The 56,240-nt window shown below is 53.3% G+C and carries 58 protein-coding genes (1 of these 58 running past the window's edge); 6 read left to right on the top strand and 52 right to left on the bottom strand.

Annotated elements, in window-relative coordinates; all coding sequences use genetic code 11:
* Nucleotides 1-642 precede the first annotated feature (642 nt).
* The 44 genes from RGW60_RS23175 to RGW60_RS23390 all read right to left on the bottom strand — a co-directional run bounded on the left by RGW60_RS23175 (nt 643) and on the right by RGW60_RS23390 (nt 44,842).
* Nucleotides 643-2,622 (bottom strand): acyltransferase family protein, encoded by a 1,980-nt coding sequence (locus tag RGW60_RS23175; protein ID WP_322207009.1) that lies wholly within the window; start codon nt 2,620-2,622, stop codon nt 643-645.
* 262 nt (nt 2,623-2,884) lie between these two features.
* Nucleotides 2,885-3,235 carry a hypothetical protein gene (locus RGW60_RS23180; protein WP_322207010.1) on the bottom strand — a complete coding sequence of 117 codons (351 nt, stop codon included), beginning with the start codon at nt 3,233-3,235 and terminating at the stop codon, nt 2,885-2,887.
* Nucleotides 3,236-3,480: 245 nt separating this feature from the next.
* Nucleotides 3,481-4,803 (bottom strand): replication initiation protein, encoded by a 1,323-nt coding sequence (locus RGW60_RS23185; RefSeq protein ID WP_322207011.1) that lies wholly within the window; start codon nt 4,801-4,803, stop codon nt 3,481-3,483.
* A 230-nt stretch (nt 4,804-5,033) separates the two neighbouring features.
* Nucleotides 5,034-5,255 (bottom strand): ribbon-helix-helix protein, CopG family, encoded by a 222-nt coding sequence (locus tag RGW60_RS23190; RefSeq protein WP_322207012.1) that lies wholly within the window; start codon nt 5,253-5,255, stop codon nt 5,034-5,036.
* Nucleotides 5,256-5,417: 162 nt separating this feature from the next.
* Complete coding sequence (locus RGW60_RS23195; RefSeq protein WP_322207013.1) at nt 5,418-5,717, bottom strand: hypothetical protein; 300 nt, start codon at nt 5,715-5,717, stop codon at nt 5,418-5,420.
* Nucleotides 5,718-5,912: 195 nt separating this feature from the next.
* Nucleotides 5,913-8,234, bottom strand: a complete 2,322-nt coding sequence (gene trbC / locus RGW60_RS23200; protein WP_322207014.1) for an F-type conjugative transfer protein TrbC — start codon at nt 8,232-8,234, stop codon at nt 5,913-5,915.
* Complete coding sequence (locus RGW60_RS23205; protein WP_322207015.1) at nt 8,221-9,312, bottom strand: DsbC family protein; 1,092 nt, start codon at nt 9,310-9,312, stop codon at nt 8,221-8,223. Before RGW60_RS23205 ends, trbC begins: the two co-directional genes overlap by 14 nt.
* A gap of 128 nt (nt 9,313-9,440) precedes the next feature.
* The gene (locus tag RGW60_RS23210) at nt 9,441-10,643 is read right to left on the bottom strand and encodes a conjugal transfer protein (protein WP_322207016.1); all 1,203 of its coding nucleotides are present in this window, start codon (nt 10,641-10,643) and stop codon (nt 9,441-9,443) included.
* Nucleotides 10,644-10,782: 139 nt separating this feature from the next.
* Nucleotides 10,783-11,424: a plasmid IncI1-type surface exclusion protein ExcA gene (gene excA, locus RGW60_RS23215; protein WP_416194851.1), complete on the bottom strand. Its 642-nt coding sequence runs from the start codon at nt 11,422-11,424 to the stop codon at nt 10,783-10,785.
* 24 nt (nt 11,425-11,448) lie between these two features.
* Nucleotides 11,449-11,664: a hypothetical protein gene (locus tag RGW60_RS23220; protein ID WP_322207018.1), complete on the bottom strand. Its 216-nt coding sequence runs from the start codon at nt 11,662-11,664 to the stop codon at nt 11,449-11,451.
* Between the two features lie 110 nt (nt 11,665-11,774).
* Entirely contained in the window at nt 11,775-13,916 is a 2,142-nt protein-coding gene (locus RGW60_RS23225; RefSeq protein WP_322207019.1) for a DotA/TraY family protein, read from the bottom strand.
* Nucleotides 13,917-13,980: 64 nt separating this feature from the next.
* Complete coding sequence (gene traX / locus RGW60_RS23230) at nt 13,981-14,574, bottom strand: conjugal transfer protein TraX (protein WP_322207020.1); 594 nt, start codon at nt 14,572-14,574, stop codon at nt 13,981-13,983.
* A complete protein-coding gene (gene traW, locus RGW60_RS23235) occupies nt 14,564-15,775 on the bottom strand; it encodes a conjugal transfer protein TraW (protein ID WP_322207021.1) in 1,212 nt (403 codons plus the stop codon). Before traW ends, traX begins: the two co-directional genes overlap by 11 nt.
* A gap of 12 nt (nt 15,776-15,787) precedes the next feature.
* Nucleotides 15,788-18,841 carry an ATP-binding protein gene (locus RGW60_RS23240; RefSeq protein ID WP_322207022.1) on the bottom strand — a complete coding sequence of 1,018 codons (3,054 nt, stop codon included), beginning with the start codon at nt 18,839-18,841 and terminating at the stop codon, nt 15,788-15,790.
* A complete protein-coding gene (locus RGW60_RS23245; protein ID WP_322207023.1) occupies nt 18,816-19,475 on the bottom strand; it encodes a conjugal transfer protein TraT in 660 nt (219 codons plus the stop codon). The genes RGW60_RS23240 and RGW60_RS23245 overlap by 26 nt, the downstream gene beginning before the upstream one ends.
* A gap of 51 nt (nt 19,476-19,526) precedes the next feature.
* Nucleotides 19,527-19,913, bottom strand: a complete 387-nt coding sequence (locus RGW60_RS23250; RefSeq protein WP_322207024.1) for a DUF6750 family protein — start codon at nt 19,911-19,913, stop codon at nt 19,527-19,529.
* Nucleotides 19,914-19,986: 73 nt separating this feature from the next.
* On the bottom strand, nt 19,987-20,535 hold the full coding sequence (gene traQ / locus RGW60_RS23255) for a conjugal transfer protein TraQ (RefSeq protein ID WP_322207025.1): 549 nt from the start codon (nt 20,533-20,535) through the stop codon (nt 19,987-19,989).
* A gap of 8 nt (nt 20,536-20,543) precedes the next feature.
* The gene (gene traP, locus RGW60_RS23260; RefSeq protein ID WP_322207026.1) at nt 20,544-21,248 is read right to left on the bottom strand and encodes a conjugal transfer protein TraP; all 705 of its coding nucleotides are present in this window, start codon (nt 21,246-21,248) and stop codon (nt 20,544-20,546) included.
* Entirely contained in the window at nt 21,248-22,606 is a 1,359-nt protein-coding gene (traO, locus tag RGW60_RS23265) for a conjugal transfer protein TraO (RefSeq protein ID WP_322207027.1), read from the bottom strand. Before traO ends, traP begins: the two co-directional genes overlap by 1 nt.
* A gap of 2 nt (nt 22,607-22,608) precedes the next feature.
* Nucleotides 22,609-23,604 (bottom strand): DotH/IcmK family type IV secretion protein, encoded by a 996-nt coding sequence (locus tag RGW60_RS23270; RefSeq protein ID WP_322207028.1) that lies wholly within the window; start codon nt 23,602-23,604, stop codon nt 22,609-22,611.
* A gap of 82 nt (nt 23,605-23,686) precedes the next feature.
* Nucleotides 23,687-24,088, bottom strand: a complete 402-nt coding sequence (locus RGW60_RS23275) for a hypothetical protein (RefSeq protein ID WP_322207029.1) — start codon at nt 24,086-24,088, stop codon at nt 23,687-23,689.
* 14 nt (nt 24,089-24,102) lie between these two features.
* Nucleotides 24,103-24,813 (bottom strand): DotI/IcmL/TraM family protein, encoded by a 711-nt coding sequence (locus RGW60_RS23280; protein WP_322207030.1) that lies wholly within the window; start codon nt 24,811-24,813, stop codon nt 24,103-24,105.
* Between the two features lie 15 nt (nt 24,814-24,828).
* Nucleotides 24,829-25,176 (bottom strand): conjugal transfer protein, encoded by a 348-nt coding sequence (locus tag RGW60_RS23285; protein WP_322207031.1) that lies wholly within the window; start codon nt 25,174-25,176, stop codon nt 24,829-24,831.
* Between the two features lie 25 nt (nt 25,177-25,201).
* Nucleotides 25,202-28,705: an LPD7 domain-containing protein gene (locus tag RGW60_RS23290; RefSeq protein ID WP_322207032.1), complete on the bottom strand. Its 3,504-nt coding sequence runs from the start codon at nt 28,703-28,705 to the stop codon at nt 25,202-25,204.
* 3 nt (nt 28,706-28,708) lie between these two features.
* Nucleotides 28,709-28,996, bottom strand: a complete 288-nt coding sequence (icmT, locus tag RGW60_RS23295; protein ID WP_322207033.1) for an IcmT/TraK family protein — start codon at nt 28,994-28,996, stop codon at nt 28,709-28,711.
* Nucleotides 28,977-29,222: a hypothetical protein gene (locus tag RGW60_RS23300; RefSeq protein ID WP_322207034.1), complete on the bottom strand. Its 246-nt coding sequence runs from the start codon at nt 29,220-29,222 to the stop codon at nt 28,977-28,979. The genes icmT and RGW60_RS23300 overlap by 20 nt, the downstream gene beginning before the upstream one ends.
* 54 nt (nt 29,223-29,276) lie before the next feature.
* Nucleotides 29,277-29,792: a phospholipase D family protein gene (locus RGW60_RS23305; protein ID WP_322207094.1), complete on the bottom strand. Its 516-nt coding sequence runs from the start codon at nt 29,790-29,792 to the stop codon at nt 29,277-29,279.
* Between the two features lie 50 nt (nt 29,793-29,842).
* Nucleotides 29,843-31,015, bottom strand: a complete 1,173-nt coding sequence (gene traJ, locus RGW60_RS23310; protein ID WP_322207035.1) for a plasmid transfer ATPase TraJ — start codon at nt 31,013-31,015, stop codon at nt 29,843-29,845.
* A complete protein-coding gene (locus RGW60_RS23315) occupies nt 31,012-31,815 on the bottom strand; it encodes a type IV secretion system DotC family protein (RefSeq protein ID WP_322207036.1) in 804 nt (267 codons plus the stop codon). The genes traJ and RGW60_RS23315 overlap by 4 nt, the downstream gene beginning before the upstream one ends.
* Complete coding sequence (locus tag RGW60_RS23320; RefSeq protein WP_322207037.1) at nt 31,812-32,270, bottom strand: DotD/TraH family lipoprotein; 459 nt, start codon at nt 32,268-32,270, stop codon at nt 31,812-31,814. Before RGW60_RS23320 ends, RGW60_RS23315 begins: the two co-directional genes overlap by 4 nt.
* Before the next feature lie 36 nt (nt 32,271-32,306).
* A complete protein-coding gene (locus RGW60_RS23325) occupies nt 32,307-32,798 on the bottom strand; it encodes a lytic transglycosylase domain-containing protein (protein WP_322207038.1) in 492 nt (163 codons plus the stop codon).
* A gap of 76 nt (nt 32,799-32,874) precedes the next feature.
* The gene (locus RGW60_RS23330; RefSeq protein WP_322207039.1) at nt 32,875-33,399 is read right to left on the bottom strand and encodes a Soluble lytic murein transglycosylase; all 525 of its coding nucleotides are present in this window, start codon (nt 33,397-33,399) and stop codon (nt 32,875-32,877) included.
* On the bottom strand, nt 33,396-33,833 hold the full coding sequence (gene pilM, locus RGW60_RS23335; RefSeq protein ID WP_322207040.1) for a type IV pilus biogenesis protein PilM: 438 nt from the start codon (nt 33,831-33,833) through the stop codon (nt 33,396-33,398). The genes RGW60_RS23330 and pilM overlap by 4 nt, the downstream gene beginning before the upstream one ends.
* A 13-nt stretch (nt 33,834-33,846) precedes the next feature.
* On the bottom strand, nt 33,847-35,241 hold the full coding sequence (gene pilV / locus RGW60_RS23340) for a shufflon system plasmid conjugative transfer pilus tip adhesin PilV (protein ID WP_322207041.1): 1,395 nt from the start codon (nt 35,239-35,241) through the stop codon (nt 33,847-33,849).
* The gene (locus RGW60_RS23345; RefSeq protein ID WP_322207042.1) at nt 35,228-36,169 is read right to left on the bottom strand and encodes an ATPase, T2SS/T4P/T4SS family; all 942 of its coding nucleotides are present in this window, start codon (nt 36,167-36,169) and stop codon (nt 35,228-35,230) included. Before RGW60_RS23345 ends, pilV begins: the two co-directional genes overlap by 14 nt.
* 10 nt (nt 36,170-36,179) lie before the next feature.
* Entirely contained in the window at nt 36,180-36,704 is a 525-nt protein-coding gene (locus tag RGW60_RS23350; RefSeq protein ID WP_322207043.1) for a type 4 pilus major pilin, read from the bottom strand.
* A 20-nt stretch (nt 36,705-36,724) separates the two neighbouring features.
* Entirely contained in the window at nt 36,725-37,816 is a 1,092-nt protein-coding gene (locus tag RGW60_RS23355) for a type II secretion system F family protein (RefSeq protein WP_322207095.1), read from the bottom strand.
* Between the two features lie 61 nt (nt 37,817-37,877).
* Nucleotides 37,878-39,425 carry a GspE/PulE family protein gene (locus RGW60_RS23360; protein ID WP_322207096.1) on the bottom strand — a complete coding sequence of 516 codons (1,548 nt, stop codon included), beginning with the start codon at nt 39,423-39,425 and terminating at the stop codon, nt 37,878-37,880.
* A gap of 99 nt (nt 39,426-39,524) precedes the next feature.
* Entirely contained in the window at nt 39,525-40,097 is a 573-nt protein-coding gene (pilP, locus tag RGW60_RS23365) for a type IV pilus biogenesis protein PilP (RefSeq protein ID WP_322207044.1), read from the bottom strand.
* Nucleotides 40,087-41,412, bottom strand: coding sequence for a type 4b pilus protein PilO2 (pilO2, locus tag RGW60_RS23370; protein WP_322207045.1), 1,326 nt, complete (start codon nt 41,410-41,412; stop codon nt 40,087-40,089). Before pilO2 ends, pilP begins: the two co-directional genes overlap by 11 nt.
* 2 nt (nt 41,413-41,414) lie before the next feature.
* The gene (locus tag RGW60_RS23375; RefSeq protein ID WP_322207046.1) at nt 41,415-43,157 is read right to left on the bottom strand and encodes a PilN family type IVB pilus formation outer membrane protein; all 1,743 of its coding nucleotides are present in this window, start codon (nt 43,155-43,157) and stop codon (nt 41,415-41,417) included.
* Nucleotides 43,154-43,504: a TcpQ domain-containing protein gene (locus RGW60_RS23380; protein ID WP_322207047.1), complete on the bottom strand. Its 351-nt coding sequence runs from the start codon at nt 43,502-43,504 to the stop codon at nt 43,154-43,156. The genes RGW60_RS23375 and RGW60_RS23380 overlap by 4 nt, the downstream gene beginning before the upstream one ends.
* Nucleotides 43,505-44,004: 500 nt before the next feature.
* Entirely contained in the window at nt 44,005-44,223 is a 219-nt protein-coding gene (locus RGW60_RS23385) for a hypothetical protein (protein WP_322207048.1), read from the bottom strand.
* Between the two features lie 85 nt (nt 44,224-44,308).
* On the bottom strand, nt 44,309-44,842 hold the full coding sequence (locus RGW60_RS23390; RefSeq protein ID WP_322207049.1) for a transcription termination/antitermination NusG family protein: 534 nt from the start codon (nt 44,840-44,842) through the stop codon (nt 44,309-44,311).
* A gap of 259 nt (nt 44,843-45,101) precedes the next feature.
* Here RGW60_RS23390 and RGW60_RS23395 point away from each other — a divergent pair, with 259 nt between their 5' ends.
* Nucleotides 45,102-45,449 (top strand): helix-turn-helix transcriptional regulator, encoded by a 348-nt coding sequence (locus RGW60_RS23395; RefSeq protein ID WP_322207050.1) that lies wholly within the window; start codon nt 45,102-45,104, stop codon nt 45,447-45,449.
* A gap of 111 nt (nt 45,450-45,560) precedes the next feature.
* Nucleotides 45,561-46,034 (top strand): DUF6392 family protein, encoded by a 474-nt coding sequence (locus tag RGW60_RS23400; RefSeq protein ID WP_322207051.1) that lies wholly within the window; start codon nt 45,561-45,563, stop codon nt 46,032-46,034.
* 116 nt (nt 46,035-46,150) lie between these two features.
* Here RGW60_RS23400 and traI read toward each other — a convergent pair whose 3' ends face one another.
* The gene (gene traI / locus RGW60_RS23405) at nt 46,151-48,103 is read right to left on the bottom strand and encodes a TraI/MobA(P) family conjugative relaxase (protein ID WP_322207097.1); all 1,953 of its coding nucleotides are present in this window, start codon (nt 48,101-48,103) and stop codon (nt 46,151-46,153) included.
* 15 nt (nt 48,104-48,118) lie between these two features.
* Nucleotides 48,119-48,451 (bottom strand): plasmid mobilization protein MobA, encoded by a 333-nt coding sequence (mobA, locus tag RGW60_RS23410; protein ID WP_322207052.1) that lies wholly within the window; start codon nt 48,449-48,451, stop codon nt 48,119-48,121.
* A gap of 250 nt (nt 48,452-48,701) precedes the next feature.
* Here mobA and RGW60_RS23415 point away from each other — a divergent pair, with 250 nt between their 5' ends.
* Nucleotides 48,702-48,983 (top strand): mobilization protein, encoded by a 282-nt coding sequence (locus RGW60_RS23415; protein WP_322207053.1) that lies wholly within the window; start codon nt 48,702-48,704, stop codon nt 48,981-48,983.
* Nucleotides 48,984-49,508: 525 nt separating this feature from the next.
* Here RGW60_RS23415 and RGW60_RS23420 read toward each other — a convergent pair.
* From RGW60_RS23420 to RGW60_RS23440, 5 genes are all read right to left on the bottom strand, one after another.
* Nucleotides 49,509-50,345, bottom strand: coding sequence for a DUF932 domain-containing protein (locus tag RGW60_RS23420; protein ID WP_322207054.1), 837 nt, complete (start codon nt 50,343-50,345; stop codon nt 49,509-49,511).
* 53 nt (nt 50,346-50,398) lie between these two features.
* A complete protein-coding gene (locus RGW60_RS23425) occupies nt 50,399-50,566 on the bottom strand; it encodes a hypothetical protein (RefSeq protein ID WP_322207055.1) in 168 nt (55 codons plus the stop codon).
* A 195-nt stretch (nt 50,567-50,761) separates the two neighbouring features.
* A complete protein-coding gene (locus RGW60_RS23430; RefSeq protein WP_322207056.1) occupies nt 50,762-51,286 on the bottom strand; it encodes a hypothetical protein in 525 nt (174 codons plus the stop codon).
* Between the two features lie 541 nt (nt 51,287-51,827).
* Entirely contained in the window at nt 51,828-52,304 is a 477-nt protein-coding gene (locus tag RGW60_RS23435) for a TrfB-related DNA-binding protein (protein WP_322207057.1), read from the bottom strand.
* A 218-nt stretch (nt 52,305-52,522) separates the two neighbouring features.
* Nucleotides 52,523-54,502 (bottom strand): ParB/RepB/Spo0J family partition protein, encoded by a 1,980-nt coding sequence (locus RGW60_RS23440; RefSeq protein WP_416194850.1) that lies wholly within the window; start codon nt 54,500-54,502, stop codon nt 52,523-52,525.
* Nucleotides 54,503-54,734: 232 nt separating this feature from the next.
* Between RGW60_RS23440 and RGW60_RS23445 the strand changes: the two genes are divergently transcribed.
* The 3 genes from RGW60_RS23445 to RGW60_RS23455 all read left to right on the top strand — a co-directional run bounded on the left by RGW60_RS23445 (nt 54,735) and on the right by RGW60_RS23455 (nt 55,551).
* Nucleotides 54,735-54,929, top strand: coding sequence for a hypothetical protein (locus tag RGW60_RS23445; protein ID WP_322207059.1), 195 nt, complete (start codon nt 54,735-54,737; stop codon nt 54,927-54,929).
* 115 nt (nt 54,930-55,044) lie between these two features.
* Nucleotides 55,045-55,206 (top strand): hypothetical protein, encoded by a 162-nt coding sequence (locus tag RGW60_RS23450; RefSeq protein WP_322207060.1) that lies wholly within the window; start codon nt 55,045-55,047, stop codon nt 55,204-55,206.
* Nucleotides 55,207-55,254: 48 nt separating this feature from the next.
* Complete coding sequence (locus RGW60_RS23455; protein WP_322207061.1) at nt 55,255-55,551, top strand: XRE family transcriptional regulator; 297 nt, start codon at nt 55,255-55,257, stop codon at nt 55,549-55,551.
* A gap of 295 nt (nt 55,552-55,846) precedes the next feature.
* Here the strand turns inward: RGW60_RS23455 and RGW60_RS23460 are convergent, their stop codons facing one another.
* Nucleotides 55,847-56,240, bottom strand: the 3' portion of a protein-coding gene (locus RGW60_RS23460) for an SOS response-associated peptidase (RefSeq protein ID WP_322207062.1). Its footprint extends 251 nt past the window's final position; 394 of the gene's 645 nt are visible here — the last part of the coding sequence; its start codon lies off the right edge, out of view; it ends in the stop codon at nt 55,847-55,849.

Raw genomic sequence — 56,240 nt, forward strand, 5'->3', positions numbered from 1 at the left:
GCGACTCTCACCGCGTGTTCAAGCTGCTCATCTTCGATAACAATCGCCTTGGGCATACTTCACTCTAAATGCTGATTCACCATCAATCCTGACATAGTACGTCAACAAAAAGGCCGGAGATAGCCCCGGCCTGTTGGTGGTACTCACGTTCACGGAAAGTAGGTTGCCGCACAATGCTTACACACCGTCTGCATGATGAAACGAAAGGTGAAGAACCACCTGGTGTCCCAGAAGCTTAAGCACCTTGACCACCGCTGCACTAGGAATGGATCCGGGCAGAATCACAGCGTCTTTTTGCCAGAAATCACCACGAATGCGTTAAAATCAGCCCTCTTAAATGGCCTCACTAGTCGGACTGAAAGATATACGCTCGTTGACGATAACCGCATGCAATAAGATTGAAAGGGTGTACGTTCTTCTCAACTGATTCATATAGGCACACCATCGCCAAAACGGGCGTGAAGTGGCGTCATTGGGACTGACCAAGCCCCATTAAGGGGCTTGGTGGGGCAGAGCGCTTTCTAAGGCTTGCCGCGCTGCGCGCTACAGCACCGGCTACCTGATTAATGATTGCCACAGGGCTGTTTGCAATATCTGTAGGGCTTCTAACCCCTAGAAACACCGCCAGTCCTAAATGGTAGGCTAATGATGGTTCAAGATGAGTGGATTTTGGAATTTCTTTAAGTACATTTCGCCAAAATGGAAAGACGCAAAATCGGTTATGTGGCCAACATCACGATAGACTGGAACACCTCCAATATCTGTCATACACGAACCGCTGACGCATTGAACATCTTTTGGATCCACAATTACCAACGACGGGTATTTATCCTTAAGAGTAACAAAAAGACGGCTAAACCAATCAGAACTATCGCCATTCCATTGCTCGGATTGACATTCACCGGGTTTCAGGTCACGACGTAACTTTATATGGCTATAAAAACATTCCATAAACTGAGTGGGCATGACGTATGTTGCTTTAATTATAATGGGGGTGGCGCCGGAATCAATTATAATGTTGAGCGCTTTCTCGAAAGCTTTTTCGATTCTAGCGCGCGACAATTCAACCGAGCGAGTATCACCGACCTCATTAATAACATTATCCGCCTCGTAATTGCTCCACATCTGACCGATGAGAACAAATTTATAGTGATTCTGTTTGATCAGATCGTAATATTTTTTTACATTATCATGGCACTCAGAATACACAGTGTTTTTGAAATTCCACCAGTCGAATAGATAAATTTCAGGTAATGCAAGGCATGACGACGTGCCTTGAGTCAATACAGATATTTCGGCGTCTTTAGCAAGAATATCGACTAAACCCCAATATTGATTGGAAAATGAATCACCTATTAAAATTGAATTAGTTTGAGCGGTGGTATCACCAACAATACATTTTTTATCGGCGCCGTTTGAATTAAACCCTAGACACGACTGCCTTTCTGGAGCTTCTTCACTTTTTAAAGCTCGGGTAATCTTGGCTAATTCACTACCGAATCGTATAGGCATACCATCAAGCTTCAATGCGATTGTGAAAAGCCCTGAAAACAAAACCGCAGGCAGCACAAATAACATAAGCGCTGTCTTTTTAAACGAAAGTCTGACTTTTCTGAAACGCTTTTCAACAGCGTAGTAGGAAAGGAGAGACAGCAAAAAAACAATTGCGAATGAAATGCACATGGAAGATACAGTAGGTTGTATGTCCATATAGTGACCTACAGCGAATACCGGCCAGTGCCACAGATACAATGAGTATGAAATAGTCCCAATAAAGACCAGGGGTTTGAGTGACAGCAGCTGAGTAGCCCAGTTTTGGCGACCACCACCAAGGTACAAAAGGGCCGCCGTAGCCGTACACACAAGCACCGCATGGTAATCGGGGTAACTCAACAAAATATTGCTGAGCATTGCACAATAGAGGATAGCTGCTACAGATAACCCGCCAAGTAGGGAAGACGTATATCTTCCTAGGTTTACCTGCCCGGCGATAGCTGTGGTGGCACAGACGCCCAACAGAAACTCAAAAATACGAACAGAGAAAAAGTAATATCCTTTGCTAGGGTAGTTTTTGGTTAGCCAAACTCCTACTATCAACGCGGAAACGGTTAAGACGAGCACAATTATCTTTATAATGCTACTGGGTATATAACGATGCATGAGCCATAAGCATGGCGGCATCAGTAGATACCATTGCCATTCAATAGACAGGGACCATGTATGAAGTAACAATAATTGGCCAGTGTCAGGCACAGCATAACCAGTCGTCGTGCGTTCAAAAAATTGATTTGAGGTTATTAGAGCTGTGTATTTGGCGCTCTTGACAAAATCAATAAAATCCAGCGGGAGATACAAAACAATGGCAATGCCAAAGGTCGCAAAAAGTAATACCACAATCGCCGGCTGCAGACGCCATAACCTTCTTGCATAAAACTCGGAAAACTTAAAATTGCCAAGTTTTAATGAATGAAAAATTATTGTTGATATTAGATACCCAGATATCACGAAGAAAATATCAACACCGATAAATCCGGATGGAAACCAAGTTATTCCTCCATGGAAAAGTAGAACCATTAACACAGCAATCGCTCGCAATCCATCTATATCAGCACGGTACTTCACTTAATATATCCCCAATATTCGCTAAAAAACCCAACCGGACCAATGTCTGCAACCTGGTTCAAAAAAATAAATTGTGCTTTGGTCTGTTATTCCTGCATATCAATCGTCGATCCGGCCGGGATTGGTAGATCACCAACAACAGCCTTCGCGGCAATTGCTTCTATAGGGCGGTCCCCCTGAGAAATCGGAATGGTAAAAGTGGCTAATGGGCCTCCTGAAAAGGTACAGATAGGCCCACTCCGCAGATAATCGGATCGGACTACTAATCGACCCGATCGTACCGTACCGCACCGTTGTCATAGACCGTCAGATTAAATTGGCGATTGAGCAATACTTCGTCCTCGATCCCCATGCAGCTTTCAACAGATGCTGTGGCCAACGCAAACTCGATAACAGCTTGGTCAATTGCTTTTTCACTGCTGCCGGCCTTGACCGCCTTAACCAGTGCTGCCCCAAAACCGGTGATAGCAGCTTGAGCGAACTCAAGGCCTTTCTCCATGAGTAAGGGCTTCCGATCGGCAACCAATTTGAGGATGTATTCACCGGGCAAATCACGGGACCCTTCAAACCATGGTTTATCAGCACTGTCCAACAGTTGAATCTCGCAACGCATGGGGTATTCCTTAGTAAGTCATATTCAAAGCCTATTCTATGGAAGCTTTAAGATCAGACGCAAACCTTATAAAACTTAGTGTTAAAGCACGCTCCACGTTGAAATCTGGCAGGTTGGCGAAGCCCAACTCCACCACTTTTGGAAGAGAATCATATCTATGACGCTGTCTTTGTTTCTCATGCCTGAATCCCTCGACGATGCCCAACTCCCAAGCCCCCGGCCGCATCACCTATCACAGCCGAGCACTATGAAGAATCTTCACTTTCAGAACCAACACAGCCAAGATCAAGAACGGCCGCGGTGCGGGCTGTTACCTGATGTACACCATTCGTAACATCCATAGCCTTCCTTACAGGGGCAGCAGGATGGTTGCGTTCGCGTCCACGATCGGCGGTGCCGGCGAAGGTCTTGGGTTGAAGTTTGAGGGCCTGTGCTACTCCTGGAGCTGCGCTCAGGATGCCAATAGTCTGTGGCCGGGAGACTTCTTTCAGGACGTGGCTATAGTTGGCTACCGTTTGCCGAGAGACACGCGCAACCTCGGCAATCGCTGCTTGTGTCAGCTTTTCGCCTCGCTCCTGGAGGCCTCTGCACGCGGCGCGGATCTTTGATTCGGTAGCTTTGTGACGAAGCTCATGCGTGCGCTTGGCTGCAAGGCTCTGCCGCTCGGCTAGGGGCAAGGATTTGTCGAGTTCCATTGCCCCTCGGCAGCAATTAGTGCTCCCGTAATAGCGCGTCCACGACCATCGGGCCACGGATTTAACCGTGGCCCTGAGCGATGACTGCATCAGGTCATCGCTAAAGTCGTTTCGCGCAAATTTGTTGTGGTTATGTGCAAATGCTTCCAGACGCCGCATGAAAGAAGCGAACGAGCCCTGTTCGCGTTCTCGGTTGACGATGCTGTATGCAAAGTAGCGCAGTTGCTCAAATAAAATGCAGTGTCTGGAGTGGGGGAGGTCGTCTAACTGAGGGCCTTTGTTCCAGGGTGTAACTTCCAGATCCACGTAGTCGGCTAGTTCACCCAGCTCGTAAACGTGATTGTGTAGCTCTGTAGTCGACCACCACGGATGCCCTGGAGTCTTGGCGACAGGACCGCTGTTGTACTCCGTGTCCGCGTCGAGGCGGATCGCAAAGGCAGCGTAGACCGCCTTCATGTATTGGATGGGTTTGTCTCTAGCGTTTTCAGTCGTACAGACCGATGGAATCGCGTAGTAGAGGTGTGAGTGGCCGTTGTTCCTATTGCGAACAGTTAGATTTGGAGGGGGAAGCCTTGCGTCGTCCCACGCAAGCGAGTTCGTGTGGTCAAGGTCAAATATGAGCCACGACACCATCCCGGGGCGATTGATCTGCATGTAGGGATAGCGGAGCGCATATTCGCGAGGGCGAACAAGCGTAGCGGTCTTGTTATCGCTGCAGCGCGCGAGATAAGGGGCCTCAAGGACAATGCGGTTTAAGGCCGTGCCATCCTCAAAGAATCTTTCTGAAGGCGAATATGTGCTTGCTTTGGGCTTGTCACGATGGCTGTTGTCCTGCCAGACATGCAGGCCATGTGCATTTGAGGTTGATTCCATTTCCACGCCTTACGGCGGAAAACTAATTATGTTGACATTTTGCGACTTGCAGGAAGCCGCAGTGCGCGCCATAATCAGCTCACCAATTGATGTGTTGAGCAGGTTTTCACCGTCGAAAGAGAAAGACCTGTTCATGATTTTCCAAAAAGCCCGGTTACCAGCCGGGCTTTTTGGTTTCTGCGATTCTATATTTACACGATTGAATTCTCAGTTGGTTGGCGGCAAATCAGTCAATGCTTTTCATCGTTGCCTTTAGCTGCAGAACCTTTCAGATCGAGGCGGAACTGAGGGTGTTTTACGCCCTCGTCCACCTCATTCAAAAATTTCAAAACCGCGTCGCGAATGGTTTTCGACACCGTAGTGCCCTCCGCACGCATCGCAGCATCGAAACGCCTTTTTGCTCGCTCTTCCAGCTTGAAGCTGACGACGGAGATTTTCGATTCGGAGGTCATAGGTCGATACCATGGTAATACGGTAATACTCGTCTGGCTGAGATTAGAAGTTCTACGGTAGTACGTCAAGCTTGGCCAAGGTGGTAAATCTTAGCCTGTGTAGGAATTAGCTTGAGAAGTTCACCGTATTAAACCGTCGGATCGTCGATCACCTTCCGCGAACTAAGCGATTTCATGGATCCAGGCCTTGGCACTGCCATACAGTTTGAGAGCGATGTCTTGCTTGCTGGCGGTTATTCGTACGTTTTGGAAGTTCGCTTTCTGGGAAAAAATTGCCATCGTTGCCGCCGTGAGGGCCTGCTGATAACTCGCAAAACCCACCATAAAGGCTTGGCTCTCAACCTCGTAATGCAGACAACACGCCCCGGAGTAATCTGGACGTACGAAGCAATAGGCTTTGCGAGAGCCATAGATCGGCGGCGACTCACCCACGCAACGCTTAAAGGATAAAACGGCACTCATCGAAAACTCCACGATTCTTCGGTGAGAATCTTTAGTGACGTACAGGGAGAAGTAACTCGATAGCGTGGCTATCAAGTGGACTTGAACGGTTGAGTACGAATTATTATGTCGGTAGAGGCATTGGCTTCGCGTATGCAAACCCCCTAAGCACTCAAGGCGCCTGCAGAGCGCGCAACGGGCCGTTAGGCAGCAGTGCTAATCCCATAAGTCGGGCGGCGGCTGCAACCCGTCATTGATTTGCAACGGGCCTGACAGTTCGTGCTCGGTAGGTAGCTTTACCATCCGAGGTGACCTAGGTGCTTGAGGCGAAACATATGCCTGCGGTGCTCCAGTAGCTTCTCGCATCATAGGCGCCTGGCTAGGCGCAACATGTTGCATCCGGTAGCCGTCCAGACGCTTTCGACCCACCGTCAATACTTGCGCCACGCGGGTCTGCGCTCGATAGCCTCGGCCTCGTGCCGGCATGTGCTGCAGTGCGGTCTGCCAAAGCAGGGTACTGCGTACCGCCGCATTGGGACGCCGGCTCCAGATGTAGTGCCATTCCTGTCCCAGATCATTCAACGTGACCAACAACGGATCTGTCAGGACCACGTTAACCAAATCGGCGCGTCCTGGTTCTGCGTCAAGATGTCGAAGTATCTGCTGAACTCGCTCAGCCCGTGGGTAACTGCGCTGCACCTTAAGAGGGGCACAGGCCAACAAGTCATCGAGCTCGGCCGGTTGCACCTCGATGAAGCGGTTAATCCGCATAACCTCGCTGGAGAGCTTGTCGACATCAGTTATGTACAGGGAACTGCCGCGAATTACTTGCCCTCTGAACAAGGTGATATTTTCGCCTTCCTGCAGCTGTTGCACCTCTTCTACGCTGACTTTCTTATGCTCACGCAGGTTGAGCTGGCCAGACTCTTCCCAGCCCCCCCCCATCACACCCGCCTGGCGCACCATACCGCTCATTTCCGGTAAGTATTCAGTGCCTGCCATCAACTGCAAGATCTCTAGAGTATCCTTAGGGTCCATGATCTTGCCGGTGATACGGGTGCCCATGTTGGCAATCAGGGTCCAGACCTTATCGCCGGCGGCGGATTTGAGACGCTGCGCCTCTTGGCCGGCTAATAACAGGCAGTAACCCAGTGATCGCACCTGAGTGGCTAACTCACCCAATTTCTCGGTGTAAACAGCACCCACTTCATCGCAGATCCACAGGAACGGAAACCGGTCTTTGTATTTGCGAATAACCATGATGTCTTCGGGCTTGCCTTCAAGCTTTTCACCCAGATCTTGACTCAGGATCATCGCCAGTTGCGATACGTACAGCCGACCCAATGTGGCCGCCTCGGTTGATGAAATCTCCAGGGCTGGAATCAGAATCGCCAGAATTCGATCGTTGTGCACCACATCTTTGAGGTCAATGTCGCCGGCATCCCGCGCAAAAACATGGCCGTATGTGTCGTTGAACAAGGCCAGCATGCGGGTGAACTGTTGGATCAAGTAACCGTGCTGGTTCAAAGCTTCCGGAGCCCACTCTGACGGTGAGTCCACTTTGGCCAAGTCGAAGCCTGCGAGGGTGCCGAGGTAGTTTTGCAGCGGCAAACGCGCCTCTTCGTGCCACTGTTGCTCTACCGACTGGATATAGAGTTGGGCAATGGCTCGTAACGGCAAGTGCGCCTGGATCGTGCGCTGTGACATCACCGTTCCTTCACGGCGGCACTTGTAGACCAAGCCGAATATCAATGCCTGGCACATGGCTCGTGCCTTCTCTTGCCACCCACCGTCGTTACCGGCCGGGGGCAGCATAGAATCCATCAGGTTGATGATGTAGGTCTCTTCGGCAATACCGAAGGCATTAATTGTGTTGGTCTGGCCTCGGTTCTTGGTGTCTTCCAGCAGCTCCTGCGCCCGGGAACGACCACCGGTGATGAAGTTCATATACCGAATATCGTCTTCGCGGCCAAAACGTCGCGCCAGAGAGGCGATCGCCAAGGCCACGTCGTTTTGAGCTTTAGCGTCCGAATAAATTAGGCCCTTTCCATAACCAAGCTGGCCAAGTACGTATCCCAGCAGAGCCTCAGTTTTCCCTGCGCCGGTAGTGCCAAACATCAGGATGTGACGTGTCATGTCATCCATCGACAGCCACAGCTCACGTCCTGCGTCCCGGCCGCGCAGGTACCCCATGTACAGAATGCCAGCAGCCTTGCTCATCACCGTATTCATCGTCGTGATAGGTAAAACTCCGAACAACTTACCTGGCACCTGGCGCTGCGTGGACGGGTCCAAGCTGTCCATATCGGAGGGCATACGCATCGGCATCTGCCAACCCTCCAGCAACATTGATGGTGCCCATATCAACATGGTAGGAAGGCTTAGCCACAGACTGATGGGATAGATAATACCGCCCGCCCCCGCCGCCACCAGTCCCAACGCCAGACTTCCCGGGCCCATAGCCCACTCGCTCAATGCAGAGTGGTAGATCCGCCGATTCACCCGTGCCCGGTCTACGGCATAGTCATTCTGGCGCATGAGGAACCTCCACACTGCCGAGGAATGCTTGCAGCTTGACCGGATCACGCAGCAGAGCCTGCGAGACGTAACGGCCGTCATCGGCAATTACCCAAGGTGTGCCGGGAATGCGGTAAGTCTGGTAAGCCACTTCGTTGATACCTAGGGCTTTGTTAGCCACGTCGCACTCACCTGGCTTACCGCCGGCTTCGGTCGCACCTTCATCTGACGCAGGCTTCTCTCGACCCAAGCTCAAACCATCATGGCCAGGGTCAAACAACGCTGACCAAGCCGCCTTGCGCTGTTCAGGCGGTAAGCACAGCACTGGTGTAATGGCGGCAATCGACTGTTCCTTGCCAATAACTGAAACAGGGAACACCACTACGTTGAACGCGCTGGAAGCAGCCAGCAGCGACGACTCCAGGCGTTGACAATTGGGGCAACCTGGATCTGCAAAAACGAACAAGGTACGTGCATGGCCGCTGGAGTAATCCACCGTAAACAACTTACGTTCTGCCGCTTTGTGCAGTTTCTCCGGCAAAGTAGCTCGAATTGAAGCCGGTAACGTCCAGCCATTGTCTGCGGGTGCGACCGCAGCCGGCACCATTGATGAAACAGCCTGAACAGGATTAGTTTGAGCGTGCAGTAACTTCGAATTAACCGGTGTAGGTAGCGCGGCGGAAGCGCTCAATTCCGGTTCGCTCACCCGAACACTCGGGTCACCGGCACTCGAACCCCCTCCCCAGTGGCCTACGGCCGCGCCAATCGAGAACAGCAACATCGCCGCTACCGCCGGCGCAGTGGGATGCAACGATTTCGTTAGGTGCCAGATTTTTCTAGTGTGCTTGTGATGGTGCAGCTGAACGGCCTGCAACTCGGCGAGCAGGTCCTTTGCATCTTCACCACTAACGGTGTCAAGGGTAAATTCTTGGCCCAGGGAATCACGACAAACTACATGGCCGCGACCCAGGTAGAACGATGGCTTATGGCGCATGTCAAGCACGCACAATGTACGTTTAGCGTTGTCTTTTGCCTGCGTGGCAACCAACAGATTGCCCTGAATAAGTACCGAAAACTGCGAGTGAGAGACAGAGGTCATTGGATTTCCCTAAATGGGTAAAAAGCAGGCACACCTTGGCCACGTACTCGCGGGCGTCGGAGTGGCAGGTGCTTGTTGTGCGTGGTTAGGCGGGGCGGTTTAAGGCTTGTAGTTAGAGGCAGACCGACTCATGCACCTTCGTTATCCAAAGGCGCTTCTACCGCGTAGATAGCTGTCATTACCGGCTCTATAACGATCAAGCGGCGTCTGGCAGCTGCAATTTCACGCGGGAATACCAATCCAATACTTTCCAACTCGGTCTGCAGTCCTTCGATGGCCTTCTTTACCAACAATCCCGGGCGCGGCAGCCCTAGATTTTGAGCTTTGCTTTCGGCCCGCGCCTGGGCCAATACGCCAGAACCTTCGACAAACACCTTCGCGGTGTCAGCGCTGTGTAAGGCATACCAAAGGGTGCGGTCGACGCCTTTTAGCCACCGAAATTTCGCTGATGGCAACCGCAAATCTCGACCGTACAACCCAGCCATGGCCGTGTGCACATAACCGTGGACTTGTAACCATTCACCGACGCCTGAAGCAACTTCTAAGCGCGCAAAAATCTTGTCGGCTAATGAGTAGATCGGTAGGAAATCGCGCTGCTTGCGACGCAGGAGCCCTTTAACCAGGCAGGATCGGTTCAAATCATCGAGCAACTTTAAGGCCGCCTTGCGATCGTTTAAAAACACTTGCGCGCCAAACACAGCAAACAAGGCACGCTCGTAGGGAGCCCAGCCCTTAAGGCCATCATGAGGGGGGCCTTTTATTTGCGCCTCAAACACGACTCGCGCCGCCTCCCGATTAAGCACTTGGCGGCGAATAAGGTTGTGTTGCTCGGCAAACTCTTCAGGTTTCAGTCCCCAAGCATTTTCGGGGGAGGTGTCATTCATAAGGCCGTCCCCACCTGATCCCGCTAAAACCGGGATGACTGAAGGGGCAAACGCGCTCACCAGACCTGGCAGCGAATGGATGTTCACCAGCCGTTTACTGCGAAACGGCAACATCGGATGCTGAGCCAGGCTAAAACTGCTGAACACTACCAATGGGGCCAAGAACAGCATCAGAATGGTCGACGTTTGATTCATCACATCCAACCACTCAGAAAACGTGGTGTCTTTTGCATGATTAGCGAGACTGGCCAGCAGGTTGATTTTCCCACCAACCCACATGTGGATGAATGGAAAATCCACCATCATCCATAGCCAATAAAGCATCCAGCTGGTCCAATAAACAAAGGAGTCGAAGAAGAGCCAGCACAGAAGCACCACTGCACAAAGCGCCAGAAGCAGGTGCGCCTGTTCGCTCTCCCACGAAGCTTGTGAAGGTTTGTTTTGCATATTTAGTCCCACAAAAAGAACACCGACCAGAAGGTCGGTGTCGGAAGGCAAAGCGCGTCGGGAAAGATCAGAACGATAGAAGCCAACTGCGTGGTTAGCGATCGGCTATTGTTCTGCTGCTATCAGAAGAATGGAGCACTCAAGCGAAGCGTGGAATCTGGATCTGATGATCCCGCTCCAGTTTCGCCAATCGATTGCCCACATAACTGGCAAATGGGTGCGGCGTGGTGCGGCGATTGAATTCCATCGCGCCCAAGGAATCGTACCAACGCTGTGCCCAAGGGGTGGCGATCTCAATACGCGGCAACTGAGGTAATTTGGTATAGATACGCAGCATCTTGCCTTCCACCTCACGGTTGATCCAGTCGTCCATGGTCAGAGGCACCACGTCCACTTCGCCCTTGCGGATCTTATGCACGTACAAAATCGTACCGTTGTTGATATCGATGCCGAGGTACTTGCCATCCCCCTCGTGATACATCTCGTAGGTCGCATCCGGGTTGAAGTATTCCGCGCTCCGAAGCGAGGTAGTAATGCTCTTGAGCAACCGTCGGCGACTGAAAATGCCATAGACAAACACAGCTACCGGTATCAAAACACCTACCCAAACGAGCAGAGAGAACAGAGGCAGACCTGCAATTTTTGCTTCAGCTCTCGGCGAGTGGAGTGCGTAAAGCGTTACCACTCCGATAAACAACAGGAATGGGAGAGTGAACAAATAAACCATTTTAGCGAGCCAGAACCACCCTTCTTTGGCCGTTTTTAGACGTTGCACCATGATCTCATCCTCGAAGACTGAAGTGTTTCAAGCTTGTGGGTCAGCTAGACATTCAAGAGCAAACTGCACCCGATAATCAGCTACTCGGTACAGCGGTTCAGACTCATCACGCAAGTAATTGTTAAAGCCGGTCCGGGTCATGCCAAGCAAACGAGCAGCTTGACTTCGGCTTACCCCAGCTTGTTCTAGCAACCCACGTAAATAGCGTGGATCAGGATTGTGGTGGGAAGCGTCAGGCTTCATCAATTGTCGCTCTTACTGTAGTGGCACATTAGCACTCAACGCAGTAAAGCTGTCAACAATGTTAACAGCTTTACCGGTGATCGGTGATCTAGTTTAAGCCTCTTGTTAGATCATTGAATCCCATCACCTCCGCCAGCACCCGGATTTCTTGATTGATTTTTGATGCTAGGCATACGCCCAGCTCCGGCACCTGCTGAGCCAAACATACCTTTCATGCTATCCACCATTCCGCCCATCAAGTTGGCTCCTTCACGTCCACCCAGGAACGAAATGACGTAATCCGCCAGGGAGGCCTGCAGACCAAACAACCGTGTGACGCCAAAGGTCGAGATGCGCGCATAGATCATTAGCCAGCCAATCATTTTGAACAGGCCAACAAGCGAATCCGCGTTGGCATTGGCCAATGCCGAAGGAAATAGGAGGTTGAGTATTGTGCCGCCTGCATCGACCGCCACCGACGCAAAGAAGAATCCAAGCACCATCAACGGAGGTCGCAGCATCATGTCGATAAGAAAGATGTAGCCGTAGGCACTTCGGCTGCCCTTGTCTTCTTCGGCCCCAAGGTGAGTGGCAGCCCACATCGGGCCGGCCGCACAGCCCACTAATACACTGACAATCCAGTTGAAGACCCCCACCATCCAGAAGAGGAATGGCACGGCCGGCAGAAACACGGCCAGTGAAAAACCGATGGCCATCAACGCAAACATTACGAAGTAGAACAGCGGAGCCATGGCACTCATAACGTCCTTGACCACTGCTCCAGTATCCACCGCAAAGATGTGCGACGCCCAACCCACCCCAGAGTTACTGGCAATAGACGCCACTGCCCAGGTGCCTGCATACGCGGCCATCAGGATCTCGGTGGTGCCTAGGGTGGCATCACCAATCTCCTGCATTTTGATCAGCGGATTCACTTGATCGGAAAAGTCAGCATCCGTGCCTAGTTTTCCTGTTGCAATCAAGCTTGTTAACCACTGCATCGGAGACTTGAATACACTCACAAATACTGCATTCGGATTTGCCGCCGTGGCCGCGGCACCATCGTCCTTAGCTGTTTGTGTCCCCAGCGGCGCAGTGTAGGGACTGTTTTGGACCTGCGATCGATAGGCAGCAAACACCTGGTTATACAGGTCGCTGGAACCCAGCTCACCAGAACCACTCAGGCCCGTGACAATAGGGGTTGCGTTGGCGACATCATTTGTTTTGCTATTGGCAGTGGCAAAGGTGTGGTACCAACTGCCCAGGGCCACCCAACCACTGCTTTTGATTTGGCTGGAAAGTTGGCTCTGCAGTGTGTCCTTAAAATCGATCTTGTTCAGCGCCTGGTTCACCGTGTCTTCGTACGCGGCCGCGGCATTCTGTATCTGGGTTTCTGCGTCCTGGAAGCTTCCCGTATCCTGATCACGCTTGCTCAAGTAGGTACTTACAAAAGCTTTGGCCGATTGATCCAGAGTGGCCTGCATTGTATCCAGTGCTTGCTTTTGTGCAGTGACCACGCCATCGGTGTCCACCTGGCTGTCAAACATGAGGTTCCACACGCCGCTGCGCCCCGAGTTCGGGGTTTTAGCCGAACCGCAGACAGCGCTGCCGTTACCAGTGCTGTAATCGCCGTGACTACCTTTGGTGCTCATCATTGGAGTGTTGGCCACCCCATCGGCATACAGCGATTGCAGCTCGCTGTTGACTGCGTATTTGCACAGGTTCATCTCAAAAATGCCCCGGGCAGCTGATCGAGTAGCCGGCGCGGTTGGCTGGGTGACCATTGAGTACCCGCTGCTCATCATGTCCACGGCGGTATCGGTCAGCAAATTGGCGCTGCCAATCCCCATTACCGACGCGGCCCAAAGCATGATCAGTTGTGAGATCGACCAGCCTGATCCAGTCGGGACCAGACAGATGAAGCCGGCAAACGTCATGATGGGGTACAGCGCGGACCGGCCACCGTTGAAGACCTGGCCTTGGTGACCTGACTTCACAACGGTTTTAACGGTGATGGTCAAGAACCAAAACATTGCAACTGCGCTCAAAACGCCATTAATCGTGGCAAACAAGGCTCCGATCAGCGTCTGTTTCGATGGTGCAAACGGGTGAATTACCACGTCGCCAAAAATCATCACTAGCGCTTGGCGGGATAGGTCGTTGTTCTTCTGGGCGGCTGCACTGATGGTCTGGTAAGTCACACTGTCGGCCAACACCGGCAGGGAAAAGACCAACAGTAAACCGACCCACCAAAATCGTTTGATGAGTTTCATAGCGTTTTCCAGTGTTATGCCGGACCGCGAATGGGGCCGCACAAATAGAGCAGAGAAGTAGGACTTATCGGATCAAGCCGATCGTCAGCACTTGAAGAAACCAGCGGTTTTCAGTCAAAAAATCTTTGAAGGTGCCGTGTTCTTCTTCACTGACGCGCTGCGCATCGAGCTGCCACAAGCGGTAGGTAGCGACCAAGGTTTTTACAAAACCAATCCCGCCCAACGCTACTAGGACCAGAGTCGTTACCAATGCGCGTATCAAGGTCCCGGAGGGCAGGTTGAACTTGGTGGCCATCACCATCATCAGCAGCAAAATCGACAAGATGCCGGGCACAGCCATCAGGAACCACCATGCAGCACGGATGCGCTTGAAAGAGATTCTTAGCTGTTCGATGGGCTTACCGGCACGCTGCACTGCCTGTGCCCAACTAAGCAATTCCCGAACTGCCGTTGAAGGGGTCACGATTTCGCGCAACAGCTTCATCCTGTCTAACGTCGGCACTACTCCTTTGCGGTAGATCACCATAAGGTCTGAAAAAGGGTTGATCAGTGAAAGGCCAATCTGCCCGGCGCGGCGCAATGACGTCACAGATTTTTTTTCGTGCCCGTCGACGGCATCGCCTCCTGCGGTTGGCGAATTACTCGGGTCAATTTGCATTTGCGCTCACCCCTGAACTCATTTTGCTGGCAAGCTCTTGCAACTGCGGAACATATTTAGCATCCGCCGCCAAAGCCAACTGTTGGCCGGCAATGATGCTGGCCTGACGCTGTTCATTTTTACTGCTAAGTTGCAGCCAGTTGCTCAGGCTCTGCACCCGTATCAATTCCCGGGTCAGGTTGTCACCGTCCATTTGCTGCAAGTCAGTCTCATACGCTGTATTGGCATAACGTCGACCCACTTCAAACGCTTCAAATTCCCTTTCGCTCATCACCCCAGTGCGCTGCGCTTCAGAGCTGGCAGTCGCAGTAAAATATTGGGCGGCCGAGGGACTTTGTAGAGCCTCTGCCAGGGCGTCATGCGTAGCCGGATTAGCTTGACTTGCCGCAACAATATCGAGTTGAGGCTGTGCAGCTGCGCTTTGAATCGCTTTATATTGCGTCATCAATCCCTGATATTCGCGTCCGGTAGCCGACTGAATCTCACCTTTTCCTGGCACCCGTCCTCCGTCATGACGCGCAGAGTTCTTCATATAAGCCATCCCCGCATCCACCTGGTCCTGATTGAATGTCAGATCTGGAGCTTTACCAACAGCTCCGGCACCGTCCAACAGCGAGCGCAACTCGATATCCCCGCCTGGTAGGTCTGAAACCCCCGGGCACAAGTCAGTACCGCCGTACTGCGTTGCCTCGCTTGATGTGCAGTAGGCCGCGTGCATTGCAGCGCTACGATATCCACCTTGGCGCGGTGCTACGGGTAGTGAAGCAACGGTATTACGCACCACTGCGCTGCTAACGCCTTGCCCGCCAGCAAGGAGCGAAGCCCCTGCCCGGCTAGTTCTGCCCACGGCTGCTGCCACGCCGGAAGCCGACTCGCTGCAGATACTATCCGCTACGGTGAAACTTCCGCGGGCACGCTCCAAACGCTCGGTTTCACGGCCAAAAATATCCGCTTCACGCTGTGCCCTCGAAGCCTCAGTAGTAGCACTCACCTGCTTGTCGCTGGCCTGTACAATCGCAGTACCAATCTGTGTGTCAGTGGACAGGATTTCAGCCAGTGTGGCTTGGAGTGTCGTCAAAGCAGGCATTACCTCCGTGGTGATAGGCACACTTGCGTCCACAGTCACCGGAATTACAGCCCACACCGACTGACTCCCCAGCAGACTGACGGCCAGCACTGTCGCCGTATAACGTCGCTTCATGATCAAATCCTCTCAAAGGTTATAGCCGCGTCGAGCAATCAGCTCGTTGGCCAGCGTGCGCGTAACGTTACTGGTGTCAGTCTCTCCCGCCTGTTTCTGACGCAGCGCTATCAGCTTTTCCGCCGTGCCTTGTGGAAACGCCTCAGCAAGCATTGATCGAGCTGTTGCGCCTCCAACTTCCGCATACAACAGCCTGCGCAAAGCGCTGTCCGCCGGTGAGGAGTTCAAAGCCCACAGTTCCAGTGGGCCCAAAGCATTTTTAAGAATGCGGGCCATGGTCCCACCGCCCTTAACTCGAAATACGCCTAAGAACGGTACGCCGCTACCATCTGCGGCAGGCCCTGAGCCAGTTCGCTGAAAGTTACGAATGGTGACTTTCGGTACCTTGAAGTGCTCAATGAGAAAAGGCTCGTCCTTGGGATCGACTTCCATCATGAACAAGGAGTTGGCCGACTGTAGAATGGCGGCAGGGAAGTCACGCACATACTGCGAAGAAAGCACGGTGCGTACGCCAAACTTACGTTGCTCCCTATCCTGAGTTTCCAGCATCGGGAAAATAAAAGGCACCTTGGCGGCATTGTGCAGTTCATCGTAGACCTTGGTTTTGACCTCTTGGTCCAGTTGCTCCAGCCGTCCTAGATGCAACGCGTGATAAAGCGGATTGACCGCCGCTATTAACTCATCCTTGTACTGCGGCAACGCGAAGTCTCCTCCGGCTACTTGGCCTGCAAACAGGAACATGATCCCCGTTTTCAGGTGTCCAGACTTGCTGTCATCGCCCATTACGTTGTTCAAGTCGATAGCAATGACGCGGGTGTTTGGACTGATCACAAACTGTGTCCGGCCAGCCAACATCTTGTATTCAGAACAGGCATCCGTCATGCAGCGGCTCAGGTAGCTCAGCAGCTTCTCGGAACTATCGTCACGCTGCACGTTGCCAAACGCGCTCTGAATATCCGCATGGTTCAAAAAACTGGTCATGTCGGCCAGCTCAGGGACCGCCTGAAACTGTGCGCGCTGCGCTTCCTGCACACTGCCTGCTTTAAACAGAAGATCCCTTACCTCATACCATGTTGCACCTGCCCACCAATCTGCGGGGTGGAGCTCAAACAACCCATGTTTCTCCAGGGCTGCATCCACCTCAGGTATGACTTCAGGCGTCCAAGCCCTCGGACTGGTCTCGGCATTGGCGGTAAAGGCCATGCTGATAACGCGATCCAGGATTTGCCGCGTATCACGCGCATTCGGTGGCTCCCCCGTGGTCGGGTCGATACACGTCGCGGTGAGAATGCTGATAATCCAGTTACGTTCAGGAGCGATCGGGAAAAAAGCACCCAGTTGAACATCAAACAGGTTGCGGCAATGCTTCGTACTGTTTTGCAACACGATGCCCACCACTTCATCCTTGCGTTCAGGCGGCAGGCTATCGCGTAGCAGTGCTACTTGCCCTTGCATCGAGAATCCCTTGTCCACTCCCGCAATAAAGGGCAGTTGCTGTTGCGCGCTGGCCACCTGCACGTTACCTAGTGCGTTTAGCAACACCGACTTACCGAGCCCCGGAGAGCCGCAGATGACGTTAGTCAGTTTGTTCTGCTTACTACTTGCCAGGCCGACGGGGTACAGCTTGCCGTCCAAGGTTGGGAATAACGCGTTGCCGTCATCTTCCCAAGCCGATGCCGGTCGGGTGAGTGGCAGCAGGTTCAGCGCCTGGGACAGTGGCGGGTATAGCAGGTGCGGCCCACTTCCCTTGCTGGAGGCGACCAACGTGGATGCCCACGCCTTGATCGGATCTCCGAAAGTCTGTGTCACCTCACAGATGCCCCACGATTGGAAAGCCTGAGTAAGCAGTGTCAGATTGCGCGTCACAGCCTCAGGGCTGTCGCCCCAGGTGGACGCCATTATCGTCATGACGCACACAGGTTGCTCTTGCTCCACCCGCGTTAAGGACTCGATGGAGTTCCATACCGGCCTCAGCGCCGGGACAAACGCCATGAAATCCAAGGTTCCCTTCTTGACGCGAAGAGAGGCCATACCACCCGGCATTACGTCCATCCGTACACGCCAAGGAATGTGCCTTGGGACCAGCGCTTTAAGGCGTGCAAAGGTCTGTGGGGCCTGAGGCCCCAGCGATACCGATAGCGAACCGTGCCACATGCCGTTAACGCACAGCTTGTTGCCGTGGGTTTGCACGTCTTGGTTCATGAGTTGAAAATTCAACCAAGGCGCCAAAAATGGGGTGTGATCCGATCCGTCACGCACGCCATGCGGGGTGATTACGTCGTCAGGCAGCAACGGCTGCCAAGTGTCACTGGTGCCCAGACGATCTACCTGTGCGCGCAGGGCTTGGCCAGCTGCGTGAGCGTCCAATCGTTGCAGTAATACGCCTTGGCCGTTATCGCGCAACGCGCTTTCAACGCCGCTTAAAAACGCGTCGTGGCGGATCTTCAATCCTGTCATTTCGGCCAACACCGGATTTTGGCCAAACCTTGCATTGGGGCTTTGATTGATTAACGTCGCAAGCCGTTTGTTTTCATCGACCAACTCATGAGCCGAGAGCGCGTTTCTGCCGGTGTAGCACACCAGGTAGCAACGCTCTCTCGACACCCAAGGCGCAAGCTTAGTGACGTGTTCATCCAGAATCTCTGTGAGGTCAATGCCGGTGCGCTTAACCGATCGGTATTGTGGAGCCAACAGGCGCTTAACCTCTTCGTGTCCCCGCTCAGGATCGTCCTCAAACACCAAACTGAGTTTGTTTCCGTACCGACGATAATTTGCGGTCAGGGCCTGAGTCATGCGCAAAATTCGGCCAGCCCAAGAGTAAGGCTCATCGGTACCGGCAGTCTCGTCGGTGTCACAGAAACTACCAGCGATGGCGTAGACCGTGCAGTAATCACCGTCATCGTTGACCATGATGTACGGCGCGGTCAGTTCCGGATGCCGTACCCGATCGTCATTAGTCAGACGCACCACGGTCTGCAGGTCACAGTAGTCTGGCAAGTCTTGCGACACGGCGAAACGTGAGGCCGCTGTAATCAAGTCCTCAACCCAGCGTATTAGTTTCGGCATACAAGTCACTCCGCGTATAGGTGCCCCAGCTTCGAGGGGTTAGCGCCGCCTCTACCGTTTTTCCGGCGGGCAGCAGCAAAGAGAGGTCGTCAAAAACATCAACAGGCAAAATGAGCGCGCAACCCGCCAGTCGGGTCTGCAGTTTCAAGCGCTTATGAGGAGCGAGCCGTTTCAGGGCTGCGGCAAACTCGCCGGCTCTCGCGGTCCCCCAAGCTGTTTCCACCTCGCGGGAATGGAGCAACAGCCAACGCCAAACGCGTTGGCCCTCCCGACGTTGCGTAGGCGTACCGCCCAGCATTGCGAAATGTGCCCGACGCTGCAGGTGATGCACGTCGGCCATCGCCATTCCCGGCAAAAAGGCAAGGCGACCGTGGGCAGCCGTTGGGCTATCTAGGTGGCCGGCTAGGTAACAGAGCGTGCAGACCGCGTGCAGGTCAGGTGATGCCGCCCGGGCGCCTTCCCACAACTTGCTCGTTCTCAGCCCACAACAGGCGCACCGGTCACCCACAGCCACCACAGGCGCCGGTGTTTGAGTGTCACCGCTGATGTCGAGCATCAGAGCAACAAGGGGCGCCTGCTCACGACGTGTGGAGGACGGCGAATCACCCACAACCTGTGTTGAATACATTTCCATAAGCATCCCCAGCCCCTGTGATAACAGCCGTTATCACAGGGGACATCTTCGTTAGCCCACGGTAACGGGCGACAGGCCTACTTGCGTTTGAGCACGCTTGATCATCTCAGGCACCGCGATCAGGCATGCCCCGAATGCAATGGAACCGATGATGTGGGAGGTTTTCACCTGCGGATTATCTTTCTTGGTCTTGGCCGCAATCAGGCCGCCGATCACAAAAATAACTCCGGCGAATTGAGCAACGAGCAGCGCGGACTTCATACCTGACGTAGCACCATTTGCCACCGCAGTACCCATGGCCGCTATGTCTCCATCGGCAAAAGCAGCCACTGGACTGCTTGCCAATACCACCGCTAACCAGTTGATGAACCGGTGGCTCAACTGCTCTTTGAACAAAGTTACGCGCACACAAACCCACAGCTGCATGTCTTTAAGCATGGCTAATTCCTTAAATTTTCAGATTGATATCACGATTGAAAGTGCGCATATGCGCGTTAAAAACCCGACCCGCTTATTGCATGCCGAGAGATTTTTGGAGGGCGTCCAAGAGATAAGGATTGCAGACGCAAAACACTCCCAGAACGAACTTTAGCGTACCGGTGGATACATCCTGGCTGGCAGAAAGCCCGGTGTGACCGTCCTTGAGGGAACGCCGCCAAGTCAGCATGCCCTGCAGAGCAAAAAACACACCCAACATCCTCACCAAGGTCAGCACCGCATTGGCTGCATCAGCTGCTACCCCAAAAGTGCCCACGTCCACATAGCTAATGGCGTCAAACGTGGCACCTTGCCAACCAAGCTGCCGAGCACCTGCCTGGATCATCTGGTCCAGACCGGCTAATCCACCGCAGAGCAGTATCCACGCAATCACTTTGCCGCTGCCCTGTGACTGTCCAGGAGCTTTTCGTGACGTACTGGCATGGTGAACCAGGTAAGTCACTGCACCTACGACAGCAAATAAGGTACCCAGTGTGAATCCGAGTTTGACAAACACACTGTTCAGATTGCCGGACAGGTTGACAAGCATTTGGATCGCGTCATTTCCGCTAGGCATAGCCATGGCTCACCTCACTTGAGAATGCCGGAACTGGTGCGCACCTGACGGTTGTTGGCATCGATGCCGGTCACGGTCACCGCCCCTAAGCGGTCGCCGACTTGCACAGCCCACGTTTTTTCCTGCCAGTACACCCATGCCATATTCAATTGCACTGCACTTAGGTGCATTTCCGCCAACGGCGAACTTGGCGCGACAGCAGCGGGTTGTGCACGTCTGTGTGCAGTCACTGGCGTCGACCCCTTGGACGACAATTGAGCCGATAACAAGCTGTTCTGCGCTTGGAGCTCCAGCACTTGCTGTTGCACTACGGCCAACTGCGCACCCAGCGCTTTGGTGGTCTGCACCAGGCGCTCGATGGCGGTACGATTAGCCTCGGCAAAACTGCGAACACCGCCGACCATCACCGCCACTTGATCCTGCACCTGAGACAACCCGGGAGAATCATTGACGGACGCCGAGGCCTTATACTCGCTGGATACCGGCTGTAGATTACTGCCCTCATTAAAAGCCAGCTGATTAACCGTCGGCGTGTTTGTGCCTTCCGGCGCAAACAAATACCAACCCGCTACCACTACAGCCAGCACAGCTGCCACCAGCCAGGGCAATGACAGGCCCAGGAAAAAAGGATGGCTAAGCCAACCGAATCGAGTCCCTAGGATCAACGGCGGCGGAGCTGCCGATATGGGCTCGGCGCCAGGAAGACTAAACTCATTCATCACTTATTCTCCTGCAGCTGTCGCTGCTGCTCGATGCGTGCTTGAGTTTGTGCACGCCATTGATCTTGAGTAGTGGGTTGGATCAGTGCCACCCTCGATGCTTGCACCGGAACAGACTGTCTAATCGCCTCTCCACCCTGGCCCGGAGCGATCGCATCGCCTGAGTACACCCCGCGCATGAACTGAATAGCCACCACCTGTCCCTTGGTTATCGTGACCTGCTCTGCCGGGATGCGCGCAGCATCTTCGCTAAGCACTTTGGATGCTTGGCTCGCGGTACCTCCAGCAATCGCACCCACTACTGCGGTTCCATCCGGTAATCCAGGACGTACGGTCTGAGTGGTAAAACCATTGCTCACCACTTGAGTGTTGGCCTGGGAGTACATCTGGCCCACGCCACCAATTCCACTGAGCAACGCCGGCACGACGATCCGGGACATATAACGGTGGTTAACATCGGTCGCTACGTTCGCGAGCAGGGTGTCGTCTTTGAGCGCGTAGGCATCCACTTTGTAGTTAATGCCATTGAGCGCCATCTCAGAAAAGTGAATCACTACACCTTCACCAGCAAGCTTCGCTCCGTCAGTAGCCTTGAGTACTGCACCGGCATAAGGCCCGGTTGGAAGTTTGCCCAGGACCGGTGTGGTGCTGTTGTCCGAATCAACTCCAATATCAATGGTCCCCGGACCACGCCAGTAAGGCGGAATCACTTCCACCGGTGCACCCACCATTGAAGCGGTCCGAGCATTTGCAGTGCTTATAGAAGCTTGTACCCGTGCTCCACCGGGTAAAGTTTCACTCCATTTTTGGTAATCACTTCCTGCCTTACCTCCCTCACCCCCGAGGCCGCTTCCGCTTCCCAACACCTGGGCAACTTGTAAACCTTCTAAGTGCTCTTTGGCCTCTGCGGGCGGTTTGATTCGTTTGAGCAAATCGTCCAACGCTTTCTGACGCCTCTCGTCCTCCTTACCGGTATTCGCTGACGCCTGGCTCTGGTCAGTGCGGCTTTGTCTCGCAGTTGACTGCGTGGGTGCAGTCGGTTTTGCGGTTGAGACCGGCAGTACCACAGGCTCCTGTTCCATCGGGATACTGGCGATAAAACTGCTGTTTTGGAGCTGCGCTGCGTTCCCGCCCTGCTGGTTGTATTTCTTGAGCAGCTCCCGATACTCCGGCGTTTCTTTACTACTGCCGTGAGAGCCGGCAGTAACTCGATTGATGTCGAGCTGTGATTTTTCTGGTGGCGCGGCAGAGAGCCAGCTCCACAAAAAATAGGCTCCACCGGCGATCGCTACGACTACACCGATCACCAATGTAATGGTGAGCTTGATGTCTCGTCCTGCATCATTTTTGTTTGCCATAACTACTCCAGAGCCACGTTAAGCGCTGCTGTGCGGCCCATCACCGAGAACGACACATAGGGCGTGAGCGGTAGTTTCCACAGATGCGTTCCATCCGCCGACGATAGGGTGGCTTCAAACTCGTCACGGATATCGGCTCGCGATCTGACATAAAGGTCATCCCCCAATTGCCAAACAGTTGTGTCCGGGACACCGCCCGTGATTTTGAGTTGCCGCGCCTCTTTAGGGGGTACTCCGTCCAGGAATGCCTGAAGAGTTCGGTCATGTAGGCCAATACGCGTCTCTGGAGCAGAGCCAGACAGAGCTGCGGGTCCACGTCTGGGTACCCGCATATCCAGACGACTATCAACGGTCCAGGTTTTGGCCGGGGTATCTGATTCACCACTGGTAACGTTCAGCACGATTGGCACTGAAAGCCCGTCGAGATAAACCGTGATGTTGCCGCTCATAAATGGCTTACTGGCAGACACAACCAGTACGGGGCTGTTAGGCACCCAATAAACGACAATCGCTGGATTTCCACTAAGTGGCGCCGCGCCAAGCTTCCATGGCGCGCCGGTACTGTCGATGAAGCTCAGCGAACTGGGATAGTTCACGGCCGTGCGCACCAACGGCAGGCTAGCACCAGGTGCTAGATCAACCGTAATTGCGCTGATCCTTGGCACGATCGCCGTTTGCGGTGACGCGATAGCCTGATCTATTTCTGTGGCCTGGCCCATCAATTGTCGAACCTGCTTAGGCGACAGTGGGGATATGGCGTCTTGGGCCTGGCTGTAGAGCGGTGACGGCGGCGGTAAAGGGTCGTTGCCTGAGGCCACTTGAGCGTTGGCCGGTACCGACGATGACGGCGCGGAGATGACAGAGCCAGATGCTCCGCCGGCCGACGCCCATCCTGTTGGATCAGCAACGTGAGCAGTCTGTGAACTGGTATTCCCGTCAGCCGCCCAGGCGTAACCGCCTGCGGCCAACCATATGGCCAGCGCAATGTGCGTTTTCATAATGTTTCCTTAATACATCGAGAGCCAAGCATGCGCTTGGATTAAGGCAGGATTGTTCTAGCGTGTGCTGGGCAGCTCAGTTTTAGATGAGGCCGTTGTCGAGGCAGTCTTGTTTCCAGCCTTCGGCTAACTCCCATTCGATTTCAGCGTAGGTGTCTGCAAGATCTTGCATGTATTGCTCGTGCCTCAGACCACTCTCCAGATCCAGCCGCTTTTTCTCTTGGTTTGGAGCCGCTTCACAACACTGCTCGTACGCTAGGGCGTAATGCTCGGCCAACTGCGGGATATCGCGCAGCAGTAACGGTGCATTCGCACCATAGTGATGCCAGTCAAAGAAGTCATAATATGCAAGCTGGTCCACAGCGTCGTATGCAGCTTGAGCGGCGGCCTCTGCCTCTTTTTCAAAACCACCAATACCATTGAGACAGATCACACCCATCCAGAGTAAACGAGCAGCCAGTGCTGCTTCGAATGCAAGATTCATAGCTGGTATCCGCCTCAGTTAGCGTTGCTGGTGATCACCTGCATAACCTCAAGTCCCTTGTGTTTCACGCGCACGTCAGTTTGCTGAATGCGTTGAGTGAAGATAAAACGCTGGGGTGGGCTGCTGGACTGCTGGCCTTCTAGTTTTAAGGTTACAGGGTACTGAAACTCCCAAGTGAAGATGCCGCCCGGAGCCCCCCTGCTGCGGATCACGCCAGGTCCTACCTCTACCGAGAGATTCATGCGCTGATCCCTTACGGCAGCCAACACATTGGAAGTTGTCAACGCCTTGTAGTAGTCCGGATAACCCATTTCTGAATAGTCCTCGCTCACTGCAGTCATCTGGTTTCGATAGTGCACAAAGTCCAACGTGAAGCTGTTGCGAATCGTGTCGGCTCCAAACGCAGCTACGTCACTCTGCGAGAACCCCGGCTTATCCAGGGGAAATGCTGGAATCACGCGGCCATTCTCAGTGGTGAAGTATTTCACCGGTGCATGGGCCACCTGCCAGCCCAAGTAAATGTTCAAGCCGATGGACAACGCCAGACCAACACCTACCCAGAGCAGTACGATTAGGCAGCGATGCGCGAATGCGGCCCCCAGCTCTCGGTGACGCTGACCTGCCATGGCATGTTCGAAAGCTGCAGCATCGTCTGTCTGCCTAGCTACGCGTTCGTCCCCTGCAGGAGTTTCATCCACGAGGCTGTTCACATCGGGTGTCTGCATTTCATTGCTCCTCAATTACTGATACTTCTGCCAAGGATCGATGCTGCTGGGGATGTTGCTATTGATTTGGTTCACTGCGGCTTGGCACACCTTGTCCGCGACCTGATTCATGATGTCTTGCAGACTTGGAAACGACGGCAAGCTAATGCTCGTGGTGCGAATACGTGACAGGCAGGCCTGGAGTTGGTCTGACACTGTGCGTTCGCGGTCAGCCCATGAATCGGCCGCCAATTTGGCTTGGGCATATCCAGCCTGACTGCCCTGTGTTGCCGCTTGGCCGGAGCGGCAGGTCGTTGCATTTACTACAACCGGCAAGCAGCACAAAACCGTCAGCAGTGCGCCGCACATGCTTTTCTTCAACATGCTGAGTTCCTTTGCTGTTAGCGCTTTACGCCGGGCGGGGATCGCTTGGCAGTGCTGAGGGTGCCGCCGCCGGTGCGGACTTTGGGAGCGTATTGTCATCACTCCAGCGTTCATCAAACCCGAGGCGCGCATGCAGTGCCGGCGGTACTTCAGCGGGCTTATCAAGCTTGCCGATACGCACCGCAGTGTCGCCATCCAGTTTGAACGCAATGTTTTCGCGTGAGACAGCGACTCCGCCTGAGCGGTTAATTGCATTGCCGCTGCCAATCGGAACCAGACCCGCAGCTGTAAGCACGTTAAACACCATCGCCGGTGCGTCTTGACTACCTGGAAGGCTCACCAGCACATGCTGAAATTGCCCATCTTGACGCACTACACCTTGCAAATAAGGACCATCACCACGCACCAGGAGCATGTCAAGGTGGCCATCCTCAGACCAACTGCTCATCACAGGCTGCCCTGCTGCTTTGTTGTCGACGCCTGGACGTGGTGCCGACAGCGCATCACCAGTTTTGGAGCTTCCTTGCCCGTCCGGGGTCAACCAAAACAGACCATCTTTTGGCGTCGAAGGCAGCGGGATATCCAATCGCGTCCGGGCCATCAACGCTTGCTGAACCTGACCAAAGCGCTGAACGTCGTAAGCCGCCAGTTTCACACCGTCATCTTGCCCGGTGCGGACCGATGTACCACCCATCACCGTCAACGACCATTGGTTGCGGTGCGCATTTTTTTCATCAAAACGCATGGTGACGCCTTGATCATCCTTGATGGGCACGCGAACGACGACTGGCTCTTTGCCTAGCCACTGCAAGGTGACCACCTTGCCAGGCTGAACACGCGTTTCGCGTAGCAAACCTGCTAATTCCTTGCCCCAGTATGTCTGCTGGCCCGTTTTGGTACGCAGCTTGATGTATGTACTGTCGGTATTGCCATCTTCAAAGCGGAATGGCGCGCTCCCAAATGCAATCACCTTGCCGGTAACGCCCTGCTGTGCAGCTTGATGGTTCTGATGGACTTCAGGTGAGATGGTTTTCGTGAAGCCATTCCCCGGGGAAGGCTGCTCGTCGCTCGAAGCAGGCTGTTCATTCGAGGATGCCTGAGTCACTTTTTTTTCGGCCGACTGGCGAGCATCTGATTGCGGAATCTCGCCAATGCCCATTACCGGGTTGGCTACTGGCGCGGGAGCTGCTGCAGGTTTGCTCACGGTAGTTGCTGCGTCCGCCGGGGAGTCCGCCGGCTCCGCAGACGGTTGATGCGATGCGCCGTATGCCGGCGGCGGCTCCCCGTTGATAGAATCCCTTTCCACGGTCGTGTCTTGCAAGGCTTTGCGAGCCTCTACCAGCTGCATTTGCTGAGCAGGATTTTTCATCGTCACATTGAGCTGATGCTGGGCAATCAAACCGATCGCCTTTCTTTGAAACGCATCGCTACCAGTCAGCTCGATCCGTCCCCGGTAATACTCTGCAGCAGTCAGCAGCGCTGCCAGCACCTTCTCATCATTTTGGCTGGCACCATCGACCATTTCTAGGCGCATGCCCCGATCGATGAACGCCGGCTCGCCATCGAGCTTGTAAAGCACCGTCTTGTCGCTTTGCAATTCACTGGTGAGCCGCGACAGAAGTGCATCTTTGTCGATTTGACTAACTTTTGGCTGTGCCTCTTCATTCCGTGGTCGAGGTGGACCTACCCAGATCGAATCGCCGCCGGTCTGTGCCACCGGCTGCGCTTCGTCACTGCCAGCCTGCACCAGGCGCGGCGTTATCACCGGTTCTTCTGCCGGCATGGTTCCGGCTACGTCAGTAGCCAAAACGGGCTTCACATCCGGCAACGGGGTAGCACCGAGGTCAATCGTCTCGACTTGCATTTCCGGCTGCGCCACAGGCAGCGGAATGTTGTCGAGGTCAATGAGTTCACCAGCCAGTGCGGACCGAGCCTGGTCCGCAGGGATATCCGACAATTGCTCATCGGTCCATCCTTGGCTTTGCAACATGTTGCGCTCGTCGGGAGTGAGTTCAGTACCTAACTCAACAGTCAACTGTGTGGCCAACGGGGCTTTTACAGCTACGTCGGAAGCTTCCTTGAGCAATTCGGGCTCGGATTTCGGCGAAGGTTCAGAGGTAAGCGTCTCTGACGATTGCGGTTCCGCTGCCTCTACCAGGCCTGCTGCTAATCCCATTAGCGGAGCTTGAGAATCCACGGCAGCGGTTGCTGTGGATGCTTCGTCGAGTTGCGGTTGCATGGGGTTTTTTGGCGTGCGGGGGCTACGGGGCTTTTTAGCGGCCGGTGCCGGTGCCGTGACCTCACCGGGAATGGTCGGAGTTTCGGAAGGTAGATATGGCGACATGCCTGAATCTTCAGGTGTGCGATCGTCCTGCATGGTGTAACCCTCATTTATCTGATTGAGTACCGGCACGACGTGACTGCGCACCGCGTCAAGGCCTCGTGATTGGTGAAGATCGTTGTAATCAGTCAGCCCCCGGGCTTTTTCTTCATCGGTAAAATCGGGGTATAGGACTTGGCCACCGACTTGCTCAGCAGCCAACGTGGCCATCATTAGCCCCTTGTTCTCCGCTTTGGCGTGGTCAAAGTCCGCCAGAAACAGGTGAGTGCTGTCGGGAAATTGCTCATGCAGCACTTTGGCTACGGCCACCATGTTTCCGGCATCGATAGTCATCACAACTGGATGCCCTGTGGCCAAATTCAGGCTCCGGGCAGTGGCATACCCTTCGGCGTACAACAACGGTTGATCTGCCGTCAGCGCCCCCCCGACCACCAGGAAGTGCCCTTGTTTGGGCGCATCCTTGAAGAGGAACTTTTCCCCGTCGGGTGAGATGTATTGCAGAGTTCTGAACTCACCGGAGGCATTAAAAAACGGCACCACGAGGGCGCCGTTTTTTGTTTGGCGGAGGTCGGGCGTAGGAGGTATTCCCTTGCGCACCATATACGGATGCGCAGGTTCGGCCGCAGGCAATCGATCGTAGAGATTCTTCGCTGCCAGCGTTTGTTTAACGTAGGTCTCTTCGCGCAAACGCCCCGCTTCTTCCTGAGCCTGTCGAGCTCCGGCGCGGATATGCAACTGGGTGATCGGGTCAGCTTCACCCCCCGTTGCTTTCCAGTTGGTAACGGATTTTTCCGTTTCGGCTCGGTGGTAGTTGATAAACCAGCCGCCTGGCCGGCGATCAAGATAGCCACGGTATACACCGCTTTTTTTCCCGTTTTTGTCCTCGACAGTCGCCACCCGTTGACGCTGGCCATCCATCACCGGCATCCCTTTGATCACCAAGCCCTCTTGGGTCAAGGCATCGAGGAATTCAGCCTCCGCGTCCCCCCCACCGGCGCGGCGGCTGCTGTCCGGCCACCAGTCCCGCAAGCGCTCTAGATCAGAACCGGGCCGCGCAAAAAACAGTTTTGCTTCTTCATCCCATTTGAGCGCCGATTGGCCATTTGCCAAGTCTCCGGCGCGCTCTCTGGCGACTTCGCGCTCCTCATACGGCACTGCTAACCAAAACGGATGTTCTGATGTTTTCATGGATCAATCCCCCTCGGTAAAGCGCCGATACCACCATGGCCGACCGGATAGCTGTTTTCCGCGTGCCAAATACACCAGGCGGGTGACCAGTACCTTGAGCGTCCAGCCGAAAAACGACAGCACGCGAAAACCGCCGATAATTGCCGTGATGACATAGATCGTGTTCAGGGATGGAAATCGAAACCAGAACAGGTACAAAAGAAACAGCGGTGCCGGGACGCCATAAACGCTCAAAGGTCGGGAGGCATTGCGCCAAAAGCCGATCGGCTCGTTATCTGAGCTGTCGTTCATTTCGATCTCCCAGCAGTTGACTGCTCCGTGATGCCTGAGCAAGTTGCGGGAATTCAAGCTCAAGCGCTTTGTTACCCTTGGCAATGAGCGCCGCCACCGCCGTCTCTATGTTCCCCCGCACTGCCCCGGCAGAAACGAAGTGCATTGCCCACGCTTCACCCGGTGTGCTTTGAGCTATCAACGACTCAATGTCCCGATAGGCTTTCTCATCCGACTCGTCTCGCATGCTGGTCTCCCTCAAGTCGCCGTCAGGCGCATGAATGTGGTGAATATGAGCAGCCTAGTAGGTCGACTGGTAGGGTTTGCCCTGATCCCAGCGCGATTTCCAATGCTGCAGATAGACGCTGGCCACCTCAGGAAACCCCCACATCACCAGCGCGTTTTCGCTGTTTGATTTGGCCGCTGCGGTGGAATAGTTGAAGGATCCTGTCTCAACATTTTGACCATCGCTGATGATCACTTTGTCGTGCTGGATCTTGTATGCCGCGTCAGTGCGCAGTGGTATGCCCGCATTCGCGATTACGTTCATCGCCGCGCGGCTGCCTTTGCCTTCGTTGCCGTGCGCATCGAGCACAATCTGAACATCGACCCCGCGCTCTTTGGCGGCAATGAGGGCCTTGACTACCTTGGGCGAGGTAAAGCTGTAGCCCATTAGCCTGATCTGCTGTTGCGCGGCCTGGATGACGTTGACCACCAGGACTTCAGCGCCTCCTTCTGGCGAAAAACCTACCTGCACCTGTGCCGCCTGTGCCGCCTGTGCCGCCTGTGCCACGTTTAGCAGCACAGCCCAGAACATCAGCCCACCGCCAAAGTTTTTAGGTGGTTTCAAAAGCATATTCATTACCTTCACGAGCTTTTCTCCTTTTCCAGTTCTCGCAACTGATACGTCGTCATGGCTGAAGCCAGTTCGCGTCGGTCAATGCGGTTCTCTTGGTAAAGCCGCCAAGCCTGGTCAGCGATGCGGCGTCTTTCCATACGGATGATGCTGTCAATGTGTTGGCCCCACTGGACGTAGGGCATGCCCGCCAGCTTCGTGCGAAGCGGATCGTCGAAGATGATGTATTCCCGCGCTGCCTGACGCTGGCCGTCGGTGGTCCGCAAGAGCTTTTGCACCACGATGTACTGCAGCACGCCAAGCAAGTCGCGAGCAGTTGCTTCACGCATTTCAGCCGGTACCAAAGTCAGACAGCGAGGAATCGCCTCACCTGGCGAATGAATGTGCACGGTTGTAAGGTTGAAGTGCCCCAGCTGGCCCGCGAGAATCCCGGCAGACAAGGTGTCTAAGTCACGCATTTCACCCACGCCGATAATCGATGGCGCACGGCGCAAGGCCGCTCGGATGCCATCGCCATAGGTGGCCACATCACGCCCGATCTGCAGCTGCGTCGGCTCCAAAATGTCACCGGTGCGACCAAAGATGTATTCGATCGGATCTTCGATCGTGGTGATCTTGCGGTCAGGGTCATGATCCAGGCAGTAGCGGTAGGTCGATGCAAGCAGAGTGCTTTTTCCCGAGCCTGTTATCCCTCCGATCAGGCCTATGCCGTTGGACGGTAACAGGGCCTCGAACAGATCATTTTCAAGGCCCATCTTCGTCAATTCGGGAATTAGCGATGGAATGATCCGCATCGTCAGGGCGAGCGTTGTATCCAGCCGGCCAGCAGTTGCCTGAACGAAGTTGCACCGAAAACGCAACCGCTCTCCCCGCTCCAGACCGTAACGCTGGTTAATATCGCCATCGAGCTGCAGCGCCCGATCCACAGGACGCCCGCCTCGCACCGTAGCGCGAACCTCGGGGTTGAAAATTTCGTCCACCAATTTCGACAATATGTCATCTGCCAAAACGAACCGACTGGCCTTTTGAAGCCGCCCGTGATGACCAACAACAAGGTGATTACCACCCTGGATATGGATATCGCTGACGTTTTGTCGGGCGCACCACACGAAAAAGTCGCGCAACGTGAGGCTGTTCAACCCGCCTTCAAAGGGGAAGGGTTCAAAAATCGCGGTGTCTGTCATGGCTGCGCTCTGCGTATGACCGGACGCCACTGGGTTTTGTCGGGGATAAAACCGGCATTCTCCTTCAGTGTGCGAACGCGATCGCCGGTGGTAAGTTTCTGACGGTCGCCCGTTACTGTTTGCTGTTGGTCGGTGACAACAGGCTTGGTCATCAGGCCTTCGCGCAGGACAAAGGAGTACAACAACATGCCCGTATAATCGCGCTTGAGACGGTTAAAATTGGCTTCAAGCGTATGGTCCGCGCTTATCCGCCCTTCATCCCAACCCTGCCGAATCGCGGCTTGCCACAGGCCCTTTTGCACGACATTTTCTGGCAGCACTGAAGACTCCGGCCCATCTGTCGGCATGGTGGCTAACCCAGCCAGAAGCCAACTGCGCCAGGACGGTGGATTACTGACAAACCGTTCTGGGGCAATGATTTCGTAAACGTGAGAGGCTAGGTGAATCTGCCCCGGAGTGATGTGAGCCACGTCAACTGCCTCATCAACCACCGGCGGTAGCCACCCTTCGGAGCTGATCAACGTCCGAAAGTCGTACATCAGCTCAAGGCGACCAAAGCGCTTTTCGAGCGCCTGTCGCAATTCCCAGGCGCGCTGGGCTTTACCTCCGCGAAAACCCACTGTGCGCCCAGCTTCTTCAAGTAGCTGCCTGCGCGTGTCCGAAACATCGGCCGATGCTGGTCGTGTTGTACTCAGGTAGCTGTCCAGCGCCGGCGGCGCATCCGATGGCGTAGATGAAGGCGTCTGTACACATCCCATCAGGCCCTGAATTAAGACAAGCGTCAGGAGTGATTTTTTCACTGACGCCCCCCTGCCGTTGGTTGTGGCTGCGCAAACACCAACGCCAATTCACCCGGCCACTCATGCAACGTGGCGCGCCAGGCGGTCTGCATTTCGATCAGGTGCAACAGATTTTCATAGGTAACGGCACTGGCATGCACATTGACGGGCAACGGAAGACGCACACCGGCCCAGGTGAAGCGCACATCTCGTTGACGGGCCAAATGCGACAGCAGTTCAACTGCATCAGCGCTCCACGTCACTGACACCAGGTCACCGTCGAAATGGATAGCATCCGCCGGCAGCGGTGACTGGGTATTCATCACCCCTTCTTGCCACAACACTTGCTGCTGCGCGATCACCCGGATTAACGCAGGATCAGGCGTAGCGGGTTGTACCGGGGCTTTTTCGTAAAAAGCCTGGCAGCCGGCCAGCAGCAAGGCCACCGCAGGCGCAGCGAAAATAAAGAGCTTCATCGATGGTCTCCTGACACCCTGGACAGGGCGCAGCTATTAACGGATTGCGAGGTTGGCCGGAGTAGGGCCAAGCGCTTTCAGGCGGTTGTAAATCGTGCGAATTTCTTGCGCGTAGCGCAGACGCTTTTTCTCTTGAACAGCTGAAGGGTGGAAACCTGCGTTGTAAGAGCCCAGACAACGCCACGTGTTGCCACAAACTCGCAGATGGCGGGCCAACACCCAAGCCCCGGCCTGAACGTTAAAACATGCGTCGGCTAACAGGTCTGCGGGACGGCGAATCAGCCCCATGCGAATCAAGTGGTTGGCGTTATCGGTATTAATTTGCATCACGCCGTAATCAGTGCTGAGCAATTTGCCGCTCGCGTCGACGTTACGGTTCACCGCGTGCTGCTGCAGTTTACTTTCATGGATCCCAATCGCTTCCAGCAGTATCGGGTCAACCTTGTAACGCTGACCGGCCTCCTGAAAACAGAAAGCCGAAGCAGGAAGTGGCATTAACAAAACCAGGTAGAACCAAACTGACCTCATGGTTGGTCTCCACTACATTGCGGTGATTTGTACGCCTTAGTGATCGATCTGGCGTCGACGGCATTACGCCAACTGACTAGTTCAGGCCAATTACTTGGCGGTATTTTTGGCTGAAAATTTCCCGATAAACTCGGGCAGGTTCGCCTCCGGCTGGCCGGTGATAACACCCAGCGGCCCTCACCCAATCGCCCTCCTTATCGAAGCATTTTCGTAACTCGATTGCGGCGGTGGCTAGGTTGTCACTCGGTGACAACGCATCGCAGGGATGGACATAGTGCTGTGAGCCGATCCAACCCCAATTCTGCTGCGTCAGCCCTATATCCACCCCGTATTTGCCGTACTGCCGTAAACCTTCCATGACCGCGCCACAGGCCTCAGCGCGCGTCGCAAAATAACTGCCCTTCCCCTTAATGTTTAAGGTCCAGGGCCAAGGGTAATAGCCGATTCTTATTTTGAAATTGCTCTCTACTTTAGCCACGGCATATAAAACAGCAGGGGGAACACCCTGAGGTAGTGCCGCGATTTGATAGGCCGGAGGAGGTGTTTCAGCGGTCGCGTTAGCGCTGGCGACAACGGAGAGTAGAAGCATGATCTTTCTCATTGGATAAGCACCACCGATCCGAGAGGGATCTGAGCTGGCAGCACAATTCCCGAGTTGGCTATATTTGGAGCCAGTAGGACACCGTTCTGATTGGTTCCTACATTTATTGATCCGGTCTGATGTGCCAATTCGCCGGCAAGACCAGGTAACGAACCTACATAAAATGAATAACTTGTGCCGCCTGAAATGTAGTTACTCAAGTTCGGTGACTTAATGTACCAGCTGGGAAAGCTTAGCAACGTATCAGGAACGCGGCCCACAAATGCAGGGTTAGAATATGAATATTTTGCAACAGCGTTTCGATACACCAACATACTTTCTGAAGCCACCGTAACGTCTGTGACCGAAGCATTTCTGTCTTGGATAGCTTGTTCAGAGTTAAACATGAAAGTAATAGATAACGTTACTAGTATCAAAACCCACAGAAGAGGCATCGCGGCACCATAGTTAAAGCAGGAATGCAAACACTGAAAAAACACCCCCCGTACACGAATAAGGGTATGACTGGATGGAATAAGCTGTGTTTGCAGGAACACCGAAGGATATATAACCACTCTTAGACCAATCTGGGTTCGCGTCCGAGGTACCCGCCACGGATGAACCGTTTACATAAGCGACCAAGCTAAACTCATTCACCCCGCTGCTGCCGCCGTTAGGACCGCAGGTATAATCTACGCCACCGGAGACCTGAACAATAGCGGCTTGGGAGCCAGTCGTGAGTGTCACAGCTCCTACGAAGTTACCGATGTATTGGTAGGTTCCACTAACCCCGCCACCGCGCCATATACCATCTTTACAAGATAGGGCTAAGCCATGTACATCCCGACCAATAAGGCCATTAGATGCACACCCGCCACCAAGGCTCGCGATACCGTTGATCTGCAGATATTCGCCTACCGTTGTACGGCCTACAGATGCAAGCGTTCCAGCCTGCACCTGTCCACCGGTATAAATACTCTTGTCTGCATAGGCCCTGAGCCATGTTGGATCGGACATATACCAGCCACCGCCCCATTTTTGGCTGTACCACCCTGTATCACCCGTTGTTCTAAACCAACCGCCCGTAGTAGTTTCACCTGTTGTGTTTGTGGTGGTGGCATTTTCCACATTGGTATTAACCGTGGTTGCGTTAAGCGTCGTGGTGTTGGTGGCATTTACCCCGTTTAGGTTATTACCGTTGACGTTGATTGAGGTGTTCATGGTGTTGACTTCAGGATGACCTGCTACCGCATTGCGATAGAGGTAATCGTTGACCAGTGTGCCGTCTTGAAGAAAAAGTGCACTCGCGTTGTGTCCCACACCTGGGTTCATCCCATAGTTGCTAAGCGCGATCTGCCAACCTCCGCGCACGCCCTGAACGATGCTGGTATTAGTGGTGGGAATGAACCCGCCCGCCCCTCCTAGGTTCTCCGCGATTTCCCGGGTGCCTATCTCATCGATCGTTTCACCACCAGTGGTGAGGACAATCGATTCGAGTTGATTAGCTGCAGGACTACGAGCAAGTACCAAAAATCTTTGCCCGAATGCATTTGTGTCACCAAAACCGCCAGGCAGGTAGTTGGTATTACGAAGCATCGTTGTAGTAATTTGGGCAGGGACGGTGGGGGTTGCCACTGCTACGACGGCGCTGAAATTGTCCTTGAGGTACTTGGCTGCAGCATTGGCGACAGTTTGGTGCTGCTGTGCCGCAATCTGGTAATTTTGCGAGTCCTGATATCTTGCCAGCATATTAGCGCCAATCGTACACAACGTAACAAAAGCGATGATGGCGAACATGAACTCGATGGCGATAAATCCGCCTTGCTTTCTAAGCAATTGAAATTGCGCCTTAGATACTTCCATAAATATTCCTCTTTGATTGACTCTCCACGTCTTGGTCAACTTGTTGTACGTTACCCGTTCGTATTTTCTGGCGAATACCAGGACCGTCTTCACCCGAGAACAGTAGGCTCTTGACCTTGAGAGTTGATCTGCCGCGCCCTTTGTCTAATGTCTGGAAAATAACAGCCAGTAACCCCTGAGCAAGAATCTCCCGGGCATTACTGATTTCTGGCTGAGCGAGTGCAGCTATATACTCAATAGCCTGTGAGGGCGACCCCGAGTGCGAAGTTGTAATGATGAAATGACCGTTAATTGAGGCGCGCACAACTAGGGCTGCGGTCCGTGAATCACGGATCTCTCCGACAAACAGCAAATCGGCGCGAGTTCGTAACGCACGGAGAAAAGCTTCCTCATACCCCCCTGTACGCCGGGAAACCTGCATTTGAATACAGCGTCCCTGCCCGTGGGGGCCGTTAAGGTTAGTTTCTCGTGGATCTTCCATAGCGAAGGCTATGCCACCACATGCCTCCAGCCTGGCCACCACCAGCGAAGCAGCGCTGGAGGTTTTACCGGCACCCATTTCCCCACAGAAGATAACCAAACCGCTAGAAACGTCATCCAACAGCGTGGCAACCAAACTGTCAGGGAAACCCAGTGAATCAAATTGCATGATCTTCGGTTTTGCTTTCGATATCGCAAAAACTTCTTTTCCCAGCGAGTCGACGATCTGTGTGACACGCAACACCACACCATCCTCGATCAGCGAAAACTCCGGATCCTGAAACTCGGCAAAGTGAGCAGAACATTGAGCTTTTAAACGAACGAGGTCGTCCGTCCATTCAGACGGTGCGTCGACCTTCTTGGTCGACGCACCGTTGAGCCCTTTCACATCGCTGAAGGTTTCGCCTAAGTAGAGGTCTACAAAATCTGCCTCAGTGATACGGCTCATGCAGGCTTCCTTAAAATACGGTCCAGGCTAGGGTGTTGCTGGTGGAGTCGGTGCAACTAGCGGCTGCAGTTGCCGAGTCCACCTCTCCCGTAGTGCTCGATCCGCCATTGATAGAGCTGGTTACCTTCTGGCCACGACTGATTTTGGTTGCCAGGGTCATGCACGCATCTCCTGGTATGCCGTTTTCGGTGAGGATGAAAGTCATGCCACCCGAAGTGACTGTGACCGTTCCGTTCCAGGCGTTGTAGAGAGTGGTGCCGGAAACACTCATGTTTGGCAGGCCTTTACTGGTCTGGAGCTGCGTGACCAGGCTCGTACCTGAAGTACCGTATCCATTACTGCCTTTAAGCTTCCTCGTGTTGGCAATCAGTTGACCGATATTCGATTGTTCGTTACTTACATCGGAGCTGGAAAGCAGCGAACCGCCGTTATAGATGGCATAGCCGATGCCAATGGCGATTACGATCAAAACGAACAACATAGAAAGGTCGATAAAGCCGCGTTGACAGTGTTGACTGCGGGTTTTGCGTTGCATAGGAACTACCTCTTGATAGATTAGTGTTGAAGCGTGTTCGTGATGGCGGTCTGCATGCTGTAAGTCCCGATTAACACCAGGATCATCAGCACACCGATGGCCATGGACGAAAAAATCAGCAGGCTCTTGGAGTACCGCTCAACGTTCTTTAACGAATTTTCCAGCCAGCGATTACTAAACCGGTGAATGGCCTCTGAGAAGCCCTTGCGCGTGGCAAGTACGCAGAGAAACTGTACGGCTTGTTTATCCGGGAACTCATGACCGGCCAACTTCAATGCCATGCCGAAGTTTTTGCCCATCCGAACGCCATAGCGCGCAGCAGTCAGCCGCTCACGCAGCCAGGGCTTGGCGTTAAGCTCCAGGGCTTCCAGTGCATCGAGCTGATTTATGTTGGAGCGAAGCATCACAGCGATATTGAGAAGGAATGTCGAACCGTGCAGTGCCTTATAGATCGACCAGGGCGGCAGCCGCTCCAGACGCACCCGAATTGGGCCGCAGAAGTAAGGCAAAGTACCGATCGAAATCACAACGAACAGTACGAAACCGATCAGTGTCACCAAACCCCAGTTGTTTACGAATGTCGACATCGAATACAACAGAGAAGGAATGCCGGTCCAACCTTCAGGATCGGACCGGCGAGCCATCGCTGGCACCATCCTGGTGGCAATGATGTGCAGCAGATAAGCCATCAACGACCACAACAATGCCGGATAGAGCGAGGAGGTAAGGATCAGCGAGACAATCTTTTGCCGAGCTTCAATAGTGCGCACACAGTCAAAAAATGCTTGCTGCAATTCTCCTGACTTTTCGCCTGACGCGATGATCGCCACTTCTTGATAGGGCATCCAAGGCTGGCAGGCCCAACCCAATGACTTACCATTGCTGACGGTCGCGCTCATTGCGGAGCCCGCCAAGGCTATCGGGTGAAATGGCCGCTTACCCTCGTCGCTGTAGACATTACTGACTTCCAGCAACGCCTCTTGGAGAGGCACGCCATTTTCCAGAAGCGCCACCATGCTCTCGTAAAACTGGATGCGCTCCTTCCCACCAAATTGCTTGCTATACCAGCGATTAGCCAGTGCTGCGTATCCTTCGGTAAGTGCATCCCGGATCTGATGAAACGTCGATAAATGGTGCAACCACTTTCCTACCGACTTTTTGCTATGCCAGTTTTCACGAAGTGCATGCCGGAACTTCTTCAACATGATTCTGCTCCAGAATGTAGTGGTCGAAGTCCAGTGGACCTACGATGGTCTCTGCCATTCGTGGATCAATAATCCCCGCACGGACCTTCATAATGGTGTGAGCTGTCTTAGTAATGCCCCCCATGTGCTTGACCCAATAATTTCGGGCTTCGCTAGCACTCTGTTTGAAAACCTTCATAAATCCGTGAGTTGTCACTAGAACTTCAGCTACAGCCGTTCGGGTTGTAACCCCCAGCATTTCGCAGTGGTTGCAGCCATCCCCTAAGAGATTCGCGTCGTCAATTTTCAATAGCGCCAATCGATCAACCAAATCGACATCGAGCTCACTAAGATGGTCCTTGGCCGGTTTCCGACAATGCTCACAAAGGACAGGTATAAGCGATTGGTTCACTATTCCGGTCAATAGAGCCGGGTCTGTGATAAGACTGATATCCATGCCCATATCGACCAAACGCTGAAGCGACGCGATTGCGTTGTTCGTGTGCAGCGTTGAAAGCACCAAGTGCCCTGTCAGTCCGCCTGTGAATACGGCGATGCACGAAGCCAGGTCTCGAACTTCGCCGTACATAAGAATGTCTGGATCCAAACGCATGGAATTTGCGATGGCCTCTTCCCAGGTTTCATCGCCACCTTTAGGTGACTGGTTAGCCAACAATGGATATTCAGGCGGGTCTTCGACAGTCAGGATGTGCCGCGTTCCCTTTGTATCCCTTGCAACTGAATTGATATTGATTTGTAAGGTCTTCGACTTACCAGAACCTGTGGGACCAGTGATGAAGGTGACGCCGTAGGGCAGGCGACATAGACGCCGGATCTGCCCAACTTGTACCGACAAAAAACCTAACTCCTCCATTGTTTGCTTTGTCTCATCATCCGACAGCAGTCGAAGGACCATTAAAGGCCCGTCTACCAGTGGCCGAGTTGCTACCCGTGCGCCGAACAAGCTCAGTTGATCAACAAACTTACGGCTGACCCGCGCGTCTTGACGGATCTCAGGCTGATAATGGTCTTTCGATACATCGCACATGCTGTTGTAGAGCGAGGAGCACAATTCGCGCCCTTTAGAACTGGGAATTTCACCGGCCTGGGTAAGCATCCCATGCAGCCGGAAGAAAATACGCGTGATGTCGTGGCCAACCACAAAATGGATGTCGCTGGCACCCGCTTTGTGAGCGCGACCCATCAGGGCAATCACTTCTTGCTGTCGTTGGGTGGTAGCTGATACGGAGGATGGAGAGTCATCAGTTCGGGAATGAGCTTGATAGATCGCCTGAATCTCGCTCATGGTTGCCGGCTTGATTTCAAAAGCTACGTCAGCCCGCTCAAGGCGGTCCTGAAACGCCATAACATGGTGGTCCATCAGATGTTGTGAGGACACATAGAGGTATCCATCATCAGTTAGAGCACAAAGTTGCCGTAGTGCCGGCTTGGCTTCCCACTGTTCTCCAACAGCGGTTAGTACACGCCCAATGTTGCTAGCAAGCGTTACCACCAGCTCCTGATTAGCAGGTGGCATGTCCGGCCCTAGCAATGTCATGTGCTGGGCCTCATTGCTACTGGCGTCATGATCAGGATTGATCGGGGGTTGCGACAGGGTGCTCATGGTAAATACTCCTCAAGGCTGCTCAGGCAAGGTGGTAGAGGCCGGCATCCCCATCGGCATTGGCGTACCAGGTAACCCAGCGAACCCTGTAACAGGCATGCGACTTGAAACGTCTGCAGATCTATTCACGGGCGCTGTTGAAGAGAATCCCAAGGGATATCGCTTGCCGGAACGGGTTAGAACAACGTCATCCATGCTGATGGACTCGACCTTGTATCCGCCCGGAAGCTCTCGGCCACCAGCCTGTGCCTCGATCTCGAACCCGCCGCTGTAAAGCAGCGTGGCACGCAAACTCTGGCTTGAGCCGTAGACCAATTTGACTACCGGCAGCGACTCGGTATTACTGGATACGGGCTGGATGGGCTGATACCCATAGGGGGATGGTTGTAACGTTCTCGGCTCCTCACCAGCGATCGCTCGCTGTGCTTTCGCTCGCTCACCCTGCGCCCTGTACAGATACGTTTCGCTCTGCACTGCTGAAAGCTCACCCACGCTAATACCTACTGTGCTTTCGTCTGCGAGACCTAGCCGGGGTAAACCAGCGATGGCCAGCAACACTGGCAGGAACAAATATTCATTTCGCATAAAGGTCTCCAGTCACTGACCAGGTCAGTTGGTCGGTCTTCAGTTCGGTAGTGATTTCGCGCAATCGAAAGCCTGTGTTAGGCACATTGCGCAGCTCGATCGCCGGCGGCACCGAGCTGCTGTACTTCAATTCAAAGTGCTTCCAGTCCGGTGGAGGGGCTGGAGGCCGGGTAGCACCACCGGGCAGGTTTGCGGGAGGTGGAACGGCCACTGGTATTTCCGTGAGCGTCGGCGCCAGAGCTTGGCCATGTAACCAGGACGTCAAACGCGGCAGTGCTTCACTCGTTTGGAGTAATGGTTCATCACCCGCGAGTTTCAGCTTGAGACTGATCTTCAATGCTGCACTGTTGCCATGGTCGAAGATGGCCGGCTCATCCGAAAAGTGACCTCGCGTTGCATTGATCAACCCGCTGGCCGTGCTATTGCCTGTGCGCTTAAAGGAAGCAGATACAAGGGCGCCATCGCACACGGCTGCCGAGAACACCCACCCTGAAATACTCAAAGGAATACGGTCAATTGCCCCGTTGCAGCCCGCGATGAAGTCAGCGACGTCGGGATGCTTTGCCCACGGATGTTCCAGTGCTTGCATCGTTTGCTGCTGGTTAGAGCGCGCATTCAGTGCGTCCAGTTCGGCTTGGCGCTGCATAGCAGCGACTCTGGCCTGACGTACCGTATAGCTGTTCCATTGTTGCCATCCGATCAGAGCACCAATGACCAAAGCGCCGACTAACGAGACTCGTGTTAGCTCGCTTTTAGACAGCCCGAAGGTGAGTGGACGTAACCGATATTCTCGACGCAAATTCTGCGGGTGAAGTAATGGCCCGACATCGAGACTGTCACCTCCCCGCTCGAATTCTTTGGGCAGGTAGATGTCCTTAAATGCTATCGAGCTGCTAAGCATCTGGGCGACTTTGCGCTGAGTTTCCTCAGCGGTACCGACCTGATCACAAGCAGGAAGAACGGCGCCTTGATCCACTGCGACTAAAGCGTATCGATCTTCATTCGGGGAGACTCGCCAAGCGGCGATCCATGAATCGCCCAACTGACCGGCCAATGACGCGGCGAGTGAGTACATACCTTTCACTGCGCCATCATTGTGAGCGACAAATCCGGCTTGAATGATGGTCTTAGCGGGCCGGATAGCCACGATATCCATCATTTCTTTACGACCGAACTGGCGAGCCTCACGCATATAGCCCGTAAGGCTGTCCAGCGGGTGCCAAAGCAACCCGGTGACAAACGAATTGCCGTGATACGTCAGTATTTGGACCTTTGCTTGCTTGGTGGGCTTGGTGGATATCGCCTTAATAGCCATGGCTATGCAGTCCGACCGAAGATTTCGTCATCCCCGGCCTGGCCTAGCAAGATCGGAGTGATGAGAACAACCAGCACACTGTGCGTCGATGTTCGGACTTGAGAACCACCCAACCCCATGAATCCAGGACTGCCCACACCACTTTTGTTAGCGTCTTCGCTCATCTCATCGAAGCCTGACAGAATCAGCGTCTGCCCGCTGCGCAGCTTGACCTTGGGACTCAGACCTTTGGTGTCGTAATCGGCGGTCTGCGCACTGGATCCGCCGCTGGTAAATGTTGTAAAGGTTGGCTTCGAACTCATGTTGATCGAAATCATCACTAAGAGATCATCGTTCGCGATGATCCGAGGCAGCAGGGTCATGTTGAAACCAGAGGTGATCGTTCCGGCATTCAGAGCTGTACTCGTGCCAACTGAAGCCGTGCTGCTAGTTGAACTCGAAGGGATGTAGCCTTTCACGTTCCCGATCTGAATCGGTGCCGGCTGCAAGTTGAGGGTTGTCACCGATGGCGAGCGCACATCCGATACACGCCCTTGTTCGGCCAGCGCTTTAATAATTGCTGTTGAACCAGCCCACGGGGAATTGGCTGAGTCGACGATGCCAATCGACCCGGCGACGGCATTGGTGCTGATGCCAGCAGCGGTATTGGTGAGAGAAAAACCAAAATTGCCGGACAAGGATTTGTAGACCGCTTGCCAGTTCAGACCTAACTGGTCTGTATCGGTCAGCGTGACCTCAAACACCTTCACGTTGAAAAGAACCTGCCGAGTGATTTCAGCGTTCGTCTTGTTTAGGTATGCCTCAACCCGAGCCAACACTTCAGGCCGGTCTGTGACCGTGAGTGTGCCGGTTGAGGGAGCCATATAAAGCCGACCGGGGGGCGACTGGCTCAGCATCGATTGCACGTTGTTCTGGATGTCGGAGAGGATCGAGGTGTTGAGCGTTACCTTAGTGCTTTGATTGCTGCCCGATTCACCGCTAGCGCCCGAAGCTGCGCTGGATCCACCGTTGGTCCCAGCACCGGACCCCGTGGTGGTAGTCATGCCAGACTTCACAACGGTTTCAATTTCCTGCTTATCGCCGAAGGCGTACACATCGAAAACTTTCGTGTCGAAGTAGTTCACACGCACTGCGCGCTCTGCTTGAGAGTAGTACCAAGACAGGCCGAGTCGAGAGGTCACCAGGTCCAGCAGGGCCGAAATGCGGCCATTGAACTTGATACCGTTGACGACACTTGGCGCGGCGAATCCGGCAGTGCCTATTCCCACGCCTTGCCTTGGCCCTTGGGTCGGACCAGATGGGAATAACCCTGCAAGGCTTTCCGGATTTGCCAATGCAGGCCCCTGCGCGATTTGACTCCCCCCGCTAGCAAGGACGCTCAGCCCTGGGTTGATTGCTTCAGGTGAAACCAGTACCGGCACGCCGCACTCGTTGGTAATGAACTGCGCCACGTCGGTGATGGTGATGCTACCGGTAGGACGGTAAGTCTTTTCACAGTCAAGTGCCGTAGGCAGGCCGCGCTTTGCAGCTACAGGCTGGGTAGATACCCAAGGCTTGTCACTGAAAATCACCGTTGCACGCTTTGGCTCTGGCCTTTGGTTACGGGCGTTTGCAGCATATTGGGCTGCATCGGCGCCCTCTTTCTCTGCGCGTGCAGCCGATTCGTTTACTCGCTGCAGCGTGCAACTGGTGCACACCAGCAGCGCGATGGTTATGCAATTCAACTTGAAGAACGATTTCATCATTTCTTCCTCTCAGATACGTAAAGGATCCCCTGACTCGAATTGCCATCAACGACGAAGCTGCGTTTGGCGCTGTCGTAAAGAGGGAACATCTGGCCTATCGCATCTTGGAATGTGCCTTTGAAGCTCAAGGGCGCTTCGATTGGGTAGTCCAGATCCTCCTGATTCCATATCAGTTGCACGCTCGCTCGCTGGCACCACTTGGTAACTGTCTGGTGCAGCGTGGTACCCACAGGTGCAGACCAAGTAGGTAGCGGCGGAGGCGCTGGAGCCAAGCGCGGAGCAGGAACCACTGCGAATGGCCCGACGAAGGGCGCCGGCGTCGGTACGATTAGCTTTGCAGCGGGCATCGTGGATCCAACAACGGTGACGGGCTGGATTGGGGTTGCTGAAAAATCTTTGCTCGGTGCCGCGGTTGGGGCCGTGGCCACCTTAGACGGCGTGGCGATCAGGACAGTCGGCTTGCTCGACAGTGAGGGGCTCGCCGCAGCGGCAACAGCAGCTGGAACCACAGCAGGTGCTAGGGTTGTCGCTCGTACTGTGGATTTAGTCGACGTAGCCATTGTCGTCATCGGTGCTACAGACTTGGCTCCCGGATCGGCGGCTGAATACTTAACGCTTGCAGGAGCTGCTGGTAGAGCTGGGCTGGTTTGATACAGCCGGCGCTGGGCCAGACTGATAGCGGTCGCGCTTTGCGCAATCTGCTCATCCACCCAACCTTCCGCTGGTATCTGAGCCGTTTTTGGCGCGACGGTACAACCGGAAAGTGATGCAACTAAAGCCGTTAAAATAAAGGGGGTTCGCATAATTGCCTCGCAGCTGGACTATGGCGTGGTGGACCGGACAAAACTCATGTAGGAATTTTCATTTCCTCAATCAGCCGCTCTCCAGCCGCCTCCGCATAGTTTGTAATCAAATAACGATTTAGCTGTGCGGGCGTAATTTGCTTGCCGCCTTTGTGGCTAATATCGATAGCTTTATCGCAAAGCTCTTTGTATCCATCGGTCCCCACATAAACCACTTTCGTCGTATTACCACCCTGAAAGCTTCGAACCTTATCTCTCTTCATATTTTCTCCAGACAAATGCAAACACACCGCGATGCGCATGCATGCAGTGTGTTTAAAAGTATTTTTTTGGGGCTAAATCAGTTTGTTACCAGAGCAATTCGTTGACCTGTGGCTTCTCGATAACCGAACCGATGCGCGAGTACGGTTGGCTCCCCATATGGATGAGCACTGAGTCATTTTGCAGCAAAGCAAAAAGCGCGGTCTGACGCTCAAGCTTTGATTTCATCAATGCAATTACTGACAAGGTTCTTAAGACGTTGGGGGAGACATTACGACATTCAAGGCTAGTAACCTTTTGGTCGACCTGCAGCAGCAGGGATTCCCTCAATGCTTCAATCAGCGAGTTAGATACGCTGCAGATCTCGCCGCCGAACCGGACAAATTCTTTTACGCCTGGAATGTCGGAGATCTTGGAAGGATGCACCTGCTCAGGATCGAGCCGGACAAAAAGGTAACCAGGAAAAAGCTGTGTTTCCATGTATCGAACGGCATTGCAGTCCCGCCGTTTTTTTACTTCGATCTTGGTAGGGGCAAAAACCTCCACCCCCAACAGTTTTATCTTTTCTGTAACCATCTGAAAAGCATGAAAATTATGTGTGATCAAGTGCCATCGAAACATCCCTATACCCCTGTATGCGGACACGCGCCGCCACAAACGCGCCGTAGCCCATTCCCTTTCAGCGACCCTCCACAGAGGATCTAGCCCGTCGTGTTGACGGCGGCTGATTATATGTACAGTGTTAAAAATTGCAATGGCACACCGCCATTATTGATTCTATGCACATTCAACAAAGTTATCAATCACATATGCATATTATGCAATTTTGCACTTTTAAATTGAGCAAGACTCCCGAAACTGACTCATTTCAGGCGGGAAAATGACTTCTCCGATTCGATCGCTCATCGGTTCAAGGATCAGATCACACCGTAAAGCGAAGCACATCACACAGGCGAGGCTGGCCGAAGCGCTCGACTGTGAAGTCACCACCGTCGGCCGCTATGAACGGGGCGATTTTTCTCCCGATGGGGAGCAATTGGTCAAACTAGCGATTTTCTTCGGTGTTTCCCCTCTCGACTTCCTTCCTACGGAAGTAGAAGCCCGGTGGCAGGCAATCAGCGAGCTACGTTCGGTTCTGATCGACCTCATCTACCGGATTGATGATCCTACCGATTTACAGCACCTGATCGTTCAAGCACGCCGCCCAAAAAAGGCTAACCTTCGTTAGCTATTACAAGGTCATGTAGGTCTGGTAAAAAACGCGACTTCACGGCATCTTATCGGCCCCCCGCGTGCGCGAGGGGCGCATGGGGGATTATCCAACAGGTCTGAGGCGCAGATGAACTCCGTAAATATGGAACGTTTAATCAAGAACCTGGGCTGTACGTACGACGCTCTAATTGCTAACAAAGTAATAGATTACCATCCACTAAGAGATATGTATGAAGATGGTGAATCATTAGAGATCGAGCCGGTTCCAGGGATTGAGTTGATATTCTGGCCCGAAACCTTACGTTTCGAGGTTATATACATAACATTAAAAGATGAGCAAACTACTAATCTGCTGCCGATATATGGAGGTGAATTACCAGAACCTTTTAAATCTGTCACTGATCAAAAAGAGGTCCAAAAGGCATTCGGCGAACCTATGTTTTCTAAAGGGGCAATTGCACTTAGAGGCACAGGCTTGAGCGGATGGGACACCTATCAGCTTGATTCAAACTTGCATCCGGCCGCAATGGTGGAATTTCAATACGTGAAGAATATGAAAATTAGCAAACTATTGTTTTCGGTGATCGACAAGAACGTATAACTAGCCCCTCACATCGAGGGGTTACACTGGTAGAACGTCTTGCCAGTTTCAGCTGTCACCGTGTTTTAGTAACCGGCTAACGTTCTCCAGTGCCACACATGTAGCCACGAGGCTATTCACAGCCTCGGTGACCACACTGGAGGAGATTCTTCATCCTCATCGCATTGGGTAACATTGTCCACCCGAGAATCCGATGCGTGCTCATCCTGGTAACGCGAGTCCGGGCCAGTTGCGTACGTATCAAAGTACGCATACCGCGCTTGTTGCTCAGAATTGGTGACCGGGAAATGACTCACACTGTATTCATGATTGAACCTATATCCGGCCTCCAGCACTTGGTCGACGAATTGAGCGTCACCCAAAACCTCAACGCGCTCACCACTTTTCGTACTAACAATGCCCGCGGCCATTTTGTAGTTGGCCACCTCGTCATGATCCTCAAAGCCAGGCTTGATTTCGATCTGATCACCATGATCCACAACACCAACACGACCATATCGAAGGTACTCGATCGTGCCGTCACGGCGTAGCTGCGAAGCATGGCTACTCGAATCAAATAGTGGAGAGTCGTCAGCCGCCGCGCACAGGATGATTCGATCCTTAATCTTACCGGCAATGCTCTCTTTGCGTTTCTCACGGTAAGCCCAACCACGCAGTTGACTGACCGCTGCCAAGTCACCGCTCAGGGCTTCCTGCTCAACCCATACACGATAAGTAAGCGGTCGATAGATCCCTTTATCAGATAGATCCTGGCGTTCTTTACGGACCAGAATACGCAGTTCAGCCATGGCTTTCATGCGGTCGAACTCGGCTACGCGATACATCAGCTTTCGCAACAACGGATCGTTATACGACCGCTTAACGCCTGCCTTCATGGCTTGGTAACGCATGGCAATTTGCCGCTGGCGGGCAGGCACATTCAAATCCGGTTTTACCCAGGCATTACGGTTGACCTGGTAACGAGCTTTTAATGCCTCCCGCGCCTCAGCCCGCTCTTCTCGCCGCTCATCTCGTACTGCCTTATCTCTCAACTGTAACGTCGGTTTGTACGTTTCAAAAATGCCATACCGGGCCTCGAATGGGTCCGATGTTTCAAACAGTGGTGGAGCTTGGTACTCACCATATAGGGGTGCAAGCCGCGATTTCGTTAGCGAAGGATGGACGGACGAAGCTTTGACGGGAGGGGCTTGCGGGCGGATGAAATCGTACACCACAAGCCCTTGACCTTGCTCGCGTATCCCTAAGCCATTCTTGTGCAGCAGCCGATGCAGAGAGGCCCAGTTTGTAGTCTCCTTATCAAGAGCTTGGTCTAGTTCAGAACGCACAGTTCTTTCGGCGTAATGAAAGAGACTTTCCTTATCAGAAAATGTCTGTGCCTTTGCAGCACCTTGGGGGGCAGGCTGAAAACGAAACGGCGCGGGGACCAACGTGTTTTGCGCACTCCATTCCCAACTACCGTTGTCTTGTTCAAAGCCATAACGTCGCTCAAGAACGCGGCAGCATTTCTGCAGTTTCTCCGCATCGTTCCACATATTGGCGGCTTTATAGGTCAGGGGACTGACACGATTCACAGCGACATGACAGTGAGTATTATCAGTGTCCTGGTGGATCGCAGTGACGTATTGATGCCCTTCCAAACCCAAGGCATTCAAGCAGTGCTGCGCAGACTCGAAAATCTTCGCATCGGTCGGTACCTCATGTTCACGCCATGACAGGATGAAATGGTAAACGGCGTCAGTACAGCGCCGGTTTTGAGCTGCAACCATGTTCATTTCCGCAGCCGCTGTCTCCCATGAAAAGCAGTTGGTTTCGCAAGCGACTTCCCCAACCAACACACGTTGGCGGCCGTCCTCAAACTCATCTGTTACGCGTACTCCCCCCTCTTCATCACCACTCCGATCAATATAATCAACGAGGCGATCAAACACCGCCTGGCTCGACTGTGATGCCGGCGCTCTGGGATCGTCAAACACGACACCATTGCTGGCCGGTTTGCGATCGCGCTCACTTATGTAGCTCACCAACTTCATAAAGCTGGTGGCACCATCGCGGCGTTTAGGAGGGATGATTACGTTAACTTTTAGCTACTCCCCAACCGGTACTGCTTGTAGATCCAATTCAAGAACCGCTTTCTTCAACGACACCAGGACTTGGGAAAATTGCTTGCTCAATTCTGTGGTCATGTCCGATTGCATCTGATTGTAAAGATGTTTTTGAAGACCACCCAGTCGCAGCAATTCACCCATCAAACGCGTGTCGGTCCGCGTCATGATTTTTCGATTGAGCGCAGATCGCCGCAAAAGATCGGACGTCGATATGCCTGCCGCCCGGGCTTTATCGGTGATTTTTTTTGCTTCATCTTCCGTGCAGCGGAGCCGTAGGACGATCTCCCTCAGACGCTTTTCGCTTTTCGACATAACGGCTTCCAACTATCAACGGGGTATCGGGGCGCAGCCCTGATCAGGGTTTTGTAGAGACCGACTGCGTGCAGGCGGTAGCTACAAAACATTTCCTGTCCGAAAGTATAATCGTTTTCTAACGCGATGTCACCGGCGCTACTAAGCGTCGCCGAATCAAAAGCGGCGTCAGGATTGGGGGGTGTCAGAGTGCGCGAGCTTCAGCTACCATCCTTTTAAATCAACGACGGCATCGAATGGAAAACCAGACATGGCCAAAACACAGACATTCACGCAGAACCAACTCGAAAGCGCAAAACATGCGATGGCTCAGTTACCCGATCTCCGAAAAAACAAAATCACAACATCGGAACTGCTTGAGTCGTTGAGGGATCAAATTGTGGTGTTGGCTAACAGCAAAGGTTACTCGCCAGCCGATATAAAATCGGCGCTGGGAACAATCAACGTGGTGGTGTCATTGAGAGCAATCACCGAACTGCTCAGCAATCAGAAAAAACCTCGTACTTTACGCAAAGCTGCAAATAATGCTTAGTGGCCTAAAGGCCACCGCTAACACCTCCTTGTTGGTGATTATCGAACGATTTCACTGCCACAGATTTTAAACGGGGGTGTTCGTACCTGGTCAATCACAGGCGGTGACTAAACCCTCAGCAACCCAACTGGCCTACGCCCTGCCTCTGTCAACGTCGCACAAACACATAACACACGAAGATCGGTAATTCTTAGGCGAAAAAAAACCCCGTAGAACGGGGTTATTTTCAAATGTTTTCTCTTACTGGGTATCATCACCGTCTAGATCTGACAGACTATCTTCAAGGTCAATATTCAGCGGGAGGTCATCGGAACCTGTCACGACAAACGAACAAGTGCTATTTTGATCCCCTGCGGCAATATGCGAGTGAAAATATAGCTCCGCTACCGCGCTTGCTGCGTCTCTATGATCACCGGAACATTCAATTTCTATGCTCTAAGCTATGGTGTAGTTTTTCAATTAATTCACTGAAAGTAGATTCACGTAACGGCTATGAACAGGGCGCATTAAACGCCCAATCCATTTTTATGCAGCGGTTCGATATCCACGCATTGCGTGTGCCAGCTTCCACAGAGCACGATTTAATTTTACATCCTGGTCAATCCCATTCACGGCTCGCGTTTTGGTCCGTCGACCTTGTTTGTTACGACCATCCAAGCCACCTTTGATGACGTTTTCTTGTACACGATTGAAAGTAGTCCATAAGTCATCTGTACGGTCTTCTCGACGACGCGGAAGAAGCAACTGTGAAGGCGTAATTGGTGCGGGGGTTTCAGCTGTATCGTAGCGATAAGTCAGTGCAGCATCTGCAAAAGCTAACTGTTCATAGTTACTTAGATGGTGCGACTTCATGTCGCCCAAGTGATGGTCGATTTGTTCGAACTGCTGCAAAACCTCATAGGCCCCTTCAATGACTTCATCGATTACCTCCCCTCGGCCGCTATGTCTTACTTTTTGATCCATCGCAAGATCGCCAAGTACCAGACCGTTCGCGCATACATAGCGAAACTTACCCGCAATCATCTGGTAGCTGCTGCTACCGTCATGGCTGTTCAGCAATATAATCTCGTTCGCTTCGTTGTTCCTGATGTTGCTGGCGTGGCGTAGGCGAAGCATGTGCTTTGTGTGTTCACGCTTTCCTTCGTTTCGGACACGAGTTTGGCAAGCCATGAATGGCTGGAAACCTTCGACGCGTAGTGCATCCAGTACCTTAACGGTTGGAATGTACAGGTAGCGCTCGGATCGGCTGTCATGTGCTTCTTCAGCAAAGATTGACGGTACCACTCGGGCGATTTCATCATTGGTCAATGGTGCATCGCTACGGATCATGCACGGGTTACGAAAGTTATTTGAAAAACGCATGAAATTTCCCCGTGAGAAGAAGCCCAGCCAGCTGGGCTCCTAGGTAAGTTGGATTAGCCAATGAACGTTGGAGTACGTGTGGGGCGCGTTGCCGTGATGACCTTGCCTACTTCTGCAATTTCAATACGTTTGCGCCAATAGGCTGGCACGCGTTCCAACTGTTCAAAATCAACAAACCTGAGGGCATTGCTCCGTGGAGTTTGGGAAGTATGAATAGACATGATGGATCTCCTGCAAGATTAGCCCGGAGCGATTGCCGTCGCTCGTTTCGGACATCGGCTCTAGTGTGTTGCCGATAGAGTTATTTTAATCTAAAGAAGATTTTACGTCAATACATGTAAACACATTTGTTTTGCCCTACGAGTAAAAAAACCCGCACTTGGCGGGCTTCTTCTCGGCCGATTTACGGCATTACGCTATATGACCTGCGTGGCCGCATCCTGAGTATTTACGTCGACGCCTATCTCCAAGTGCTTCGTGATGCTTAACGCACCTCGTACCCACGGTGATATTAGTTCATCTCCCTGATGCTCTATAACTTTGCGCACTTTGGCAATAATCTCATTGTGGGACATAGTGTAAATGTCTTCAAACTTCCAATAGGACGCCCCCACGCGTGAATAGATCGAAGTTACGCGCCCATTTGTACGCTCGCTCATCTTGAACGACTCAACATCACCGCCACGCACCCAACGAACAGGCGGGAGTACATTAAGCGCATAGTCAAAGTCTTCCACGTCGATCTGACGCGGCTCTGTCTTAGAACCGGCCTCAATCCGTGCCGTGGCGTCCTCATAAGTAGTTATAATTACGCCGGGACTGCGAGCTTGGACTTCATTTAAAGTGTGGCCCTGCAACTGGCTCACTGTGACACCATCTGCGCGCTCAACCGCAAAGTCGATTACCCATGGCTGGCCTGGAACATAGAACACTTTTTCCATAGTTTGAACTCCTGCAAAGTTAGTCCGGAGCGATTGCCGCCGCTCTTATCGGGCAACGGCGCCAGTGTGACGCCGCGCAGGTATTATCTATTTTAAAACATATAATGTCAATACATGTAAACACTATATGTCATCCGGTGACCATCTGTGACGCCGCTTTGCTTTTGCTGTTTCACGGCCACTGAAAAATATTCGGACGGTTTTCACTAAAGCAGAGTGGAAAATGGCAAGTCAGAGGCGCACAGCGGCGCGTGAAGCTCTAATCGCCAAACGCCTATGCCTTTCAACGCCTCGACATTGGCGTCGCAACAGGGAAGAACTCAGGCGCTTAGAAAGCGGAGCGCGCAGCCTGGAACGGGCGAAGGCGTGAGGATCGAAGCCCGCAGGGCCAAGTCCCCGCGCTTCTGGCCGGGGCTTGGTTCACGAGAGCCGCTTCGGCAGAGCCGAACACGCACAGCGGCAGATCTGAGAAACAGCCAAGCATAAGAAGGCGTCAGAAAAAGCGATGATTTCCGTTATAACGACAACCTATCTAAAATGCCTAAGCCTGCGCGAGCGTGACATTGAACACTGCTGCATCCAACGGTTTGCCAGTGACCTGCACAGCTTTGAGTGATGCCGCTAGATTCTCGATCTGAGCAGCAACTTCAGCCGGGAACCATTCAGTCACCTGCCTCCAACCTTGCGGCAACGACTCCATGCGACGCCGGATTCGCACCATCAGCTGATTGACAGATTGCCGACTGAGGTTGGTGTCTAATGCGGCTTCGGTGATGCTTGCGCCCATCACCAGCACCAAGTGTGCTGCCTCAATTGACTTAGGGGAGTAGCCGCGGCGGTTATTCTTGACCTCAAGCTCCTGCATAAGTCGCTCAAACTCCACCGGACTCATTTCCCCGGTGCTTGGCGTAGCTCCGATCAAACGCATTAGCTGGGCGATTTCTGACGGCTGGAAAGTGTCCTTAATCTTGGTCGCCATCGCTAATAGCCGTTCTTCGTTCGTCTTAGTTGCCTTCATAGCATTTTTTTCCTTAACTCGCGACCTTGCACGAATTGCTATCGTTTTCCACTGGTTGAACTATCGTTTGCTCGGCCTTGGAGCGTTCTATGAGGCAGTAGAGGCCATTTTACTGCCTCTACTGCCATAGCCATGCACGGGGCAAAGCTTGGTGTGTGTCTGACTTCTCCTAAGTTTGGATGCGGTAGGATCAGGGCCGCCCTGAACCTGCCGTTAGGTTAGGCGAAGCTAGCTATCCCCTTTTCGCCGGATTTCTTGGTCCCCTTTTTGGCTATCGGTTTGGCCTCAGCAGTACGGATAACATTGGGAATCCAACCAGTTCCGGCGAGACGGGCCTCAGCTTCTTGTGCAAGAGCCCCTTTCTTCATTCCCATGAGCGCGTTCAGATCTTTATCACCTGCAATTTTTCCGGTTTCTGACAACGCTTGAATAATCAAATCCTTGGACACCCGGCCCAAATAGTTGCTTGTCGTCGGGCTAAAATGGTCGGCCATGTTGAAACCCAGCGCTTGCAGATACTTTTCTGAAAGCTTGCTTGGCTCGAATGCCAAGCTCACTGAGCGGGCCACCGCAAATGCTAGAAGCCTGTCTAGTTCGGCGCTGTTCATGACAGCCAACGCGTCCCATAACTCCCCGTGATCAACCGGCAATGCCTCGATCAGTTTCATACCGAGCGCTACAAATTCCGCTTCCCTCACCTGCCCCGCATCGTCAGTGATCGTGCAACCTGTGCGTGTGCCGTAACCAGTCCCGACACTCATGTCTGTAGGGGTTGCGCTCCAGTCAGATCGGCTATCTGTGACGAATTTGCAAGCAATCAGGATTTTGGCGGCATTAGCATTTGTGGTTGTGACGTACTGAGCTGCCAAGTTGCGATGTGCGAGCAGAGAACGGCGTAACGCGTCACTGATGGTATCTGCCTTGCGACCTACCGACTCTGTTTCTCGGCCTCCGGTCACTCGCTGCCCATCGCCTACGGCTTCCATAACATTGGCGCGATCAGCTGCGCGAACCATGCCACGCTCGATGCGAAGGCTGCCGCGCTGGAAACTTACGACCACACCTGCATGCTCCATGACAGCAGAGGTAAAACCCGCTTTGGACTTATGGATTTTTTCAATCAGGTCTGACAGCTCATCGACACGATCGTCATGCGAGTGATAACGGCCCAGATCTTCCTCGGTCAACTCCATTCCATCCATGCTTTCAATAATGACCTGTACCTCTGCCAGTTCCCTTTCCAGCGTTGAAAGCTCTTGAGCCAACCCATCCGACAAATCTGTAAACGTGGTGGGTGCACGGCCTAGACGTTCAAATTGAGTCCAGTCAAATGCTGGCCAGACTTCAACCCAACCCCAACCCTCTGAACGGATCTCCTCGGCCTGCTCATGGAGCTTTCCATGAACCAATGAGTCCAGGAGCGCGCTGTCAGCTAAAATCAGGCCGTCCCCATCAACCGCAAAAAGATCACGCCGTACGATACCACCGGCCTTTTCATAGGCATCGACCCCACCAATAAACGGCACACGGTCGTCGTTGGAGGCGTCAACTTCTGTTGAGATGACTGCACGGCGTAGCGCGGCCGGATCTTTGTTCCAGTGCTGATCGCGAACTCGGTTCCATACTTCCGCTTGGAGGTCGTGGTTATCCGTGGAGCAGAGCGCAATCAACTGGTCTGTGGTCAACGCACCGGCACGGAAGTCGGCAATCAAAGCAGGAGCTGCTGCACGAAGCTTTAACCGGCGCTCGACCACCAACGGCGTAACACCAAAGCTATCCGCGATGCGGTCAATGGTCCAACCTTGCTCGGTCAATTCCTTGAATGCGTCAAACTCGTCAGCGGGGTGCATTGCCTCACGCTGGACGTTCTCGGTCAAGCTGGCCGAAGTCACAGCTTTGGCGTCGATCACTAAGCACGGAACTGGATAGTCGTCCTGAAAATCGCCGTTGGTGACTAGTAACCCGATAGCGTCAAAACGACGACCACCAGCTGCGACATCAAAGAACTCACCATCGGCATGTACAACCAGATTTTGCAAAAGGCCTTGGCCTGTCTGCAGATGGGTACTGCGGATAGAGGCAGCGAGAGTCGCAATCCCGGCCAGATAGTTGGCATTAGAACGGCCACTGCGGCGCACGTTGCCGGCACTACGGCGCAGTTGGCTGAATGGGATCACTAGGTTATAAGCATTGGACATGTAAATACTCCTGCAAGTTTAAGAAGGTGGGAGCGGTTGCCGCCGCTGTAACCCCGCATCGACAGTTGCTGCGTCGATAGAGCCATTCTACATAAGATTCACGAATATGTAAATACATGTAAACACAAAAAAGCTATTTATATCGCTTGTTTTGTGACCCTAAAGGGGTCATTATACTACTCAAGGGGGACGCATCCAGCGCCGCCCGATACCCGAAAGGATGTGAAATGAAATGCTGCATGATGATCGCGAGTATCTGGAACTGGAAAAGCTTCAACTTGAAACCCGCAAGTTGACTGCTGAAACTCGTAAACTGCTAGCCGAAGAGAAGAAATTGAAACGCGAGTCTGTTTGGTATCCGTTTCTTGTAGGGGCGGCATTGATAACCGCAGGTAGCGCAATTATGAATCTGCTGTCTAAATCTTGAGTCACAGACCCCGAACACTCGGGGTCACCCCTTGAGTTTTGTTGGCCAGCAGTACACATTGTTTAATGATCGGGCTTGCAACAGGCCAGCCCGTCACCCCTTAAGAGGATGCGACATGGATACTAAAATCGACCGCGCATTAATGAGTCGTGAACGTGCTGACATTGATGCACGTCTGAGCGCAAAGGAATCTTTCGCTGCACGCATCGGCCTAATGCCATTTGCAGCCGGTGCGCTTGCTGCTCTGGCCGTCTTTATGCTGATCAGCCACATGTGACCTTTCTTTATCCAGCCCCCACAACCACAGGGGGCTTCTGGATTGCCTATGAAACGTATCGAACACTACGCGCCGCCATCCGCTGAGGATCTGGCACGTCTTAAAACCGCGCTGGGCTTCACAAGCATTCAAATGGCCGATCTGGCCGGACTGGCAAAAGGCTCGCAATGGCGCAAGTACACAGGCCGCACAGAAGACCGCACAATGGGCCTCCACATGCACTTCTACATGGCCGCGCTATTGACCCTTTCTGACGCCGATTTGGCCCGTATAGCCACGACAATGCGCGAACAGGGAGCAGCTGTAGAGTTGGGGCCGCTGCCTGCCGGTCCACCTGACGCCTAACGAACGAAATGTTTCACCGCTGTGCTCGACCCGACGCTACCTGACGCCCAGCCCGAATACGCCGGCAAACACAAGCTAGAAGCGATAACACACACTCCGATCATTGTAATTTCGCCTATCTGAGTTGTATCATCGGGCCGCTATTTCCTGATCTCCTGCAAGGATGATGGAAGCAACAGGTCGAAAGCCTTGCCGGGTGATCGATCAAAAGAGAAACCCCTTACATCACGTTGGGGGTTTTTTTTGCCAAAATTCTTTCCGCTATTACAGAATGATCACAATCGTTTGATTCTCATCACGCACGCTGAGTAACTGCCAGACGATCCGCAGGGTACTTCTGCATAAAATCGGCGCTCGCACTGGCTGGAGCATTCAACCAATCGTTGTAAAGTCCCTTAGGTAAGATCACAACCATGCGTTTTTCATCGCTGGGCTTGTGGTAATTGCGCATGAATGCGTGATTGTCCGCGCTGACGGTGAGCATTGAGTAACTGTGAACGATTTCGCCTGCAGCGCTGTGCCAACGCTCCCAAATACCAGCGATCCCCATAAGTTCTGAGTCTGACCGGGTGATTCGAGTTGCAATGGCCGTACCCGTCCGCCAATCCGGTTCATAGATGGCCGCCGCTGGGATAATGCAGTGCTGAGCTCGTCGCCATGCATTCTTATATGAGGGTTTCTCCGCGACT

Source organism: Pseudomonas sp. AB6 (assembly GCF_034314105.1).
Lineage (GTDB): Bacteria > Pseudomonadota > Gammaproteobacteria > Pseudomonadales > Pseudomonadaceae > Aquipseudomonas.

What these genes read in the sequence shown, in the direction of transcription:
- pilM (WP_322207040.1), bottom strand. Translation starts at nt 33,833, where the DNA reads ATGCCTCTTCTGTGGGTTTTGATACTAGTAACGTTATCTATTACTTTC.
- RGW60_RS23420 (WP_322207054.1), bottom strand. Translation starts at nt 50,345, where the DNA reads ATGCGTTTTTCAAATAACTTTCGTAACCCGTGCATGATCCGTAGCGAT.
- RGW60_RS23285 (WP_322207031.1), bottom strand. Translation starts at nt 25,176, where the DNA reads ATGTTGAAGAAAAGCATGTGCGGCGCACTGCTGACGGTTTTGTGCTGC.
- RGW60_RS23425 (WP_322207055.1), bottom strand. Translation starts at nt 50,566, where the DNA reads ATGTCTATTCATACTTCCCAAACTCCACGGAGCAATGCCCTCAGGTTT.
- RGW60_RS23395 (WP_322207050.1), top strand. Translation starts at nt 45,102, where the DNA reads ATGACTTCTCCGATTCGATCGCTCATCGGTTCAAGGATCAGATCACAC.
- traQ (WP_322207025.1), bottom strand. Translation starts at nt 20,535, where the DNA reads ATGGCTATGCCTAGCGGAAATGACGCGATCCAAATGCTTGTCAACCTG.
- pilO2 (WP_322207045.1), bottom strand. Translation starts at nt 41,412, where the DNA reads ATGGCTATTAAGGCGATATCCACCAAGCCCACCAAGCAAGCAAAGGTC.
- traW (WP_322207021.1), bottom strand. Translation starts at nt 15,775, where the DNA reads ATGAAGCGACGTTATACGGCGACAGTGCTGGCCGTCAGTCTGCTGGGG.
- RGW60_RS23300 (WP_322207034.1), bottom strand. Translation starts at nt 29,222, where the DNA reads ATGCGAGACGAGTCGGATGAGAAAGCCTATCGGGACATTGAGTCGTTG.
- RGW60_RS23440 (WP_416194850.1), bottom strand. Translation starts at nt 54,502, where the DNA reads ATGTCCAATGCTTATAACCTAGTGATCCCATTCAGCCAACTGCGCCGT.
- traO (WP_322207027.1), bottom strand. Translation starts at nt 22,606, where the DNA reads ATGGCAAACAAAAATGATGCAGGACGAGACATCAAGCTCACCATTACA.
- RGW60_RS23225 (WP_322207019.1), bottom strand. Translation starts at nt 13,916, where the DNA reads ATGAAACTCATCAAACGATTTTGGTGGGTCGGTTTACTGTTGGTCTTT.
- pilV (WP_322207041.1), bottom strand. Translation starts at nt 35,241, where the DNA reads ATGGAAGTATCTAAGGCGCAATTTCAATTGCTTAGAAAGCAAGGCGGA.
- mobA (WP_322207052.1), bottom strand. Translation starts at nt 48,451, where the DNA reads ATGTCGAAAAGCGAAAAGCGTCTGAGGGAGATCGTCCTACGGCTCCGC.
- RGW60_RS23325 (WP_322207038.1), bottom strand. Translation starts at nt 32,798, where the DNA reads ATGAGGTCAGTTTGGTTCTACCTGGTTTTGTTAATGCCACTTCCTGCT.
- traP (WP_322207026.1), bottom strand. Translation starts at nt 21,248, where the DNA reads ATGAATGAGTTTAGTCTTCCTGGCGCCGAGCCCATATCGGCAGCTCCG.
- RGW60_RS23350 (WP_322207043.1), bottom strand. Translation starts at nt 36,704, where the DNA reads ATGCAACGCAAAACCCGCAGTCAACACTGTCAACGCGGCTTTATCGAC.
- RGW60_RS23195 (WP_322207013.1), bottom strand. Translation starts at nt 5,717, where the DNA reads ATGAGTGCCGTTTTATCCTTTAAGCGTTGCGTGGGTGAGTCGCCGCCG.
- RGW60_RS23290 (WP_322207032.1), bottom strand. Translation starts at nt 28,705, where the DNA reads ATGAAAACATCAGAACATCCGTTTTGGTTAGCAGTGCCGTATGAGGAG.
- RGW60_RS23345 (WP_322207042.1), bottom strand. Translation starts at nt 36,169, where the DNA reads ATGAGCCGTATCACTGAGGCAGATTTTGTAGACCTCTACTTAGGCGAA.
- RGW60_RS23185 (WP_322207011.1), bottom strand. Translation starts at nt 4,803, where the DNA reads ATGGAATCAACCTCAAATGCACATGGCCTGCATGTCTGGCAGGACAAC.
- RGW60_RS23320 (WP_322207037.1), bottom strand. Translation starts at nt 32,270, where the DNA reads ATGAAGCTCTTTATTTTCGCTGCGCCTGCGGTGGCCTTGCTGCTGGCC.
- RGW60_RS23305 (WP_322207094.1), bottom strand. Translation starts at nt 29,792, where the DNA reads ATGTTCTGGGCTGTGCTGCTAAACGTGGCACAGGCGGCACAGGCGGCA.
- RGW60_RS23280 (WP_322207030.1), bottom strand. Translation starts at nt 24,813, where the DNA reads ATGCAGACACCCGATGTGAACAGCCTCGTGGATGAAACTCCTGCAGGG.
- RGW60_RS23180 (WP_322207010.1), bottom strand. Translation starts at nt 3,235, where the DNA reads ATGCGTTGCGAGATTCAACTGTTGGACAGTGCTGATAAACCATGGTTT.
- RGW60_RS23455 (WP_322207061.1), top strand. Translation starts at nt 55,255, where the DNA reads ATGAAACGTATCGAACACTACGCGCCGCCATCCGCTGAGGATCTGGCA.
- RGW60_RS23390 (WP_322207049.1), bottom strand. Translation starts at nt 44,842, where the DNA reads ATGTTTCGATGGCACTTGATCACACATAATTTTCATGCTTTTCAGATG.
- RGW60_RS23190 (WP_322207012.1), bottom strand. Translation starts at nt 5,255, where the DNA reads ATGACCTCCGAATCGAAAATCTCCGTCGTCAGCTTCAAGCTGGAAGAG.
- RGW60_RS23330 (WP_322207039.1), bottom strand. Translation starts at nt 33,399, where the DNA reads ATGAGAAAGATCATGCTTCTACTCTCCGTTGTCGCCAGCGCTAACGCG.
- RGW60_RS23210 (WP_322207016.1), bottom strand. Translation starts at nt 10,643, where the DNA reads ATGCAAAACAAACCTTCACAAGCTTCGTGGGAGAGCGAACAGGCGCAC.
- traJ (WP_322207035.1), bottom strand. Translation starts at nt 31,015, where the DNA reads ATGACAGACACCGCGATTTTTGAACCCTTCCCCTTTGAAGGCGGGTTG.
- RGW60_RS23435 (WP_322207057.1), bottom strand. Translation starts at nt 52,304, where the DNA reads ATGAAGGCAACTAAGACGAACGAAGAACGGCTATTAGCGATGGCGACC.
- RGW60_RS23385 (WP_322207048.1), bottom strand. Translation starts at nt 44,223, where the DNA reads ATGAAGAGAGATAAGGTTCGAAGCTTTCAGGGTGGTAATACGACGAAA.
- RGW60_RS23400 (WP_322207051.1), top strand. Translation starts at nt 45,561, where the DNA reads ATGAACTCCGTAAATATGGAACGTTTAATCAAGAACCTGGGCTGTACG.
- RGW60_RS23240 (WP_322207022.1), bottom strand. Translation starts at nt 18,841, where the DNA reads ATGCCGAAACTAATACGCTGGGTTGAGGACTTGATTACAGCGGCCTCA.
- RGW60_RS23450 (WP_322207060.1), top strand. Translation starts at nt 55,045, where the DNA reads ATGGATACTAAAATCGACCGCGCATTAATGAGTCGTGAACGTGCTGAC.
- RGW60_RS23445 (WP_322207059.1), top strand. Translation starts at nt 54,735, where the DNA reads ATGCTGCATGATGATCGCGAGTATCTGGAACTGGAAAAGCTTCAACTT.
- RGW60_RS23415 (WP_322207053.1), top strand. Translation starts at nt 48,702, where the DNA reads ATGGCCAAAACACAGACATTCACGCAGAACCAACTCGAAAGCGCAAAA.
- pilP (WP_322207044.1), bottom strand. Translation starts at nt 40,097, where the DNA reads ATGCGAAATGAATATTTGTTCCTGCCAGTGTTGCTGGCCATCGCTGGT.
- RGW60_RS23270 (WP_322207028.1), bottom strand. Translation starts at nt 23,604, where the DNA reads ATGAAAACGCACATTGCGCTGGCCATATGGTTGGCCGCAGGCGGTTAC.
- RGW60_RS23220 (WP_322207018.1), bottom strand. Translation starts at nt 11,664, where the DNA reads ATGAAGCCTGACGCTTCCCACCACAATCCTGATCCACGCTATTTACGT.
- traX (WP_322207020.1), bottom strand. Translation starts at nt 14,574, where the DNA reads ATGCAAATTGACCCGAGTAATTCGCCAACCGCAGGAGGCGATGCCGTC.
- icmT (WP_322207033.1), bottom strand. Translation starts at nt 28,996, where the DNA reads ATGAACGACAGCTCAGATAACGAGCCGATCGGCTTTTGGCGCAATGCC.
- RGW60_RS23360 (WP_322207096.1), bottom strand. Translation starts at nt 39,425, where the DNA reads ATGCCACCTGCTAATCAGGAGCTGGTGGTAACGCTTGCTAGCAACATT.
- trbC (WP_322207014.1), bottom strand. Translation starts at nt 8,234, where the DNA reads ATGCGCCAGAATGACTATGCCGTAGACCGGGCACGGGTGAATCGGCGG.
- RGW60_RS23380 (WP_322207047.1), bottom strand. Translation starts at nt 43,504, where the DNA reads ATGCCCGCTGCAAAGCTAATCGTACCGACGCCGGCGCCCTTCGTCGGG.
- RGW60_RS23205 (WP_322207015.1), bottom strand. Translation starts at nt 9,312, where the DNA reads ATGACCTCTGTCTCTCACTCGCAGTTTTCGGTACTTATTCAGGGCAAT.
- RGW60_RS23375 (WP_322207046.1), bottom strand. Translation starts at nt 43,157, where the DNA reads ATGATGAAATCGTTCTTCAAGTTGAATTGCATAACCATCGCGCTGCTG.
- RGW60_RS23250 (WP_322207024.1), bottom strand. Translation starts at nt 19,913, where the DNA reads ATGCTTAAAGACATGCAGCTGTGGGTTTGTGTGCGCGTAACTTTGTTC.
- RGW60_RS23245 (WP_322207023.1), bottom strand. Translation starts at nt 19,475, where the DNA reads ATGGAAATGTATTCAACACAGGTTGTGGGTGATTCGCCGTCCTCCACA.
- RGW60_RS23275 (WP_322207029.1), bottom strand. Translation starts at nt 24,088, where the DNA reads ATGAATCTTGCATTCGAAGCAGCACTGGCTGCTCGTTTACTCTGGATG.
- RGW60_RS23430 (WP_322207056.1), bottom strand. Translation starts at nt 51,286, where the DNA reads ATGGAAAAAGTGTTCTATGTTCCAGGCCAGCCATGGGTAATCGACTTT.